Source organism: Rhodococcus sp. AG1013 (assembly GCF_003350365.1).
Taxonomy (GTDB): Bacteria; Actinomycetota; Actinomycetes; order Mycobacteriales; family Mycobacteriaceae; genus Prescottella.
In genome coordinates, this window is sequence record NZ_QQAT01000005.1 from 51,003 (window position 1) to 108,673 (window position 57,671).

The 57,671-nt window shown below is 68.0% G+C and carries 54 protein-coding genes (1 of these 54 only partly in view); 24 read left to right on the top strand and 30 right to left on the bottom strand.

What is annotated here, in order from left to right:
* Positions 1 to 789 (bottom strand): biosynthetic peptidoglycan transglycosylase (locus tag DEU38_RS29075; RefSeq protein WP_258557745.1); only part of this gene is annotated, 789 nt, incomplete at its 3' end.
* 94 nt (positions 790 to 883) lie between these two features.
* Positions 884 to 1,303, bottom strand: a complete 420-nt coding sequence (locus tag DEU38_RS08785) for a DUF5318 domain-containing protein (protein WP_174914146.1) — start codon at positions 1,301 to 1,303, stop codon at positions 884 to 886.
* Between the two features lie 148 nt (positions 1,304 to 1,451).
* Here DEU38_RS08785 and DEU38_RS08790 point away from each other — a divergent pair, with 148 nt between their 5' ends.
* The 7 genes from DEU38_RS08790 to DEU38_RS08820 all read left to right on the top strand — a co-directional run bounded on the left by DEU38_RS08790 (position 1,452) and on the right by DEU38_RS08820 (position 7,069).
* On the top strand, positions 1,452 to 2,318 hold the full coding sequence (locus DEU38_RS08790) for a DUF1707 domain-containing protein (protein ID WP_258557746.1): 867 nt from the start codon (positions 1,452 to 1,454) through the stop codon (positions 2,316 to 2,318).
* Positions 2,319 to 2,320: 2 nt separating this feature from the next.
* Complete coding sequence (locus DEU38_RS08795) at positions 2,321 to 3,163, top strand: DUF1707 domain-containing protein (RefSeq protein ID WP_114720127.1); 843 nt, start codon at positions 2,321 to 2,323, stop codon at positions 3,161 to 3,163.
* 90 nt (positions 3,164 to 3,253) lie between these two features.
* Positions 3,254 to 4,102, top strand: coding sequence for a DUF1707 domain-containing protein (locus tag DEU38_RS08800; RefSeq protein ID WP_114720129.1), 849 nt, complete (start codon positions 3,254 to 3,256; stop codon positions 4,100 to 4,102).
* Positions 4,099 to 4,764 carry a DUF1707 domain-containing protein gene (locus tag DEU38_RS08805; RefSeq protein ID WP_254622688.1) on the top strand — a complete coding sequence of 222 codons (666 nt, stop codon included), beginning with the start codon at positions 4,099 to 4,101 and terminating at the stop codon, positions 4,762 to 4,764. Before DEU38_RS08800 ends, DEU38_RS08805 begins: the two co-directional genes overlap by 4 nt.
* Before the next feature lie 107 nt (positions 4,765 to 4,871).
* A complete protein-coding gene (locus DEU38_RS08810; RefSeq protein ID WP_022598568.1) occupies positions 4,872 to 5,438 on the top strand; it encodes a PadR family transcriptional regulator in 567 nt (188 codons plus the stop codon).
* Positions 5,431 to 6,528, top strand: coding sequence for an inositol-3-phosphate synthase (locus tag DEU38_RS08815; RefSeq protein ID WP_114720131.1), 1,098 nt, complete (start codon positions 5,431 to 5,433; stop codon positions 6,526 to 6,528). Before DEU38_RS08810 ends, DEU38_RS08815 begins: the two co-directional genes overlap by 8 nt.
* Positions 6,529 to 6,826: 298 nt before the next feature.
* A complete protein-coding gene (locus DEU38_RS08820; RefSeq protein WP_258557747.1) occupies positions 6,827 to 7,069 on the top strand; it encodes an ATP-binding cassette domain-containing protein in 243 nt (80 codons plus the stop codon).
* A gap of 70 nt (positions 7,070 to 7,139) precedes the next feature.
* Here the strand turns inward: DEU38_RS08820 and DEU38_RS08825 are convergent, their stop codons facing one another.
* The 4 genes from DEU38_RS08825 to DEU38_RS08840 form a co-directional block, all read right to left on the bottom strand.
* Entirely contained in the window at positions 7,140 to 7,739 is a 600-nt protein-coding gene (locus DEU38_RS08825; protein WP_114720133.1) for a M23 family metallopeptidase, read from the bottom strand.
* Positions 7,740 to 7,924: 185 nt separating this feature from the next.
* Positions 7,925 to 8,686: an SDR family oxidoreductase gene (locus DEU38_RS08830; RefSeq protein ID WP_114720135.1), complete on the bottom strand. Its 762-nt coding sequence runs from the start codon at positions 8,684 to 8,686 to the stop codon at positions 7,925 to 7,927.
* A gap of 25 nt (positions 8,687 to 8,711) precedes the next feature.
* Positions 8,712 to 9,557, bottom strand: a complete 846-nt coding sequence (locus DEU38_RS08835) for a phosphotransferase family protein (protein WP_114720137.1) — start codon at positions 9,555 to 9,557, stop codon at positions 8,712 to 8,714.
* Positions 9,554 to 10,786, bottom strand: coding sequence for an acyl-CoA dehydrogenase family protein (locus DEU38_RS08840; protein ID WP_114720139.1), 1,233 nt, complete (start codon positions 10,784 to 10,786; stop codon positions 9,554 to 9,556). Before DEU38_RS08840 ends, DEU38_RS08835 begins: the two co-directional genes overlap by 4 nt.
* 92 nt (positions 10,787 to 10,878) lie before the next feature.
* On the opposite strand from DEU38_RS08840, the gene DEU38_RS08845 reads away from it, so the two are divergent.
* A complete protein-coding gene (locus tag DEU38_RS08845; protein ID WP_114720141.1) occupies positions 10,879 to 11,469 on the top strand; it encodes a TetR/AcrR family transcriptional regulator in 591 nt (196 codons plus the stop codon).
* 108 nt (positions 11,470 to 11,577) lie between these two features.
* Here the strand turns inward: DEU38_RS08845 and DEU38_RS08850 are convergent, their stop codons facing one another.
* The 3 genes from DEU38_RS08850 to DEU38_RS08860 all read right to left on the bottom strand — a co-directional run bounded on the left by DEU38_RS08850 (position 11,578) and on the right by DEU38_RS08860 (position 17,237).
* Positions 11,578 to 13,167, bottom strand: a complete 1,590-nt coding sequence (locus tag DEU38_RS08850; protein WP_114720444.1) for a hypothetical protein — start codon at positions 13,165 to 13,167, stop codon at positions 11,578 to 11,580.
* Between the two features lie 162 nt (positions 13,168 to 13,329).
* Positions 13,330 to 14,907 (bottom strand): hypothetical protein, encoded by a 1,578-nt coding sequence (locus DEU38_RS08855; RefSeq protein ID WP_397484533.1) that lies wholly within the window; start codon positions 14,905 to 14,907, stop codon positions 13,330 to 13,332.
* A gap of 176 nt (positions 14,908 to 15,083) precedes the next feature.
* Positions 15,084 to 17,237, bottom strand: coding sequence for a transglycosylase domain-containing protein (locus DEU38_RS08860; RefSeq protein WP_114720145.1), 2,154 nt, complete (start codon positions 17,235 to 17,237; stop codon positions 15,084 to 15,086).
* A 175-nt stretch (positions 17,238 to 17,412) separates the two neighbouring features.
* On the opposite strand from DEU38_RS08860, the gene DEU38_RS08865 reads away from it, so the two are divergent.
* The 4 genes from DEU38_RS08865 (at position 17,413) to DEU38_RS08880 (ending at position 21,634) form a co-directional block, all read left to right on the top strand.
* On the top strand, positions 17,413 to 17,814 hold the full coding sequence (locus DEU38_RS08865) for a GntR family transcriptional regulator (protein WP_114720147.1): 402 nt from the start codon (positions 17,413 to 17,415) through the stop codon (positions 17,812 to 17,814).
* Complete coding sequence (locus DEU38_RS08870) at positions 17,811 to 18,668, top strand: ABC transporter ATP-binding protein (RefSeq protein WP_114720149.1); 858 nt, start codon at positions 17,811 to 17,813, stop codon at positions 18,666 to 18,668. Before DEU38_RS08865 ends, DEU38_RS08870 begins: the two co-directional genes overlap by 4 nt.
* A 143-nt stretch (positions 18,669 to 18,811) precedes the next feature.
* A complete protein-coding gene (locus DEU38_RS08875) occupies positions 18,812 to 19,723 on the top strand; it encodes an ABC transporter permease (protein ID WP_258557748.1) in 912 nt (303 codons plus the stop codon).
* A gap of 366 nt (positions 19,724 to 20,089) precedes the next feature.
* Positions 20,090 to 21,634 carry an MFS transporter gene (locus tag DEU38_RS08880; protein WP_114720151.1) on the top strand — a complete coding sequence of 515 codons (1,545 nt, stop codon included), beginning with the start codon at positions 20,090 to 20,092 and terminating at the stop codon, positions 21,632 to 21,634.
* A gap of 49 nt (positions 21,635 to 21,683) precedes the next feature.
* On the opposite strand, the gene DEU38_RS08885 is transcribed toward DEU38_RS08880, so the two are convergent.
* The 7 genes from DEU38_RS08885 to DEU38_RS08910 form a co-directional block, all read right to left on the bottom strand.
* The gene (locus tag DEU38_RS08885) at positions 21,684 to 23,984 is read right to left on the bottom strand and encodes a transglycosylase domain-containing protein (RefSeq protein ID WP_181818712.1); all 2,301 of its coding nucleotides are present in this window, start codon (positions 23,982 to 23,984) and stop codon (positions 21,684 to 21,686) included.
* A gap of 239 nt (positions 23,985 to 24,223) precedes the next feature.
* Positions 24,224 to 24,379 carry a hypothetical protein gene (locus DEU38_RS28345; protein WP_174914171.1) on the bottom strand — a complete coding sequence of 52 codons (156 nt, stop codon included), beginning with the start codon at positions 24,377 to 24,379 and terminating at the stop codon, positions 24,224 to 24,226.
* Between the two features lie 50 nt (positions 24,380 to 24,429).
* Entirely contained in the window at positions 24,430 to 25,245 is an 816-nt protein-coding gene (locus DEU38_RS08890; protein ID WP_174915045.1) for a carbohydrate ABC transporter permease, read from the bottom strand.
* A gap of 155 nt (positions 25,246 to 25,400) precedes the next feature.
* Positions 25,401 to 26,492: a carbohydrate ABC transporter permease gene (locus DEU38_RS08895; protein WP_114720155.1), complete on the bottom strand. Its 1,092-nt coding sequence runs from the start codon at positions 26,490 to 26,492 to the stop codon at positions 25,401 to 25,403.
* Positions 26,493 to 26,527: 35 nt separating this feature from the next.
* Positions 26,528 to 27,814, bottom strand: coding sequence for an ABC transporter substrate-binding protein (locus DEU38_RS08900; protein WP_114720157.1), 1,287 nt, complete (start codon positions 27,812 to 27,814; stop codon positions 26,528 to 26,530).
* Between the two features lie 134 nt (positions 27,815 to 27,948).
* Positions 27,949 to 29,043, bottom strand: coding sequence for an ABC transporter ATP-binding protein (locus DEU38_RS08905; protein WP_114720159.1), 1,095 nt, complete (start codon positions 29,041 to 29,043; stop codon positions 27,949 to 27,951).
* Between the two features lie 100 nt (positions 29,044 to 29,143).
* On the bottom strand, positions 29,144 to 29,638 hold the full coding sequence (locus DEU38_RS08910) for a nitroreductase family deazaflavin-dependent oxidoreductase (RefSeq protein WP_181818713.1): 495 nt from the start codon (positions 29,636 to 29,638) through the stop codon (positions 29,144 to 29,146).
* Positions 29,639 to 29,724: 86 nt separating this feature from the next.
* On the opposite strand from DEU38_RS08910, the gene DEU38_RS08915 reads away from it, so the two are divergent.
* The 4 genes from DEU38_RS08915 to DEU38_RS08930 all read left to right on the top strand — a co-directional run bounded on the left by DEU38_RS08915 (position 29,725) and on the right by DEU38_RS08930 (position 35,395).
* Positions 29,725 to 30,519, top strand: a complete 795-nt coding sequence (locus tag DEU38_RS08915) for an LLM class F420-dependent oxidoreductase (RefSeq protein WP_114720161.1) — start codon at positions 29,725 to 29,727, stop codon at positions 30,517 to 30,519.
* 27 nt (positions 30,520 to 30,546) lie between these two features.
* Positions 30,547 to 32,349, top strand: a complete 1,803-nt coding sequence (locus DEU38_RS08920) for an ABC transporter substrate-binding protein/permease (RefSeq protein ID WP_114720163.1) — start codon at positions 30,547 to 30,549, stop codon at positions 32,347 to 32,349.
* A 4-nt stretch (positions 32,350 to 32,353) separates the two neighbouring features.
* Positions 32,354 to 33,097, top strand: a complete 744-nt coding sequence (locus tag DEU38_RS08925) for an amino acid ABC transporter ATP-binding protein (protein ID WP_114720165.1) — start codon at positions 32,354 to 32,356, stop codon at positions 33,095 to 33,097.
* A 204-nt stretch (positions 33,098 to 33,301) separates the two neighbouring features.
* Positions 33,302 to 35,395: a PhoX family phosphatase gene (locus DEU38_RS08930; protein ID WP_114720167.1), complete on the top strand. Its 2,094-nt coding sequence runs from the start codon at positions 33,302 to 33,304 to the stop codon at positions 35,393 to 35,395.
* Positions 35,396 to 35,465: 70 nt separating this feature from the next.
* Here the strand turns inward: DEU38_RS08930 and DEU38_RS08935 are convergent, their stop codons facing one another.
* The 6 genes from DEU38_RS08935 to DEU38_RS08960 all read right to left on the bottom strand — a co-directional run bounded on the left by DEU38_RS08935 (position 35,466) and on the right by DEU38_RS08960 (position 40,421).
* Complete coding sequence (locus tag DEU38_RS08935) at positions 35,466 to 36,257, bottom strand: SDR family NAD(P)-dependent oxidoreductase (RefSeq protein ID WP_114720450.1); 792 nt, start codon at positions 36,255 to 36,257, stop codon at positions 35,466 to 35,468.
* Positions 36,258 to 36,293: 36 nt separating this feature from the next.
* Positions 36,294 to 37,028: a glycoside hydrolase family 25 protein gene (locus tag DEU38_RS08940; protein ID WP_174914187.1), complete on the bottom strand. Its 735-nt coding sequence runs from the start codon at positions 37,026 to 37,028 to the stop codon at positions 36,294 to 36,296.
* A 96-nt stretch (positions 37,029 to 37,124) separates the two neighbouring features.
* Positions 37,125 to 38,462, bottom strand: a complete 1,338-nt coding sequence (locus DEU38_RS08945; protein ID WP_114720168.1) for an amylo-alpha-1,6-glucosidase — start codon at positions 38,460 to 38,462, stop codon at positions 37,125 to 37,127.
* 16 nt (positions 38,463 to 38,478) lie between these two features.
* The gene (locus DEU38_RS08950; protein ID WP_114720170.1) at positions 38,479 to 39,504 is read right to left on the bottom strand and encodes a PHP domain-containing protein; all 1,026 of its coding nucleotides are present in this window, start codon (positions 39,502 to 39,504) and stop codon (positions 38,479 to 38,481) included.
* A gap of 36 nt (positions 39,505 to 39,540) precedes the next feature.
* Positions 39,541 to 39,963 (bottom strand): organic hydroperoxide resistance protein, encoded by a 423-nt coding sequence (locus DEU38_RS08955; RefSeq protein WP_114720172.1) that lies wholly within the window; start codon positions 39,961 to 39,963, stop codon positions 39,541 to 39,543.
* On the bottom strand, positions 39,960 to 40,421 hold the full coding sequence (locus tag DEU38_RS08960) for a MarR family winged helix-turn-helix transcriptional regulator (protein WP_114720174.1): 462 nt from the start codon (positions 40,419 to 40,421) through the stop codon (positions 39,960 to 39,962). Before DEU38_RS08960 ends, DEU38_RS08955 begins: the two co-directional genes overlap by 4 nt.
* A 113-nt stretch (positions 40,422 to 40,534) precedes the next feature.
* On the opposite strand from DEU38_RS08960, the gene DEU38_RS08965 reads away from it, so the two are divergent.
* Genes DEU38_RS08965 through DEU38_RS08975 form a run of 3 tightly spaced genes read left to right on the top strand, consistent with a single transcriptional unit; the run spans position 40,535 to position 41,995 of the window.
* Positions 40,535 to 40,897 carry a hypothetical protein gene (locus DEU38_RS08965; RefSeq protein ID WP_114720454.1) on the top strand — a complete coding sequence of 121 codons (363 nt, stop codon included), beginning with the start codon at positions 40,535 to 40,537 and terminating at the stop codon, positions 40,895 to 40,897.
* 14 nt (positions 40,898 to 40,911) lie between these two features.
* A complete protein-coding gene (locus DEU38_RS29080) occupies positions 40,912 to 41,283 on the top strand; it encodes a hypothetical protein (protein ID WP_258557749.1) in 372 nt (123 codons plus the stop codon).
* 22 nt (positions 41,284 to 41,305) lie between these two features.
* Positions 41,306 to 41,995 (top strand): SDR family oxidoreductase, encoded by a 690-nt coding sequence (locus tag DEU38_RS08975; RefSeq protein WP_114720176.1) that lies wholly within the window; start codon positions 41,306 to 41,308, stop codon positions 41,993 to 41,995.
* A 43-nt stretch (positions 41,996 to 42,038) separates the two neighbouring features.
* On the opposite strand, the gene DEU38_RS08980 is transcribed toward DEU38_RS08975, so the two are convergent.
* From DEU38_RS08980 to DEU38_RS08995, 4 genes are all read right to left on the bottom strand, one after another.
* Positions 42,039 to 43,640, bottom strand: coding sequence for a long-chain fatty acid--CoA ligase (locus DEU38_RS08980; RefSeq protein WP_258557750.1), 1,602 nt, complete (start codon positions 43,638 to 43,640; stop codon positions 42,039 to 42,041).
* 144 nt (positions 43,641 to 43,784) lie between these two features.
* A complete protein-coding gene (locus DEU38_RS08985; protein WP_114720180.1) occupies positions 43,785 to 44,837 on the bottom strand; it encodes a 3-keto-5-aminohexanoate cleavage protein in 1,053 nt (350 codons plus the stop codon).
* A gap of 71 nt (positions 44,838 to 44,908) precedes the next feature.
* Positions 44,909 to 45,733: an SDR family NAD(P)-dependent oxidoreductase gene (locus DEU38_RS08990; RefSeq protein ID WP_114720182.1), complete on the bottom strand. Its 825-nt coding sequence runs from the start codon at positions 45,731 to 45,733 to the stop codon at positions 44,909 to 44,911.
* 86 nt (positions 45,734 to 45,819) lie between these two features.
* Positions 45,820 to 47,178, bottom strand: a complete 1,359-nt coding sequence (locus DEU38_RS08995) for an MFS transporter (protein ID WP_114720184.1) — start codon at positions 47,176 to 47,178, stop codon at positions 45,820 to 45,822.
* Positions 47,179 to 47,268: 90 nt separating this feature from the next.
* Here DEU38_RS08995 and DEU38_RS09000 point away from each other — a divergent pair, with 90 nt between their 5' ends.
* A complete protein-coding gene (locus DEU38_RS09000) occupies positions 47,269 to 48,501 on the top strand; it encodes an AraC family transcriptional regulator (RefSeq protein ID WP_220181894.1) in 1,233 nt (410 codons plus the stop codon).
* 121 nt (positions 48,502 to 48,622) lie between these two features.
* Here the strand turns inward: DEU38_RS09000 and DEU38_RS09010 are convergent, their stop codons facing one another.
* Both DEU38_RS09010 and DEU38_RS09015 read right to left on the bottom strand, forming a co-directional pair.
* Positions 48,623 to 49,183: a HutD family protein gene (locus DEU38_RS09010; protein WP_258557751.1), complete on the bottom strand. Its 561-nt coding sequence runs from the start codon at positions 49,181 to 49,183 to the stop codon at positions 48,623 to 48,625.
* A 184-nt stretch (positions 49,184 to 49,367) separates the two neighbouring features.
* The gene (locus DEU38_RS09015) at positions 49,368 to 49,739 is read right to left on the bottom strand and encodes a nuclear transport factor 2 family protein (RefSeq protein WP_114720188.1); all 372 of its coding nucleotides are present in this window, start codon (positions 49,737 to 49,739) and stop codon (positions 49,368 to 49,370) included.
* Between the two features lie 163 nt (positions 49,740 to 49,902).
* Here DEU38_RS09015 and DEU38_RS09020 point away from each other — a divergent pair, with 163 nt between their 5' ends.
* Complete coding sequence (locus DEU38_RS09020) at positions 49,903 to 51,414, top strand: lipase family protein (RefSeq protein ID WP_258557752.1); 1,512 nt, start codon at positions 49,903 to 49,905, stop codon at positions 51,412 to 51,414.
* A gap of 80 nt (positions 51,415 to 51,494) precedes the next feature.
* Here DEU38_RS09020 and leuS read toward each other — a convergent pair whose 3' ends face one another.
* A complete protein-coding gene (gene leuS / locus DEU38_RS09025; protein WP_114720190.1) occupies positions 51,495 to 54,365 on the bottom strand; it encodes a leucine--tRNA ligase in 2,871 nt (956 codons plus the stop codon).
* A 114-nt stretch (positions 54,366 to 54,479) separates the two neighbouring features.
* Between leuS and DEU38_RS09030 the strand changes: the two genes are divergently transcribed.
* The gene (locus DEU38_RS09030; RefSeq protein ID WP_114720192.1) at positions 54,480 to 54,875 is read left to right on the top strand and encodes an SdpI family protein; all 396 of its coding nucleotides are present in this window, start codon (positions 54,480 to 54,482) and stop codon (positions 54,873 to 54,875) included.
* A gap of 27 nt (positions 54,876 to 54,902) precedes the next feature.
* Positions 54,903 to 55,910, top strand: coding sequence for a DUF1648 domain-containing protein (locus tag DEU38_RS09035; RefSeq protein WP_258557753.1), 1,008 nt, complete (start codon positions 54,903 to 54,905; stop codon positions 55,908 to 55,910).
* 3 nt (positions 55,911 to 55,913) lie between these two features.
* Here DEU38_RS09035 and DEU38_RS09040 read toward each other — a convergent pair whose 3' ends face one another.
* Positions 55,914 to 56,756, bottom strand: a complete 843-nt coding sequence (locus DEU38_RS09040; protein ID WP_114720194.1) for a LysR substrate-binding domain-containing protein — start codon at positions 56,754 to 56,756, stop codon at positions 55,914 to 55,916.
* An 84-nt stretch (positions 56,757 to 56,840) separates the two neighbouring features.
* On the opposite strand from DEU38_RS09040, the gene DEU38_RS09045 reads away from it, so the two are divergent.
* A protein-coding gene (locus tag DEU38_RS09045; RefSeq protein ID WP_114720196.1) for a bile acid:sodium symporter family protein crosses the window boundary here: on the top strand, positions 56,841 to 57,671 show its 5' portion. 156 nt of this gene lie beyond the right edge of the window; the window shows 831 of its 987 coding nt (coding positions 1-831); the start codon lies at positions 56,841 to 56,843; the stop codon falls past the right edge of the window.

Below are 57,671 nucleotides of genomic sequence, written 5' to 3' on the forward strand. Positions count from 1 at the left end.
GTTCTTCACGTACTGCTGGGTGATGGTGGAGCCACCGCCGGCGCTGTCCTTGCCGAGCACGTTGTCGCGGGCCGCGCGCGCGAAACCGCTGACCGAGAATCCGGGGTTGGTGTAGAAGTTCCGGTCCTCGGCCGAGAGCACCGCGTTGCGCACGTGCTCCGGAATCTGGTCGATCGTGACCTCGGTGCGGTTGCCCTCGGGCGGCACGACGCGGCTGATCTCCGTCGTCCCGTCCGACGCCAGGATCGTCGCGACCTGATTGGTCTTCATATCGCCGGGCTTCGGTACGTCCTCGACGATGTACGCGACCATGAACGTCAGCATCGGCACGATCAGGCCGAGCGCGACCACGGCGTACGCGGTGCGGCGCGCGATCTTCCACTTGCTGGACTTGGTCTTCTTCGGACCCTTCGGCGGCTGACCGCCCGATCCATCACCGGACTTGCGTGCGGTCGGCGGCGGGCCGGCCGGCGGACGCCCACCGGGACCGCGGCCCCCACCCTGTGCCGGACGCGGTCCCCCCTGTGCCGCACGCTGGCCACCCTGGGGCGGACGCGGTCCACCCTGCGGCGGGCGCTCGCCTCCCTGCGGTGGACGACCACCCTGCTGCGGCTGCCGTGGAGCCGGGCGACCGCCCTGCTGGGGACCCGGGTTGCGGCGCGGCGCGGGGCCCCCGGGGCCACCCACGGGACGGCCGGGCTGCTGCCCGGCCGGTCGTCCACTCTGCTGCGGGCCGTTCGGACGCCGCGGTCCGGTAGGTCGACCCTGGGGGTTGTTGGGGGAACTCACGTACGAATCTCCAGTAATCGGGTGACTGTGGGCAGTCCTCGGTTGCGTCGGTCGGTGGGCACAGCTGTCGGCTTCCTACGCTGTCGGTTCACTACTACTCACTGGCGGTGCGGCGGCGCGGTGAGGACGTCCTCCTCGGCCGCTTCGGTGCCGGTACCGCACCGAGAACGTAGGACTGGACCAAGTGGTTCCAGCTGCATGTGCGGCACACCTCGACCACATGGACCGAGAATTCCTCCTCGGTCGCGGCCAGACGAACCAGTTCCTCGGGTGTCCGCGCCGAGCCCGACACCGGGCCCAGTTTGTCGCCGAACACCCAAGATACGAGGGTCAACTCTTCCTTGCGACAGATCGGGCACATCACCGAACTGCTGCGGCCGTGGAACTTGGCCGCGCGCAGCAGGTAGGGGCTCGCATCGCAGACTTCGGTCACGCCGGTCCGCCCCGAGTAGACCTCGGCGAGCAGGGACCGGCGCTGCAGCGCGTAGTCCACGACCTGCCGCTGTATCCGCACGGAGACCAGAGTACGTGCGTCACCCGTCGGCGGGGTGTGCCGGGAGGCGCCGCACGTGGGGACGAACACAAGGTCTTGACATGCGACGGTACCGCCGGAAACGGGTGGTGCCGGGCGACCGTCCGAGCGGTTTCCTAAGATCACGACCGTGTCCGGGCAGGCTTCCTCCAGTACTCGTGCGCGCGATATCGATCGCGCGCAGACCTGCGGAGTGCTCGACGCCGGATACAGCGAGGGCCAGCTCGACACGACCGAGTACGACGCCCGCACCGCCGCCGCGATGAAGGCCAAGACGCTCGGTGAACTCGACGCGCTGGTGTCCGACCTGCAGATTCCCGCGCACCTCGTCGAGACCGCACTCCGGACCGCCACCGCACCCCGTCGATTACGGCGCGGGCCGGTGATCGCCGCGGCCATCGCGGCCGTCGCCGTCGTGATCGGGACCGTGTTCTTCGTCGCACGCGACGACGAGACCGCGCAGACGCCCGCCGCGCCGGAGGTCGTTGCCGCGGCCGAGGAACCCGCGCCGCTGCCGGCACCGATTCCGGGCGAGCCCGACGCGATCGTGATCGAGCCGATCGACACGACCACCGTCGAGGGGATCCGGGCTTTCATCGACCGATACCGCGCCAAGTTCAAGGACACCCTGGTCGATCGCGCCATCTTCTACCCCGAGCGGGCGTCGGTGGACCGCGCGGTCGACGGGGCACCACACCTGTACCAGCGGTACGACTTCATGAACGGGTTCAAGCCGTCGATGACCCCGAATGGGCGAGGCCCCGACACACAAGCGATCGACCTGGCCGACATCGATCTCGACCGGCTGGCGGCCAACCTCGCCACGGCCCCGGATCGGGTACGGCTCTCGACCGGCCGGATCGGCGACATCGACGTCCGCACCACCGGCGGCGAGGTCGAGGTGGCGATCAGCGTCGAGAGCCCTGACAAGCGATCCGGCAGCGTGTACACGACACTCGGCGGCGACGAGATCGACGTCCGAACTGCGGACAGGTGACGATGACACCGACCGAACGCCGAAACCTCGCGACCTCCCTGCGCCTACGCGCCCGTGACAGCGACCGCGACGGTGTGTGCGAGGTGCTCGACGCGGCGCGCGGCACCGGCCAGTTGTCCGAGGACGAACACCGCGCCCGCCTGGAATCCGCGGCGACGGCACGCACGCTGGGCGATCTGGACCGCCTCGTTCGGGACTTGCAGGTTCCGCGGGAGCTGTCGAATGCGGTTCCTGCCCCACCGCGGGACCGGAGCATGCGGTGGATCGCCGCTCTCGGTATCGCGGCCGTGCTCACGGTGGGCGGGGCCGTGGTCCTGACGCAGTCGGGCGAAGACGCGCCTTCCGCCGCCCCGGGCGTCGCCGCCGTCGATGCGGAATCGTCCGACCTGTTGACGCTCACCGAGATGAACCGCCTGTTCGACACCCTCGAGCAGAAGCTCGGCGGCCTGGAGGTCGACGAGCTGCGCGTGTACCCCGAGCGTGCCGACATCGTTCGCCCCGTCCCGGGAAAGCCTGGCCGGAGCGAGAGGTACAGCTACGAGATCGAATCCGGGAGTCCCACCTTCGACGGTCCCGACGACGGTGGAACCCGCACACCCACCGTTCCGGTGGACCTCGCGGAACTTCGGCCGAACCTGCCCAAGCTGATCGGCTTGGTCCGCGGGATCGAGCAGAGCGTCGCAGTGCCGAACCCGGACTCGGTCCATCTGTCGATCGAGCGCGACCGCTCCGACGACATACCGGCCGTCGAGATCCTGGCGTCCAATCAGGACATCGCAGCCAACGGGTGGCTGACCATGGGTTTCGACGGCGAGATTCTGGAAGTCCGTAGAGCCGACCAGTAGGCACTTCGTGCTCGATCTTCTCCACCCGTGTAGTTCGTCGGTTCGGACGTGGTTGCACAACAATCCGAACGGTTTCCTAGGATCACGGACGTGTCCGCCCCCGTCTCCGCCAAAGCCCGCGCGCGCGACATCGATCGCGCCCAGACCTGTGGACTCCTGGACGCCGGATACAGCGAGGGGCAACTCGATCCGACCGAGTATCAGACCCGGACCGCGCAGGCCATGAAGGCCAAGACGCTCGGGGAACTCGCCTCTCTCGTCGAGGACCTGCAGATTCCCGAGCATCTCGTCGAAGCCGCACGGGAGGCCACGCCGGCACCTCGCAGACGTGTCCCGGGTCGCGCTGTGGCCGCGATCGTGGTTGCGGTCGTGGCGATCTGCGGAACGGTGATGTACACGAATCGAGGCGACGCCGCGGCGCCCGAGGCGGTCGTCGCGGCCGAACCGGCCCCTGTCGCGCCCGGCGAGCCGCAGCCGATCGTGGTCGAGCCGCTCGATCCTCGCTCACCCGAGGGGATCCGCGACTTCCTGCGCCAGTACGAGCTGAAGTTCGGTGATCTGCAGGTGGACGACGTGATCTTCTACCCGACCTACGTGTTCTTCACCCGGATGTTGGACGGCCAACCGCATCGCGCACAGGACTGGAGCTTCCGCGGCGGGTTCTCGACGGTGCGGGAGCCCGATTCGCGACCCCTGGACACCACCACGGTCGACCTCGCGGCCCTCGACGTCGACCGACTCGCCGAGGTTCTCGCGACAGGACCGGGCCGTGTCGGGATGCCGGCGGCCCAGGTCGAGCACATCTTCGTGCGACCGGATTCGACGGCGGGGGAGGGCCTGGTCAGCTACCTGTTCGAGGACCGCGAGGAACAAACGGGAATGGTGGACACGCGGATGGACGGCACCGTGGTCGACGTCTCGCCGGCCCAGGGGCGATGAGCATGCCGAACCGCCGCACCCCGGACAACCTCGATCGACTCGTCCGAGACCTGCAGGCGCCGCCGGCGCCGAGCGACACCGTCGCGCCGTCGCCACAGCCGCAGAGCACTCGCTGGATCGTCGCGCTCGCGGCGGCCGTCGTCGTGGTGTGCGGCATCGTCGTGGTCACCTCGAATCGGGATCATGCCGGTCCGGCCGGCCCCACGGTGGGCACCGAGCTGATCACCGCGGCGGGGCTCGGGCAGATGCTCGACGACATCGACCGGCAACTGGGCGACTCGGAGGTCGACAGCCTGACGATCTACCCCGACTACGCGTCGATCTCGCGCCCGGTACCCGGTGCGCCCGGTAGCGAGCAGTCGTATCGGTACGAGGACGGACAGCTGACGGACAACGGAAGGTCACCGGGCCGCACCGAGGGCGTACCCGTCGACCTCACCGAGCTCCGCCCGAACGTCCCCCAGCTGATCGGGCTCGTCTACGGCGCCGACCGCACCCTCGGCGTGGCCGACCCGACCCGGGTCTATCTGATCGCGCAGCGCGACGACGACAACGGGCCGGTCGTGAGTATCCACCTGTGGAACGAGACCACGGGCGCGCAGGGCTTCCTGACGGTCGGCTTCGACGGCGCCGTCCGCGAGGTCTACCGAGCCGACCAGTAGGTCTTCCACCTGCTGTTTTCGCTCAACTGTGTGCCCGTATATATCGGTGCGATATAGTTGGCAATCGCATCTGTCGGTTATGTTCGGGACACTCAGGGGGTGTGATCTTGCTCGAGCTCGCAATTCTCGGGCTGCTCCTCGAGTCACCCATGCACGGATACGAGCTGCGTAAGCGGCTGACCGGCCTGCTCGGTGCGTTCCGCGCCTTCTCCTACGGCTCGCTCTACCCGACCCTTCGGCGCATGCAGGCCGACGGGTTGATCGCCGAGGACGCCGGCGCGGACGGCACCGTCAAGCGCCGGGCGCGCCGCGTGTACGAGCTCACCCCCGCCGGTCGGAAGCGTTTCTCCGAGCTGGTGGCGGACACGGGGCCCCAGAACTACACCGACGACGGGTTCGGCGTGCACCTTGCCTTCTTCAGCCGCACCCCCGCCGAGGCGCGGATGCGAATTCTGGAAGGCAGGCGACGTCAGGTCGAGGAGCGCCGTGAGGGTCTCCGGGACGCCGTCGGGCGGGCCACCGGGTCACTCGACCGCTACACCCGCCAGCTCCATCAGCTCGGTCTCGAGTCGAGCGAACGGGAAGTGCGGTGGCTGAACGAGCTGATCGCCGCCGAACAATCATCAACAGCAACAGCACCCAAGAAAAACGAAGGAGAACCCGACCATGGGTGAGAACAGCACCGCGGTGCGCGTAGCCATTGTGGGCGTGGGTAACTGTGCCTCGTCCCTGGTCCAGGGCGTGCAGTACTACAAGGACGCGGACGAGAACTCCACCGTCCCCGGCCTGATGCACGTCAAGTTCGGCCAGTACCACGTGCGCGACGTCCAGTTCGTCGCCGCCTTCGACGTCGACGCCAAGAAGGTCGGGTTCGACCTGTCCGAGGCGATCAACGCCAGCGAGAACAACACCATCAAGATCGCCGACGTCCCGCCGCTGGACGTCCCCGTCCTGCGTGGCCCGACGCTCGACGGCATCGGCAAGTACTACGCGCAGACCATCGAGGTCTCCGACGCCGAGCCCGTCGACGTCGTCGCCGCGCTCAAGGCTGCCAAGGTCGACGTCCTCGTGTCCTACCTGCCGGTGGGCTCGGAAGAGGCCGACAAGTTCTACGCGCAGTGCTGCATCGACGCCGGTGTCGCGTTCGTCAACGCGCTGCCCGTCTTCATCGCCTCCGACCCGGAGTGGGCCGAGAAGTTCCGCGCGGCCGGTGTCCCGATCGTCGGCGACGACATCAAGTCGCAGGTCGGCGCCACCATCACCCACCGCGTGATGGCGAAGCTGTTCGAGGACCGCGGCGTGGTGCTGGACCGCACGTACCAGCTGAACGTCGGCGGCAACATGGACTTCAAGAACATGCTCGAGCGTGAGCGCCTGGAGTCCAAGAAGGTCTCCAAGACCCAGGCCGTGACGTCGAACCTGACCGGCTCGCTCGCCGGCAAGGTCCACGACCGCAACGTCCACATCGGTCCCTCGGACTACGTGGAGTGGCTCGACGACCGCAAGTGGGCGTACGTCCGCCTCGAGGGTCGCGCCTTCGGTGACGCCCCGCTGAACCTGGAGTACAAGCTCGAGGTCTGGGACTCCCCGAACTCGGCCGGCATCATCATCGACGCCATCCGCGCCGCGAAGATCGCCAAGGACCGCGGCCTCGGCGGCCCGATCCTGCCGGCATCGGCATACCTGATGAAGTCCCCGCCGGTCCAGATGGCCGACGACAAGGCTCGCACCGAGCTCGAGGCCTTCATCATCGGCGCCGAGTAGAACCAGCCGTACAACGCACCTGTGGCGGTGGGCGAGTCTCCGGACTCATCCACCGCCACAGGTGTTTTCGAGCCGGTTTTCGGTGCAGCCGGAGATAATCGGTGGCCGGCACGGATCGCCGGTGTTACCTTCGTCGGCATGGGCACACTGAATTCCTAGATCGGGGCGCCGCGTCGAGCATGCTCCGCGGCGAGTCCTGGGCGCACGCAACCCCGTTCGGACGGGTCGGTCGTGCGAGGACTCATTCCTCTCGATCACCCGGACCTGTTCCGGGGGCAAGGACCTCACCCCCGGATACGTGGAGGATTCGGCCGCGGAACTGCTCTCGCTGGGCCTGTTCCGGCCCGACGATCTGCATCGTCCGCTGGCGGATCTGTCGTTCGGCCAGCGCCGACGCCTCGAGGTCGCGCTGCTGGTCACCAGCGGCGCCGACCTGATGCTGGTGGACGAGCCCACCAATCACCTGTCGCCGGCGCTGGTCGAGGAGTTGGAGGAGGCGCTCGACGCGTTCGCGGGCACCGTCCGTCCTGGTGACCCATGACAGGCGGATGCGTCGACGATTCCGCGGCGACCACCTCGCGCTGTGACCCGACTACCGGATCAGCGGGCCGTCACCACGTCGGGTGGACGCCGTTGCTCCGCAGCCAGACCTGCGGATCGACCTGCCGGCCGCTGGGGTCCCAGACCTCGAAGTGCAGGTGAGGACCCGTCGACTGACCGCGATTGCCGACCGTGGCGATCTGCTGGCCCGCGGTGACGCTCTGGCCGACGCTGACGAGGTAGGTGTCGACATGGCCGTACACCGTGATGGTGCCGTCGTTGTGCTGCACGCGCACCCACTGCCCGAATCCGGAGGCCGGGCCGGCCGAGATCACGGATCCGGCGGCGGCCGAGTAGATCGGTGTGCCGATGCTCGCACCGATGTCGATGCCGTCGTGGTGAGTGCCACCGCGCGGGCCGTAGCTGGATGTCAGGGTGCCGGAAACAGGCTGCACCACAGCGGAACTCGAGCCCACACTGTGGACGAATCCGGCGGTCTGGGCCGCGGGGGCCGCGGAGGCGGTGGCGGCGCCGAGCTGCGCCCCTCCGACGAGGAGGGTCCCGGCGATGGCCACGAATGCCGCCGTCTTGCGCGACCGACGGCCGGCGGCGGACTCGGAGGGGTTGATCTTGCGAACGAAACGGTGCGATGGCTGGTGGTGCTTGCCCACGGGTATTACCTCATTTGTGTCTTGCCCATCGGCCCGAGGGGGGTGCTCCCATGGGGCCCGTCACAAAAGGGTAACGAAGCTATATCAATCCGTCGAGCGTTATCGAATATTTATCTTGACGGGTTATAAACCGACCGGTTTCGCGATCCGTGCAGGTCAGGCCGGATTCCGCTGTCCGCGCCGACCTACGCCATCCTCGACACCACCGACAGCGGCAGCACCTTCATCGCCATCGACACCGGCAACCACGGCCACGCCGGGACGTAGGCCTTGTTCGGTTCCTTCTCGATCGCCGCGGCCAGCGCGCGACAACCGGTCTCGGTGTCGACGATGAACGGCACCTTCTTCACCTTCTCGTTGATCTCGGAGCGGATGAAGCCGGGGAAGATGGTGCTGACGTCGATGCCGGTCTTCGCCAGATCCGCCCGCATGCCCTCGCCGAGCGCCGCGACCCCCGCCTTCGACGCCGCGTAGGTGGTGAGGTTGCGCGGCATGCCGCGCATCGCGCTCACCGACGAGATCAGCACCACGTGGCCGGCGTTCCGCGGCCGGAACAGTTCGAGCGCCGCCTCGCTCTGCGCGAGGGCGCCGAGGAAGTTGGTGCGCGCCGTCGCGGCGTTGGCGCGGAAGTAGCCGGTGCCCAACGGTTGCCCCTTGCCGAGACCGGCGTTGACGATCACCCGGTCCAGGCCGCCGAGTTCCTCGTCGAACTCCCGGAACACGCTGAACACCGGGTCGTGAACGTCGACGTCGAGCCCCCGGATCGCGACGGTGATGTCCGGGTTCGCGGCGAGGAGTTCGTCGCGCAGTTCCTCGAGCCGCTCGGTGCGCCGGGCGGCGAGCGCGAGGTTGCGTCCACGTGCGGCGAATTCGCGGGCCATGCCGCGGCCGAGGCCCGAGCTGGCACCTGTGATGAGAATGTTCCTGCGTGGCGCGCGGCTGCCCACTACTTGCCCTCCGTCATCGCGTCGATCAGTTCGTTGCAGCGAGTGTCCAGGTAGCCCACCGCGATCCAGAAGTGCTCGAACGCCGGGTTGGCCAGTACGCCAGGCTCGAGCCGAGGTCCATCAGCGGATCGCCGATCGTGGCGAGTTCCCAGTCCAGGACGGCGCGGGGCCGCAGGTCGTCGCCGAGCACGACGTTGTCGAGCCGGAAGTCGCCGTGGATCACCCGCGAGGCGACGTCGGCCGGCCGGTTGTCGTCGAGCCACTTCGCAACCCGCGCGAAGTCGGGCACGTTGTCGGTGCGGGCGGCCGCGTAACGCTTGGTCCAACCGGCCACCTGGCGGGCGACGTACCCCGTGCCGCGACCGAACTCCTCCAGGCCCGCAGACGCCGGGTCCACGCCGTGCAGTTCGATCAGCAGGTCGATCACCCGCAGGCACAGCTCACGCGTGTTCTCCGGGGTGAGCCCCAGTTCGGCCGGGGGCGCGGAACGCAGGATGGTGCCCTCGACGCGTTCCATGACGTAGAAGTCGCTGCCGAGCACCGACGGGTCGGTGCACAGGCCCACCATCGCCGGCACGTGCGGGTACACGGGCGCGAGCAGCGACTGGATGCGGTACTCACGGACCATGTCGTGCCCGGACGACGGCTTCGCGCCGGCCGGCGGACGGCGCAGCACCAGGTCGCGGTCCGGGTAGCGCAGCAGGTACGTCAGGTTGGACGCCCCGCCCGCGAACTGGCGCACCTCGGGCACGCCTTCGAGTTCAGCGGAGCCGTTGTCCCGCAACCACTGTGCGACGGCGTCGACATCGAAGGCATCCTCGTCGCGGACTGTGCGCGCGTTGTCCGGCAGCGCCGGCGTCTTCGGGCTCACTGGTACTTCCCCAACTCGAAGCGGGCGACCAGACCCTGGTGGACCTCGTCGGGGCCGTCGGCGAGGCGCAGTGCACGCGCCGCCGTCCACGCACCGGCGAGCGGGAAGTCCTCGGAAAGCCCTCCGCCGCCGTGGATCTGGATTGCGAAGTCGATCACCTGCTGCACCACGCGGGGGGTGGCGACCTTGATCTCGGAGACGGCGGACCGCGCGCCGAACAGGCCCTGCGTGTCGAGCAGCCAGGCGGTGTTGAGCACCAGCAGCCGCAACTGGTTGATCGCGATGCGGGCGTCGGCAATGCGCTCGCGGTTGCCGCCGAGGTTGACCAGCGGCTTGCCGAAGGCGACGCGTTCGGTGCCGCGGCGGATCGCGAGTTCGAGCGCGGCCTCGGCCAGGCCGATCAGGCGCATGCAGTGGTGCACGCGGCCCGGCCCGAGCCGGCCTTGCGCGATCTCGAATCCCTGTCCGGGCCCGGCGATGACTGCGTCCAACGGCAGCCGGACGTCGGTGAACGACACCTCGCCGTGCCCACCGGGTTCGTCGTAGAAGCCCATCGTCGAGAGCATCCGCTCGACCTTCACACCGGGGGTGTCCATCGGCACCAGCACCATCGAATGCCGTTGATGCTTGGGCGCTTCCGGGTCGGTAAGGCCCATGAAGATGAGGATCTTGCAATCGGGGCTGCCGATCCCGGTGCTCCACCACTTGCGGCCGCCCAGCACCACCTCGTCGCCGTCGACGACGGCGGTCGCGGCCATGTTGGTGGCGTCGGACGACGCGACGTCGGGCTCGGTCATGCAGAACGCGGACCGAATCTCACCGTCCAGCAGCGGCGTCAGCCAGCGCTCCTTCTGCTCGGCGCTGCCGTAGTGGTACAGCACCTCCATGTTGCCGGTGTCGGGGGCGTCGCAGTTGAAGATCGCGGAGACGAACGGCGAGCGTCCCATCTCCTCGGCGAGCGGGGCGTACTCGACGTTGGTCAGGCCGGCGCCGAGTTCGGCGTCGGGCAGGAAGAGGTTCCACAGGCCCTGCGCGCGGGCCTCGGCCTGCAGCGCGCGGAACTCGTCGGACACCTGCCACATCGCGGCACCAGGAACGTCGGCGCGCTGCGCGAACGGTGCCACCCGCTCGGCCCGCAGTCGCGCCTCGACGGGCGCGACCTCGGTCGCGATGAACGCCCGCAGTCGATCGAGGTACTCCTTCGACCGCGCGCTTTGTGCGAAATCCATGCCAGCCTCCGTGCCGTCGACTAACTGAGCATTGCTCAGTTAACCTAAACGTAGACTTGCCCCGCAATCAAGATCCTGGACGGTGTCATCTCGTGTCGACCGAAACTGCGGCCCCCCGGCGGCGGCTCCCACCGGAGGAGCGCAAGCGGCAACTCGTCGCGATCGGCCTGCAGGAACTCGCGGCCCGGCCCATCCATGCGCTGTCGATCGACCTGGTGGCCGAGAAGGCCGGCATCTCCCGCGGCCTGCTGTTCCGGTACTTCCCGACCAAGCAGGACTACTACGTCGCCGTCGTCGGCGCGGCCGCCCGGCGCCTGCTGCGCGCCGCGAAGGCAGACCCCGACGACGCGTCCGGTGAACCGCTGAGGGCCGTCGTGCACGCGTTCGTCTCGTTCATCGACCGGCACGGCGCGAACTACCAGTCCTTCTTCCACGGCGGCTTCGGCGCCGACCCGCAGATCCAGGAGATCCGCGAACACATGAAGGACACCATGGTCGAGCGCACCCTCGAGGCCACCGGCACACAGCCGTCCCCCGAGGCACGGATGCTCCTGCGCGGATGGTGGTCGATGGTCGAGAGCCTCGCCATCGACCGCACGATCGAGCCGGTCTTCACCGTCGACGGCGTCGTCGACCACGCGCTCGCGGCGCTGCCGATGCCGCACGGGCACCCCGCCGCGTAGGAATCGGACCGGCCGCAGACATGACTTCCGTGCCCGCGCCAATTTTGTACACAACCCTCGAAAAGGTACAGAAAGGTACAGATTGGCGCGAGGCCGAAAGGTTTGTTCCTACCGGACCACGAGATCGGTGTCGGTGGCGCTGAGGCTGATCGGCGCGATCTGCTTGCCGCGCATCCAGTCCCGGACGAAGGCGTCCAGGGCGGGGTCGGAGGCCCGGGCGTCGAACGCGGACTGCGGGATCTCGATCGCGCCGACCAGGTGCCGCGGCTGCGCATCCAGTCCGGCACCGCGCGGTGCGAAGCGGAGCCCGTCCGCGGTATGGACGACGACGGGGATGGTCGTGCCGTCCGGCGCGGTCACCGTGGCCGCGCGGGTGGTGGCGACGGGATCGAAGTGGTCGATCGAGATCCGGTAGCCGGACGGGCCGGCATGCAGGCCCACCTGGTCGAGCAGGCGTGGGTCCAGGATCGAGTACGGCAGCACGCTGTCCACCAGCACCTGGCCGTCCACCCACGCGTCGCGGGAGGGCAGTGACGTGGACAGGTTCCACGGCGCGGGCGGGGCCAGCGTGTCCGATGACCGGTCGAACGGCGAGTTCTCCAGCGGCGCACCGGGCAGGTCCGCTCCGGTTGCGGTGAAATTCCATGACGGCGCGTTCAGGTGCTTGTGCCAGAAGCCGGCGACGCCACCCGACCGACCGGCCACCCGCAGCTCGCGGGCGTCGGGCCCGACGCCGGTGGAGTGCACGCTGATCGCCGAGGTGATCTCGCCGGGAATCTTGGGCTGACGCTTCCAGTCCTGCGCGGGCAGCTGGATCGCGGCGTACCCCTTGAACCACGACTCGAACGCCGAGTTCGGCGCGGTCGGCTTGCCCGTCTGGTCGTCCCAGCTGTAGCGGAAGAAGATGGAGTCCGAGCCGGTCGCGTCGGGATCGAAGTTCCGCGTGTACATGTCGCCGTACTTGTTCACCACGAACGTCGTCGACGCCGAGGACGACAGCGCAACGGACCGGAACCGGCCGCCCAGCGGGCCGCCGATCTCGTAGCTGTCGTCGATCGGCAGCCACGGGTCGGCGTACGTGATGCGACTGCCGTCGCCCGTCAGCGAGGGCACCATCGTCATCTTCGCCAGCCCGTAGTAGTGCAGGCGGCCGGCGGCGTCCGCGTACGTCTGGTTGTCCCACGGAGAGGCGACGCTCAGCGCCCACTGTCCGGGCGCCCCGCCGAGAAGGCGCTTGCCGCCGCCGGTCCAGATCGGGGCGCCGAACGCCGACGTCCAGTTCCAGGTCAACGGCGTCTGGGATGCGTTGTCCATGGTGTAGATCCAGCCGTCGGCGTCGATCGCGGCCAACTCGTCGTCGTCGGCGGAGATACCGACCAGCCTGCCCCGCAGGCACTCCGGCAACGGCGCGTACCGCCACGCCTCGGTGTTCGATCCGGTCCAGACGCGCGGACGGGTCAGCAGCGCGCCGTCCACCAGCGAGAAGTCCCAGAACTTGTTGAACTGCGTTGTCTGCGTGCGCAACTCGACCGACGATGGCGCGTGGTTGCCGGCGAACAACGGCAGGGTGTCGAGTCCCGCCCGCCAACCCGCCGAGGGCAGTCCCGGCGGCAACTGCGCGGTGCCGACGGGTACGCACGACGCGGGCCCGGACGCCGTCGCAGACGCCGTCGGCGCAGTGGACAACAGTCCGGTCATCACCGCCACGCACACGAGGGGTGCGGCGAGACGAGACGGGGAGCGCTTACTGCGGAGGACACGATCGATCACGTTCTCTGATATAGCAGCTGACCGACCGTTTGTTACATTTCATGTCGACCGTGTGACGCACGCCATTCACGGAGTCGCAAACTCGCCGGGTCAGCGCACCACCAGGTCACTCGCTGTCGCACTGAGAGTGATCGGTGCGATCTGCTTGCCGCGCATCCAGTCCCGGACGAAGGCATCCAGGGAGGGATCGGTGTCGCGGGCGTCGAACGCGGTCTGCGGGATCTCGATCGCACCGACCAGGTGCCGCGGCTGATCGTCGAGCCCCGGTCCGCGTGCCTCGAACCGGAGACCGTCGGCGGTGTGCAGCAACACCGGGATCACCGCACCGTCGGGCGCCGTCACCGTGGCCTCGCGGGTGGTGGCAGCGGGATCGAAGTGCGACACCGCAATCCGGTACCCGGACGGTCCCGCCTGCTGGCCGACGGCGTCGAGCAGGCGCGGATCGACCAGCGTGTACGGCAGGCCGGCGTCGACGAGGAACTGCCCGTCGACGAGGGTGTCGCGGGCGGGGAGCGACGCCGACAGATTCCACGGCGCCGGGGGTGCGAGCGTTTCCGCCGACCGGTCGAACGGCGAGTTCTCCAGCGGCGTGCCGGGCAGGTCCGCGCCCGTCGCGGTGAACTCCCATGCCGGCGCGTCCAGATCCTTGTGCCAGAAGCCCGACGCGCCGCCGTCCTGCCGTCCCGCAACCCGCAACTCGCGGGCGCCGGGGCCGACGCCGGTGGAGTGCACGCTGATCGCCGACGTGATCTCGCCCGGAATCTTGGGCTGGCGCACCCAGTCCTGACCCGGCAATTGGATCGCGGCGGTGTCGCGGTCCAGCAACTCCGCGAACATGTTCGGTGCCGTGGGCTTGCCGGACTGGTCGTCCCAGCTGTAGCGGAAGAACACCGAGTCCGAACCGGACGCGTCGAAGTCGAAACTGCGGGTGTACATGTCGCCGTACTCGTTCACGACGAACGTCGTCGACCCGGCCGACGACAGGGCGATCGACCGGAACCGGCCGCCGAGCGGGCCGCCGATCTCGTAGCTCTGATCGTTCGGCAGCCACGGGTCGGCGTAGGTGATGCGGCTGCCGTCGCCGGTGAGCGCGGGCACCATCGTCATCTTGCCCAGCCCGACGTAGTGCACGCGGCCCGCGGCATCGGTGTAGGTCTGGTTGTCCCACGGCGACGAGACGCTGAGCGCCCACGTGCCCGGTTCGGTGCCCGGCAGCCGCTGGCCCGACCCGGTCCACAGCGGCGCACCGAAGGCCGAGGTCCAGTTCCAGAACAGCGGAGCCTGCGACACGTTGTCCATCGTGTAGATCCACCCGGCGTCGTCCACGGCGATCAACTCGTCGTCGTCCACCGAGATTCCGACCAGACGGTCCCGCAGACATTCGGGCAGCGGCGCGTACCGCCACGGCTCGGCGTCGGATCCGGCCCGCGGTCGCGTCAGCAACGCGGCGTCGACCAGGGCGAAGTCCCAGATCCGATTGAACTGTGTTGTCTGTGTGCGCAGCTCCACCGACGACGGCGCGTTGTCCCCGACGAACTCCGGGAGACGCTCGAGCCCGTCGCGCCCGCCCTGGGACGGCAACCCGGGTGGCAGCTGAGCGGTGCCGAACGGCACGCAGGCAGCCGGGCGCGTGGTCTCCGCGGCGGCCACCGGCGCCCACGCCAACAGCCCGGCAACTACCGCGACACCGGCCAACGGCGCGCGGAGACGGAAAACCTGGGAGGGGCGCGCGGGCTCAGTCACGGTAACGAGTACACCTTCCGAATCGTGATTCTTCAATCACGGATGCGACACGTATGCACCCGATCTTGACCTGCGTCACGCCCCCACACCCGACCGTCGACTCAGCCCGGCAACGTGATCTTGACCCCGGGCAGGATCTCGATGACGCGACCGCTCGGGGGCGGCGGAAGCTGCGGTGCCGGTGCGGGCGCGGGAGCCGGTGCGGCCGGGGCCGGCGAATTGGCCGTGCTCTGGCCGGACCCCGATGCGCCCGATCCCGCCCCGGTGTACGCCGGGACACCGGCCTGACCACCGATCGGTGCCGGCCAGGGGAACTTCTCGACGTCGGTGTCCTCGAGCGCGCCGTCCATCGTCTTCTTCCAGATGTCCGACGGCAGACCCGAGCCGTACACGGAGCCGCCCCAGGTGTTCTCGATGGCCTTGGCGTCGGCCGTGCCGATCCACACCGCGGTGGACAGCTGCGGGGTGTACCCCACCATCCAGGCGTCCTTGTTCTGCCCGGTGTCGCCGAGCTGTGCGGTGCCGGTCTTCGACGCCGACGGTCGGCCACCGGCCAGTCCGTGGCTGCGCGAGTACGACGCGATCGGCAGCATCGCCTGCGTGACGTTGTCCGCGACCGCCGCGTCGAGCCTGCGTTCACCCTCGGGCGCCGGCCGGTCCAGCAGCACGACACCGTCCGCCGTCACGACCTTCTGCACGAAGTACGGCTTGTGGTACATGCCCGACGCCGCCAGCGTCGCATACGCCGACGCCATGTCGATGGGCCGGGACAGGTACTGGCCCAGCACAATTCCGTTCTCCGGCGAACCACCCTCCTGCGTGAGCGTGGGGTACTGCCATCCCGGCACCGTCTCCGGGATGCCGGCGGCGTGTGCGGCGTCCGCGATCTTCTGTGCACCGTCGTCCATCGCCAACGTGAGGCGGTAGAAGCTGGTGTTGAGGGACCGCTTGAGCGCCTCGGCGATGGTGCACTTGCCGCAGGACTCGCCCTCGACGTTGGTGATGGTCACGCCGTAGACGGACAGGGGACCGCTGTCGTACATCTGCGACAGCGGGATGTCCTGCTGCAGTGCGGCGACCAGCCCGAACACCTTGAACGAGGAACCCGTCTGGAGTCCGGCCTGCGCGAAGTCGAAGCCCTTGCCGTCGGCGCCGCCGTAGTAGGCGCGCACCGCACCCGACTTCGGGTCGACCGACACCACGGCGGTGCGCAGGTTCTCGGGTTCACCGTCGAGCGTGTCGGCGACCGCGTCCAGCGCGGCCTGCTGCGCCGTGGGATCGATGGTGGTGGTGATCTGCAGTCCCTCGGTGTTCAGATCCTGTTCACTGACACCGGATTCGGCGAGTTCACGCAGCACCTGCGCGCGGATGAGGCCCTCCGGGCCCGGCGCCGCACCTGCATCCGCGAGCGGTGCCGTCGGGAGCACGTCCGGGAACTGCATCGCCCCACGCTCGACGGACGACAGCGCCGACATCGTGACCATGCCGTCCAGCACGTAGTCCCAACGCGCCTTCAACGCTGCCGGATTGGTGACGGGATCGAGGCTCGACGGGCTCTGGATCACCGCAGCCAGCACGGCACCCTCGGCCACCGTCAGCTCGCCCAGCGGCTTGCCGAAGTACGCGTCGGACGCGGCCGCGATGCCATACGCGCCGCGGCCGAAGTAGATGGTGTTGAGGTACGCGGCCAGGATCTCGTCCTTGGACCACTCGCGCGCCATCTTCGACGAGATCACCAGTTCCTTCATCTTGCGGGTCACGGACCGCTCCGACCCGACCAGCGTGTTCTTCACGTACTGCTGGGTGATGGTGGAGCCACCGCCGGCGCTGTCCTTGCCGAGCACGTTGTCGCGGGCCGCGCGCGCGAAACCGCTGACCGAGAATCCGGGGTTCGAATAGAAGTCGCGGTCCTCGGCCGAGAGCACCGCGTTGCGCACGTGCTCCGGAATCTGGTCGATCGTGACCTCGGTGCGGTTGCCCTCTGGCGGCACGACGCGGGCGATCTCCGTCGTCCCGTCCGACGCCAGGATCGTCGACACCTGGTTGGTCTTCATATCGCCGGGCCGCGGCACGTCCGCGTCCTTGTAGGCGACACCGAACGCGATCAACGGGGTGGCGATCAGCAGGACGAGCACGCACAGCGTCACGTACAGGGCGATCCGACGGCCGCGCCGGCGCGGTTTGCGTCGCCGAGCCTTGGTGGCGGGCGGGCCGGATTCCGGACTACCCGCGGCTTCCGTGTTTGTTGAATTCACAATGGAACTTCCGTCTCAATCGGTACACTCGTCCGAATTTTTGCACTGCGCAGCGTCTTCGAGCCGCATTTACCGCGACACGCAGCAACCCCCGCAAACCTCTCGAACAGGTTGACATCGGACGGCGACCAGTGCAACCTCTATTTCACTATTGTTGTAGTGAAATGGAGATTCGATGGTCGAGTTCCACATCAACCGTCGATCCGGGATCCCCGCGTACGTCCAGCTGGTGCTCCAGGTGAAACAGGCCCTACGACTGGGCGACCTGAAACCGGGCGACCGGCTTCCTACCGCGAAGGAGGTGGTCGCCGCCGTGACGGTCAACCCCAACACCGTGCTCAAGGCCTACCGGGAACTCGAGAACGACGGACTCGTCGAAGCCCGGCCCGGGCTGGGCACGTTCGTGACCCAGTCGCTGCTCAAACCCGGCATGGCCGAACGGCAGGCCCTGCAGGACGAACTCGCGACGTGGGCGCGGGCGGGCGCGGACGCGGGGCTCGAACGATCGGACCTCGAGGCCCTGGTGACGGCGGCATTGGACAGCGAATTCGGTGAGGACACAGGAGAGTTCACATGAGTGAGGCAGACAGCGCACTGACGGTGCGCGACGTACACAAGAAGTTCCGCCGCACGGAGGCACTGCGGGGCTGCTCGTTCGACGTCCAGCGCGGCAGCATCACCGCACTCGTCGGCGCCAACGGGGCCGGCAAGTCCACCCTCATGTCCATCGCCGTCGGCCTGCTCGAGCCGGACGCCGGAGAGGTGACGATCCTGGGACATCGACCCGGCCGGAACGGGATCGCGCCCGGGCTCGCCTACGTCGCCCAGCACAAGCCGCTGTACCGCGGATTCACGGTCGCCGACACCCTCATGTTCGGCGAGAAGTCGAACACTCAGTGGGACAACGACTATGCGACCCGGCTCGTGACCGACGCCCAGATCGCGCTGTCGGCGCGCGCGAAGACCCTGTCACCCGGGCACCGCACCCGCGTCGCGCTGGTACTGGCACTGGGCCGCCGCCCCGACGTCCTCCTGCTCGACGAGCCACTGGCCGAACTCGACCCGCTCGCACGACGATCCGTCGTCCGCACGCTCATGGAGGACGCCGCCGAGCGCGGCACCACCATCGTGCTGTCGTCGCACGTCCTGTCGGAGGTGGCCGAGATCGCCGACCAACTGGTGATCCTCGGCTCCGGCCGGGCCCGGCTCACCGGCGCCCTCGACGACCTCCTCGAGGAGCACTACCTGCTCACCGGCGCGGCGGACCCGGCCGGCGTCGTCGGCAGCGGCTCGATCGTCGAGTCGCACCGGCACACCCACCTCGTGCGCGGCGCCCGTCCCACGCCCGGCGACGGCTGGCGCGTGGAACCCCCGAACCTCGACGACATCGTCCTGGCCTACCTGACCACCATCGACGAAGAGGCAGCATGATCTGGGTTACCTGGCGGCAGCACTGAACGACGATCCTGGCCGCGGTCGGTTCGGTCCTCCTGCTCGCGGTCGTCGCGGCGGTCTGCGGCCTCATCGTTCGGCGCACGAACAGTCCGGACCCGTTCGGCAACTTCTTCGACTGCGTGCCCGGCGACGGTTCCGCGGAGTGCTGGGCCGAGTCGACGCTCACGATGATCACCATCGTCACCGTGGTTCTGCCCGTCCTGCTCAGCGTGCTGGTCGGCGTCACCGTCTTCTCCCGGGACATCGAGCACGGCACCCACGTCCTGGGGCTGTCGCAGTCCGTCGGACGTGCGCGGTGGTACTGGACCCGGGTGCTGGTCGTGTTCGTACCCGTGGTCCTCGCCATGGCCGTCCTCGGATCAGCACTCCAGTGGACCCGCACGGCGGCCGTCGGGCCGAACTTCGCCTTCGTATCGTCGAGCAGCTACTTCGGGCACTCCAGTCTCACCTTCCCGCTGTTTCAGTCCACCGGATTGATCGCGGGGGCCTACACGGCCCTGGCACTGGTCCTCGGAAGCCTCGTCGGCCTGCTGCTCCGCAACACGCTCGGGGCGATGACGGTGACGCTGATCGCGATGGCGGCACTGCTGGTGGGGTTCCAGGTCGAGGCACGCCCGCAGTACGCGACACCCGTTGTGGAGTCGCAGCCGCTCGGATACAACCGTGCGGTCACCTACACGCCGGACACCGAGGCTGTCTGGACCTTGAGTTCGGGCTATGTCGACGCGGAGGGCCGCGGCGTGGACATGGACTACGCCGCCTGTAGCACGACCGGCTCCGAAAGCGGTTGGGAACAACGCCCCGACGAGACCTTCGCCGAGTACGAGTCGCGCCAGGACGCCATCTACGCCGCGCAGGACCGCGAGTTCACCGCCTGCCAACGGGCCCAGGGCATCGACCGCTTCGAAACGCGCTACCACCCCGGCAGCCTGTTCCGCCGCTTCCAGCTGACGGAAGCCGCACTGACCCTCGCGCTCTCGGCACTGCTGCTGATTCCGTCGATGTGGGCGGTGCGCCGGCTCCGGCCCTGACCCTTCGACACGAGCAACACTCGAACAAACGCTCGGCACCCGGCCTCCCGGGTGCCGAGCGTTTGTTCGTCGGGGCAATCCGACAAATCACCCAAGGTGGACTCCTTGTGGCACTCAGGCGCTCAATAGCGTTGGTAACGAGTCGAATTCACCGGTACCGACACTCGACGACACCCGGTCAGCAAATGTCCCACTGGGCGGGCATGTGACTGGCGTCACGGTTTCGCGATCAGTGTGATGTGAGAGCGCCGTCGGCCGACCGAAGGTGCCACGGCGGGAACCTGCGCACCCGCCATCTCCGGAGATTTCACAGGACCCGAAAACATCTGGTCCCGTTGCTTATTGGTGTCTGAAAGGATTCCACGGATGGTCACCACCCCGACCGGCGGCCCTGCGCCGTCGCCCACCGACCCGTCGGGTCGGACCCATGAGGAAGGCTGGAGCCTCCGCCTCGTCCTCTCGCTGCTGTCGATCGTGCTTCTGCTCGAACTGCTCGCGGTCAGCTACATGATGATCTCGACGGCCCTGCCGCAGATCTCCGCGCACTACCAGACCACGCAGGGTGCATGGCTGCTGACGGCATTCCTGCTGGTCGGTGCCATGGCGGCGCCGCTCATCGGCAAGCTCGCCGACATGTACGGCAAGCGCAAGATGCTGCTGGCCTGCGTAGGGATCGCGCTCGTCGGTTCGTTCATCTCGGCCATCGCGACGACGTACGCGATGATGATCGCCGGCCGCTGCCTGGCCGGCCTGATGGTGCCGACCCTGTTCCTGAGCTACTCGCTGATCCGTGACGTGTTCCCGCAGAAGACCGTTGCGCTCGCCGTCAGTATCGCCACCAGCGGCATGGGCCTCATCGCGATCGCCGCGCCGTTCCTCACCGGCTGGCTGCTCGACGACTTCGGCTTCCGCTCCATCTTCTGGTTCTTCGTCATCTGCCTCGTCGTGCTCGGTGGACTGATCCAGCTCACGACGGCCGAGTCGAACGTGCGCCTACGCTCGCGGATCGACCTCGTCGGCGCGATCCTGCTCGGCGGCGGCATCGCCGGCATCCTCATCGCGGTCAGCTTCGGCCCGTCGTGGGGCTGGACGGACGGCGGCACCCTGGCCTACCTCATCGGCGGCATCGTGCTCCTGATCGGCTGGGTCGTGTCCGCCCGCATGATCAAGGAACCTCTCATCGACCTCGACGTGCTCGGCAAGCGTCCCGTGCTGCTCACCACGATCAGCGCCGGCGTGGTCTACGGGTCGTCCGGCCTGTTCACCATCCTGCTGCCGATGATGGTCATGACGCCGGCCCTGTTCGGCCTGGGCTACGGCTTCGGCGTCGATGCCGAGGGCTTCGCCCTGTACCAGGTGCCGATCGGCGGCGCCGTCGTCCTCGGTGGTCTGCTCGTCGGCACGCTGGTGGGACGCAACATGCGTCCGCGGCCGCTGCTGGTGACCGGCCTGCTGCTCAACGCCGTGGCCTTCGCGCTGATCGCCCAGACGCACGACACCAAGTCCATCGTCATGATCATCTGCGCGGTCTTCGGTTTCGGTATGGGCATGGGCTACGCCTCGATCCCGAACCTCCTGATCGAGGCCGTGCCGCCGCAGCTCCAGGCCAGCTCCGCATCGATGGTGGGCGTCTCGCAGTCGGTGTTCCCGGCCGTGCTCCCCGTCATCGCTTTCGCGGTGATGAACAACTCGCACATCGTGCAGTTCCCGCCGGAGATCCAGGCGACCCTGCAGGGTGCCGTGTTCTATGACAATGCCGGATTCCAGGTGGCCTTCTGGATCGGCGCGGTGTTCGCCCTCGTCGGCGCAGTCGTCGCATTCCTCCTGCCGCGCAACATCGCTCAGATCGAGGTTCCGGCTTCCGCCACTCGCTCCACCCCGGACGGCGACGAGCTGGTCGCCGCGGGCTGATCGTCCGACCGACCGGGGGTTCTCCACGTCCCTCAGTCGCAGAATCGAACTAACCCGGGAGCGGGATGGTGACACCCGGGAGGATCTGAATTCCCGGCGGCGGTGCGGGGGCCGGCGCCGGGGGAGGGGGAGCAGGCGCCGGCGCCTGGGGGACGGGTGCCGGCGCCTGCTGCTGCGGTTGTTGCTGCGGCTGTTGCTGCGGCTGTTGCTGCGGCGCAGGTGCATTCCACTGCTGTTGGGGTGCGCCCTGCTGCACCGGCGCCTGCGGAACGGTCTGAGCAGGAGGCGTCCAGGCGGGCGCCTCCTGCTGTGTCTGTGCGGACCGCTGCCGCGTCGGGGCGGATTCGGTGTACTGCTGCTCGGTGGTGGTCGACGACCCGCCGCTCGCGGCGGGTGCGCGTCCCTGCTGACCGCCGGACTGCTGCACCGCTTGCGGTGCCTGGAACTGCTCGTTGGAGGTCCCGGCGAGCGCGCCGTCCATCGTCTCCTTCCAGATGTCCGACGGCAGACCCGCGCCGTATATCGCTCCGCCCCCGCTGGTCTCGATCGCCTTGCCCTCCGCGGTCCCCACCCACACGGCGGTCGACAGCGACGGTGTGAACCCCACCATCCAGGCGTCCTTGTTCTCGCCGGTGTCCCCCAACTGCGAGGTCCCGGTCTTCGCGGCCGACGGGCGACCGCCCGCCAGACCGTGGTTCCGCGAGTACGCCGCGATCGGCGTCATCGCCTGCGTGACGGTGTCCGCGATGGGCGGATCGATGCGCGGCTCACCGGCGGGCGGGGCGTGGTCCAGCAGCACCTGGCCGTCCGAGTTCACCACCTTCTGCACGAAGTACGGCTCGTGGAACGTCCCCGACGCTGCGAGGGTCGCATACGCGGACGCCATGTCTATGGGTCGGGTCTGATACTGGCCCAACACGATTCCGGTCTCTGGTGGACCGCCGAACTGCGAGAGTGTCTCGTGGTCGAGACCGGGGATCTGCTTGGGGATGCCGGCCTGGTGCGCGGCGTCGGCGATCTTCTGCGCCCCGTTCTCCATCGACAGCGTCAGGCGGTAGTAGCTGGTGTTGAGCGACCGCTTGAGCGCCTCGGCGAGGCTACACGTCCCGCACGTCTCGCCTTCGACGTTCTTGATGGTGAGGTCGCCGACGGTGAGGGGCGCGCTGCTGAACTGCGCGGTCAGCGGCACCTTGTCCTCGAGTGCCGCGATCGCGCCGAAGACCTTGAACGACGAACCCGTCTGCAGCCCGGCCTGGGCGAAGTCGAACCCGGCGCCCTCCGCGCCGCCGTAGTAGGCCCGCACCGCCCCCGACCTCGGATCGATCGAGACGACCGCCGCCCGCAACTGGTCGGGCTGCTTGTCGAGGGTTCGGTTCACCGCGTCCACCGCCGCCTGCTGCGCCTTCGCGTCGATCGTCGTGGTGATCTGCAGCCCGCCGGTGTCGATGTCGCGTTGACTGATCCCGGCGGCAGCGAGTTCGCGGGCCACCTGCGTGCGGATCAGGCCCTCCGGCCCGGGCGCCACGTCGGCCGCCTGCATCGGCGCGACCGGCAGGACCTCTGGGAACTGGGTGTTCGCACGCTCGGTGGCGGCGAGCACCCCCATCTCGACCATGCCGTCGAGGACGTAGTTCCACCGCGCGCGCAGCCCGTCCGGATTGGTCACCGGATCAAGCGCGGACGGACTCTGGAGCACCGACGCCAGCACCGCGCCCTCCGCGAGCGTCAACTGCTCCACCGGCTTGCCGAAGAAGGCGTGCGACGCCTCCGCGATGCCGTACGCGTTGCGGCCGAAGTAGATGGTGTTGAGATACGCGCCGAGGATCTCGTCCTTGGACCACTGCCGGGCCATCTTCGCCGACACCACCAACTCGCGCGCCTTCCGGATCACGTTCCGATCGGTGCCGACCAGTGCGTTCTTGACGTACTGCTGCGTGATGGTCGAGCCGCCGCCGGCGCTGTCGCGGCCCAGCAGGTTGTCCCGTCCGGCCCGCAGGAACCCAGAGATCGAGTAGCCGGGGTTGGAGTAGAAGTCGCGGTCCTCCGCCGACAGCACCGCATTGCGGACGTAGCCGGGGACGGCGTCGAGCGGCACCTCGGTCCTGTTGCCCTCGGGCGGCACCATCTTCGCGACGACGCTGGAACCGTCCGAGGCGAGGATCGTGGCCACCTGTTTGGTCTGCATCTGCCCGGGGCTCGGCACATCCGCCAGCAGATACGCCGCGGCAAGCAGGACAATCGGGACGATCATGACTGCCGCGAGGATGCGTATCAGCGTGCGGTGGCGGGATCGAGTCCCGCGCTCGGGCCGCTTCGGTTTCTCGGGGTTCGTGCTGCTCGTGGAGTTCACGCGCGCAACTTCCGGTCCGCAACTGGCGATCCGACGAGGCCCCCAACCGGGGTCGGTCGAATCCGGTCGTCCTCCGATCGTCGCATCTCACGGCCCGGACGGCACGCGAACGTCGATCAGCCGAGGACGGACCCGGCATACCCGGCGCACCCCGTCATCCCCGCGTTTTGCGCACTTATCGCTCCCGAACGGGCCCCCGGCGGACCGATAAGTGCGCAAAACGCGGGAGGGTGGGAGAGCTAGGTCCGGCGGTGCAGGACGATGACACCACCGAGCGCCGCGACGCAGGCCAGGAGCACCAGCGACGCCGTCACCGACGGCTCGCCACGCACGATCGGCACGACCGCGGCGAGGAACGCCATGAACGTGAAGAACCCGAGGATGCCGATGAGCATCTCCAGGGGCTGACGGCCCCGCGGCGGCCTAGACAAGACGAGCCGTCATCTCAGCTCTTCACGCCGCCCGCGGTGAGACCGGAGACGATGCGGCGCTGGAACACCAGCACCATGATCACCAGCGGGATCGTCACGATCGTGCCGGCCGCCATGATCGCCGCGTACGGCTGCTCCCACGAGTTGGCGCCCGCGAAGCGCGCGATCGCGACCGTGACAGGCTCGGTCTTCTCCGTCGACAGCAGGCTCGCGAGCATGAACTCGTTCCACGTCGCGATGAACGCGAGGATCGCCGTCGTGAACAGCGCCGGCGCGGCCAGCGGCAGGATCACCAGCCGGAACGCCTGGAACCGGCTCGCGCCGTCGATGCGGGCGGCCTCCTCGAGTTCCCACGGCAGATCCGACAGGAACGACGTGAGCGTGTAGATCGTCAGCGGCAGCACGAACGAGATATTCGGGATGATCAGCGCCTGGTACTGGCCGATCCAGCCGAAGTCACCGAACAACTGGAACAGCGGCGTCATCAGCGCGACGGTCGGGAACATCGACGCGCCCAGGATGATGCCGGTGACGATGTACTTGCCGCGGAACTCGATCCGCGCCAGTGCGTACGACGCGAACACACCGAGCAGGAGGCCGACGGCCGTCGTGACCACGCCGATGATCAGGCTGTTGACGATCGCGCCGAGGAAGTCGTTGCCCTTGTCCGTGGACAGCGCGGCGCGGAAGTTGTCGAGGGTCAGGTACGTGGGCCACGGCGTCGTGTCGAAGGTGTGGTCGACCTGCCGGAACGCGGTGACGACCATCCAGTAGAACGGCGCCAGACCCCAGATCAGGATGATCGCGACACCGAGGTACGTGCGCGCCATCTTGCCGCGGTCGGTGCGTCGGCGCGGCTTGGCGAGCACCGTGGAAGTCTCGGCGTCGGCCGGGGGAGCCACGCGGGTGGCGACCGCTGTCGGCACCGACGAGGTGGGTGTCACGGCGTGGTCGTCGAGGTCGTCGGGCTTGCTGTGGCGTCCCATCAGCGATCAGCTCCCTTCCGCTGCTCGTCCTGGGTGCGCACCGCGTTGGCGCCGAGGAACTTCACCATCACGAACGCGACGGCGAAGATCAGCAGGAATATCAGCGTCGACAACGCCGACGCACTCTGGAAGTTGCCTTGCCGGATGTCGGCCATCACCAGGATCGACAGCGTCGTGTTCGGCGTCGCGCCGGACGTGCCGGACAGGATCGCGGGCAGGTCGTACATGCGCAGCACGTCGAGGGTGCGGAAAAGTACCGCGACCATGAGGGCGGGCTTGACCAGCGGCAACGTGATCTTGGTGAACCGCTGCCACGCGCTGGCGCCGTCGACCTTGGCCGCCTCGTACACGTCCTGCGGGATCATCTGCAGGCCCGCGAGGATGAGCAGCGCCATGAACGGCGTCGTCTTCCACACGTCGGCGATGATCACCGCGAACCGCGACGCCCACGGGTCGGTGGTCCACGCGATCGAGGTGCCGAGCAACTTATTGGCGATGCCGTTCTCGGCGAAGATGAAGAACCACAGCTTCGCGGTGACCGCCGTGGGAATGGCCCACGGGATCAGCACGCTCGCGCGGAGCAGGGACCGACCCCAGAAGGTCTTGCCCATGACCGTCGCCATCCACAGACCGAGGAGCACCTCGATCGTGACCGTGACGACGGCGAAGAAGATCGTGACACCGGCAGCGGACCAGAAGTCGTGCGCCAGGGTGCCGGGCGGGCACGTGCCGACGCCGCCACCGCAGTCCTGCACCAGCCACTGCAGGTAGTGCTTGAAGCCGGCGAACCCGCCCTCGGTGAAGCGCCCGGTGTCCGGGTCGATTCCCTTGTTCGCCTGAAAGGACAGGTAGACCGCGCGGATCACCGGATACACGATGACGACGGCCAGGATCACCATGGTCGGCGCGATCAGCCAGATCGGCCGAAAATCGCGTTTCTTACGTGGAGCGACCACCGGTGGTTCGTCATCGTGACCCGTGCGCGGCGTCCCGGGCCCATGCCCGGAAGCGCGACCGCCGTGGTCGGGATCGTCGATCCCGACCACGGCGCGGGCCTCGTCTGCTCGCCTCAGCCCAGCAGAGTCAGCCATCGTGCGTTACCTGATCTCTCGTGTTCGAACGGCGGTTACTTGGCCGCGTTCTTGATCGCCGCGGTCATGTCGGTCGCGGCCTGGTCGACCGTCACCTTGCCGTTGAGGGCGGCACTCGCGTTGTCCTGGATCGCCTTGGAGATGGCGGTGTAGTACGGCGTGACCGGACGCGGCTTGGCGTTCTCCAGCGCAGACTTGAGCGCCGGCAGGTACGGGTACTTGGCGATCAGGGCCGGGTCGTCGTAGACCGACTTCAGGACCGGAGGGAACGACGCGTCCGCGAACGACATCTGATTCTCCTCGTTCTGGACGAACGCGACGAAGTCACGTGCGGTCGCCTTGTTCTTGGAGAAGACGTTGATGCCGTTGTTGTAGCCGCCCAGCGTGGACGCGCCGGCGCCGGTCGGTCCGACGATCGGAGCAACTGCGACGTTGCCCTTCACCTTCGAACCGTCCTTCTCGGCGTTGTCCCACATGTACGGCCAGTTGTAGGCGTACATCGCCTCGCCGCCGACGAACGCGAGGTTGGTCTCCTCCTCGGTGAAGCCCGTCGAGCGCTTCGCGATCTGTCCGGCCTGGTAGGCGTCGACCATGGCCTGCATGCCGGCCTTGGACTGCGGCGAGTCCACCTCGGGGGTGCTGCCGTCGGCGCCGACGACCGCGCCGCCCCACGAGTTGATGAACTGCGTGGTGTTGACGGTCAGTCCCTCGTACTGCTTGAGCTGGGTGACCATGCAGTCCTGGACGCCCTTGTCCTTGGCGAACTGGCAGCTGTCGGTGAGCGCCTTCCAGTCCGCGGGGGCCGTGGGGGTGAGGTCGGTGCGGTAGTACAGCAGCTGCGCGTTGGTGTTCTGCGGCGCGGCGTACAGCGTGCCCCGGTAGGTCGCGGACTCGACCGTCGCCGGCAGCAGCGGCGCGGTGTCGATCGCGAGGTTGCCCTCGAGCGGCTGCAGCCAGCCGTTCGCGGCGAAACCGGCGGTCCAGACCAGGTCGAGAGCCATCACGTCGTAGTCGGCGTTGCCGGCCTGCAGCGACTGCTCCAGCTTGTTGCGCTGGTCGTCGGCCTCACCGGGCAGTTCCTTGAGGGAGACCTTCTCGTCCGGGTTGGCCGCATTCCACTTGTCGATCACCGGCTGCAGCTTGTCGGTGTCGTTCTTGCCCATCGCGAACGAGATCGCACCGCGGCCGTCGAGGTTCTGCTTGACGGCGTCGTCGACGCTGGCGCTGCCGCCGTCGCTGTCACTCGAGCAGCCGGCGATCGCGAGCAGCGCGACGGCCGAAGCCGCGACGGCAACCCGCGTGCGCGTCTTGAAAGAACGCATGGTCCACCTTTCAGATAGACGTCTCCGGCCCTCCACGGACGTGAACTCCGCCGGACCGAGGCATATGTCGCCGCTTACTCTGGCACGGACCGGGACAAATTTCGGTCATTACCCCCGGACTGGATCGGTAAGGGTCACCCGAGCCGGCGGCCGTCGGTGACCGAGAACAGATGCACCTCGGACGGGTCGACGTGCAGGTTCACCCGTTCACCACGGGCCGGAGGGTTGCGCCAGTCCGTCCGGGCGACAAAATTGTGCTCGCCGGGACCACCCAGTCCGGTACGTCCGTAGACGAAGGCGTCGGCGCCGAGTTCCTCGACGACGTCCACGTCGAGCGGGATGCCCGGGCCCCCGGCGGAGCTTTCCGTCACCGGCTCGAGATGTTCGGGACGGATACCGAGCACGACCTGACCCTCGGGGATCTCCGCGATGGTTTCACGGGAAACCGGGATCACCGCGTCACCCAACTGCACGCCACCGTCGGTGAGCGGCAACGTCAGCATGTTCATCGACGGCGAGCCCATGAATCCGGCGACGAACTGGTTGACGGGACGGCTGTAGAGCTCACGGGGCGGCGCGCACTGCTGCAGGATGCCGTCCTTGAGCACCGCGACCCGGTCGCCCATCGTCATGGCCTCCACCTGGTCGTGCGTGACGTACACGGTGGTGGTGCCGAGCCGACGCTGCAGCTGCGCGATCTGGGTGCGGGTCTGCACGCGCAGCTTCGCGTCGAGGTTCGACAACGGCTCGTCCATGAGGAACACCTGCGGCTGCCGGACGATCGCACGGCCCATCGCGACGCGCTGCCGCTGGCCGCCGGACAGCGCCTTGGGCTTGCGTTCGAGGTACGGCTCGAGGTCGAGCATCTTCGCGGCGTCCTGCACGCGGCGCTTGATCTCGTCCTTGGGCGTCTTCGCGAGCTTGAGCGCGAAGCCCATGTTCTCGGCGACGGACATGTGCGGGTAGAGCGCATAGTTCTGGAACACCATCGCGATGTCCCGCTCCTTGGGCTCCTGGCCGGTGACGTCGCGGTCGCCGATGAGGATGCGCCCGTCGTACACCTCCTCGAGCCCCGCGAGCATGCGCAGCGAGGTGGACTTGCCGCAGCCCGACGGGCCGACCAGCACGAGGAACTCGCCGTCCTCGATGTGCAGGTCGAGCTTGTCGACCGCGGGAGTGGTCGCGCCGGGGAACAGGCACGTGGTCTTGTCGAATGTCACCGAAGCCATGGTGGAGCGGTCCCTTCACCGGCAGGAACGTGCCGGACGATCCGAGTGAGGGTGCACGGATGTGCGGGCACAGCATAGGCGTCGCACGGGGCGTGCGGGGTCAGCCGCGCACCGGTCGCAGTCGCACAAAGTGGATGTGCCGGCCCGCCTCCCGGAAGTCGGCCGCGCTGCCGTCGACGTCGAAACCCATCGTGGTGCACAGCCGGAGGCCGAGTTTCGGGTGCTCGGTGCCGTACCGGGCCATGAGGTCGCCGCCCTCCTCGGTTCCGAGGAAGTCGGCCTCGACGTCCACCGTCCGGCGCCCCACCTGCACCCGCGCGCGTGGATGTGCGGTCAGGTTCCGGTACCAGTCGGACTTCGTCCCGAACCCGGCCGCAACGACGTAACCGTCGGGGGCGCCGTCACCGACCTCGTCGTGGTTGACGACCTCGAGCACCACCTGCCGCGTCTTGCCGCTGCGCCGGCCGAGATGTTCGAGGAGGAGGAACCGGTGCCCGAACAGCCCGCCGAGATGCCACCGGTACAGCTGGATCGGCATCCGGAGGAATCGGCGCTTGAAGCCGGTGGGCGACGTCGGGCGTTCGTTGATCCGCACGCCTCCAGTGTGCTCCCCCCATCTCTGTGCGACGGGCCCATGACGGGGATACCGTGAGATGCGAGTCCCGGCGCGAAGGAGCCCCCATGACCCGACCTGTCCGGATCGGCCTGCAGCTGCAGCCGCAGCACGCCCCCGACTACGGCAAGATCCGCGACGCGGTACTGCGCGCCGAGGACGCCGGGGCCGATGTCGTCTTCAACTGGGACCACTTCTTCCCGCTGTACGGCGATCAGGAAGGCGCGCACTTCGAGTGCTGGACCATGCTGGGCGCGTGGGCCGAGCAGACCGAGCGGGTGGAGATCGGCACGCTGGTGAGCTGCGCCGGCTACCGCAACCCGGATCTGCTGGCGGACATGGCCCGCACCGTCGACCACATCAGCGGCGGACGCCTGATCCTCGGGATCGGCGCCGGCTGGTTCGAGAAGGACTACGACGCGTACGGCTACGAGTTCGGCACCCCCGGATCCCGGATCAAGCTGCTGGGGGAGTACCTGCCCCGCATCACGGGACGTCTCGGCAAGCTCAATCCGGCTCCTACCCGGCACATTCCGATCCTGATCGGCGGTAGCGGCGAGAAGAAGACGCTGCGCCTGGTGGCCGAGTACGCCGACATCTGGCACGGGTTCGGCGATCGGGACGAGTTCGCCCGCAAGTCCGCGATCCTCGGCGAGCACTGCGGCGACGTCCAGCGGGACCCGCACGAGATCGAGCACTCCACGTGGTGGCCGGGCACGGATCTCGCGGCGGCCTACGTCGATATCGGCGTCACGCTGTTCACCGCCAACTGCAGCGGACCCGACTACGACCTGACCAGCCTGCGCGAGGCCATCGCGTGGCGCGACGAGCACACCCCACCGCAACTGTCCGGGCTCGCGTAGCCCGGGACGAAACCCCAGGGGGATTCGATGACCGCCGCCGACCGCCTCGGATCCCGAGCGGTGGCGGTGCTGCTGGTGGTACTGCTGCCCGTGCTGGTGCTGGCGGCGTGCTCGTCCGACAACTCGTCGACCCCGTCGGACCTGTGCTCGCCGCCCGGCCCCACGAGTGCCACGACCCTGCCGGCCAACCTGGACACCGCTGCCTCCGCGGCCGCGGAGGACAAGTACACGACCCCGAACACGCTGCCGCTCGGCAGCATCGACACGTCGAAGTTGAACCTGGTCAAACCCGGCACCCTCACCGTCGGCACCCTGTCGGACGCCCCGCCGAGCATCTGCGTCAACTCCCACAACGTCTTCACCGGCTTCGACAACGAGCTGTTGCGGTCGGTGGCCCAGCGGCTCGGGCTCGAGATCCAGTTCGTCGGCACCGACTTCGCCGGGCTGTTGGCGCAGGTCGCGGGTCACCGGTTCGACGTCGGGTCGTCGTCGATCACCACCACCGATGCCCGCCGCGAACTCGTCGGGTTCACCAACGGCTACGACTTCGGCTACTTCTCCCTGGTGGTGCCGAACGGGAGTGCGATCAAAGGCTTCTCGGACCTGAACTCCTCGGTGCGCATCGGGGTGGTGCAGGGCACCGTGCAGGACGACTACGTCGTCAACACCCTGCACCTCGATCCGGTGAAGTTCCCCGACTACAACACCGCGTACGCGAATCTCAAGACCGGCCAGATCGATGCGTGGGTGGCGCCGTCGCAGCAGGCGGCGGGCGCGATCGCGCCCGGGGATCCGGCGTCGATCGTGCAGAACACCTTCAGCCTCAACAACTATGTGGGCTGGGCGGTCGCGAAGGGCAACCAGCCGCTGCTCGACGCCCTGAACTCGGGGCTCGACGCGGCGATCGCGGACGGAACATGGGCGCAGCTGTACTCGGATTGGGTGCCGCGCGAACTGCCCGCAGGGTGGAAGCCGGGCAGCAAGGCCGCCCCGCCACCCGTGCTGCCGGACTTCGCGGCGCTCGCGGCGGAGAGGGGAAGCGAGTCCGAACCGGTCGCGGTGCAACCGAAATCGACGCTGCAGCAGCTCGGCGACACGTTCTTCAACTGGGAGCTGTACAAGCGCGCCTTTCCGGACCTGCTCCGCACCGGCCTCCCGAACACCCTGATCCTGGCGCTGTCGTCGGGCATCGCCGGCACGGTGCTCGGCATGCTGCTCGCGGTCGCCGGGATATCCCGGACCCGCTGGCTGCGCTGGCCCGCCCGGATCTACACCGACATCTTCCGCGGCCTGCCCGCGGTCGTCATCATCCTGCTCGTCGGCCTCGGCGTCGGACCGGTCGTCAAGGGGCTCACCGGGAACAACCCGTACTGGCTGGGCGCGGCGGCGCTGTCACTGCTGGCCGCCGCGTACATCGGCGAGATCTTCCGGTCCGGGATCCAGAGCGTCGAGCCCGGACAGATGGAAGCCGCTCGGGCCCTCGGCTTCTCGTATCGACGGTCGATGGTGCTCGTGGTGATCCCGCAGGGCGTGCGACGGGTGCTGCCGGCGTTGATGAACCAGTTCATCTCGTTGATCAAGGACTCGTCGCTGATCTATTTCCTGGGCCTGCTGGTGACCCAGCGGGAACTGTTCGCCGTGGGCCGGGATCTCAACGCCCAGACCGGGAACCTGTCGCCGCTCGTGGCCGCCGGCCTGTTCTACCTGGCGCTCACGATCCCGTTGACGCACCTGGTGAACTACATCGACCGGCGGCTGCGGACCGGACGCGCCGACACCTCGGGCACCCTCGACGACCTCGATCAGGCCATCGTGGTGGAGAGGGGCTGACGGAATGAGCGACATCGTGACCGAGTCGGTGTCCCTCACCGGGACCGGGCTGCACCTGGCGTTCGGCACCAACAAGGTGCTGCGCGGGGTGGACCTGCACGTCGACGCCGGCAAGACCGTGACCGTGATCGGGCCGTCGGGGTCGGGCAAGTCGACCCTGCTGCGGGTCCTCAACCGGCTGCACGAACCGAATGCGGGCGATATTCTGCTGGACGGACGTTCGGTGCTGGCCGACAATCCGGATCATCTGCGCCAGCGGATCGGGATGGTGTTCCAGCACTTCAACCTGTTCCCGCACAAGACCGTTGCCGACAACATCGCCCTCGGACCCCGCAAGCTGAAGAAGCTGTCGAGGGACGCGGCGCGACAACTGGCGCTCGAACAGCTCGAGTTGGTGGGCCTGGCCAACAAGGCCGATTCCCGGCCCGGAAACCTGTCCGGCGGCCAGCAGCAACGCGTCGCGATCGCCCGGGCCCTCGCGATGAAGCCCCAGGTGATGTTCTTCGACGAGGCCACCTCGGCGCTCGATCCCGAACTGGTCAAGGGTGTGCTGGCACTGATGGCCGACCTCTCGACCACCGGCATGACCATGGTGGTGGTGACGCACGAGATGGGGTTCGCCCGCTCGGTGTCGGACACGGTGATGTTCATGGATCGGGGCGTCGTCGTCGAATCCGGCGTGCCCGACCAAATGTTCGACAAGCCCGCGACTCCCCGTCTGCAGGCATTCCTGTCCGAGGTTCTCTGAGGTGATCCGCGGATGGGGTTCGGACTTCGTGGTTCACCGAGGGCGGGCAGCTCACACCCGGCGGCTGAGCAGGAGACACCCAACCTCCGATCGCTGTTGGCCCGCCGTTCACCCGGGCGTCGCCGACGGCTCGTTCCCGGCTTCTACGGTGCGTGCGTTGCCGACGCGTGTCGGCGTTTCCGTTTCCGACTTCGGGAGTCCACGGTGAGCCTCAAACCCCTCGCACTGTTCGTCAAGCACGACGGCATGTCCTCGCGTGCGTCGATCACCTGCCAGTACAAGTGCGGAAATGCCTGTGCACACGACGTTCCCAACGATTCGCCGGGTGAGTACTTCGGCGACATCGTGCGCGGCGCGGTCACCCGCCGCGGAGTTCTGCGGGGTGGCGCGGCGGCCGTCCTCGCGGTCGGCGCCGGCAGCGTGCTCGCTGCGTGCTCCGACGGCACCGCGACCGCCGCCCCCGGTTCGCTCGACACCGGGTCGCTCGGATCCGGTTCCGCGTCCGGCTCCGCCGCCGCCGGCACGAACTTCACGCCGGTCGCGCCGAACAAGGTGGACGCCCTCACGGTCCCGACCGGGTACGAGCAGTCCGTCGTGATCCGTTGGGGCGATCCGCTGTTCGCCGACGCGCCCGCGTTCGACTTCGACAACCAGACCGCCGCCTCCGCCGAGAAGCAGTTCGGTTTCAACAACGACTTCGCGGGCCTGCTGCCGATCGAGGGCCGCCCGCACGCGTACCTGCTGGTGGTCAACCACGAGTACTCCACCGAGCCGTTCATGTTCCGCGGCTACGACAAGGAGAACCCCACCGCCGAGCAGGTGCGGATCGGCTGGGCCAATCACGGCCTGTCCGTCGTCGAGGTGCAGGGTGAGGCCGGATCCGGCCGTCTCACACCGAAGTTCGGCTCGTACAACCGACGGATCACCGCCCTCACCGAGTTCACCGTGACCGGGCCTGCCGCGGGCAGCGCGCTGCTGAAGACATCCGCGGACCCCACCGGCACCCTGGTGAAGGGCACGCTCAACAACTGCTCCGGTGGCCTCACCCCTTGGGGCACTGTGCTTTCCGGCGAGGAGAATTTCAACCAGTACTTCGCGGGAGCGGCCCGGGTGACCGACCCGACGGCCGCGGCGCACCTCAAGCGCTACGGCGTCGAAGGCGACGCGTCCGAGCGCAAGTGGGAGCGCGTCGACCCGCGCTTCGACGTGGTGGCCGAGCCCAACGAGGTGCACCGCTTCGGCTGGGTGGTCGAGGTGAACCCGTGGGATGCGTCGTCGACCCCGGTCAAGCACACCGCGCTGGGCCGGTTCAAGCACGAGGCCGCAACCATCCACGTCACCTCCGACGGCACCGTCGTCGCGTACAGCGGCGACGACGAGCGGTTCGACTACATGTACAAGTTCGTCTCGTCCCGCAAGATGCAGCCCGGCAACAGCCAGGCCGCGATGCGCCACAACATGACCCTGCTCGACGCCGGAACGCTGTACGTCGCGAAGCTCACCGGCGACGCGCCCGACGCGATCGACGGCTCGGGCGCGCTGCCGCCGTCCGGTGTGTTCGCCGGCAAGGGGGAGTGGATTCCGCTGCTGCGCACCGGCGACGACGGCCGTGGCGAGTCGCTCGTCGCCGGCATGAGCGCCGACGAGGTGGCCGTGTTCACCCGCCTCGCGGGCGACAAGGTGGGCGCCACCAAGATGGACCGTCCCGAGGACTTCGAGCCCAACCCCAAGACCGGCAAGGTCTACGTGGCCCTCACCAACAACACCAAGCGCGGCGAGGAAGGCAAGGCGCCCGCCGACACCGCGAACCCGCGCAACAACAACAAGAACGGCCAGGTCCTCGAGATCGACGACCAGCACGCCGGCACGTCGTTCACGTGGAATCTGCTGCTGGTGTGCGGCGATCCCGCGACCGCCGACACGTACTTCGGTGGCTTCGACAAGTCGCAGGTGAGCCCCATCTCGTGCCCCGACAACCTCGCGTTCGACCCGCACGGCAACCTGTGGATCTCCACCGACGGCAACGCCCTCAAGTCCAACGACGGCCTGTTCTCGGTCGTCCTGGAGGGTGAGCGCCGCGGCGAGACGAAGCAGTTCCTCACGGTGCCGATCGGCGCCGAGACGTGCGGCCCGATCGTGGACGAGAAGCGCGTCGTCGTGTGCGTGCAGCACCCCGGTGAGACCGACGGCGCCAGCATCGAGTCGCCGTCGTCGCACTGGCCCGACGGCGGCGCCGCGCAGCCGCGGCCGTCCGTGGTGGCGGTCTGGAAGTCCGGTGGCGGACGGATCGGCCTCTAGCCGCACCCGCGTCCGAACACGCAGATGGGGTGGAGGACTCGCGTCCTCCACCCCATCGCGGTGTCTTCGGCTACGCCTGTTCCACCGAGATTGCACCGGCCAGGTCGGCGATCGAGGGATTGCGTCGGAGCGTCTGCCCGCCGCTCACCTGCACCACCTGGCCCGTGACGAAGGCGGATTCGTCACCGGCGAGCCACGCCGCCACGTTCGCGACATCTTCGGCGACGCCGACCCGCCCGAGCGGGATCTCGCGAAGGTAGAGCGACCGGATCGGCGGGTAGTTCAGCCCGCCACCCGACATCGGGGCATCCGCGACGCCACCCGGGGCAATGGAGTTCGCCCGGATCCCGCGGTGACCGTATTCGTTGGCGACACAACGGACGACGTGGTCGATGCCGGCCTTGGTACCCATGTAGGCGGCATGGTTCTCGAACATGATCGACGCGGTGACCGAGGAGATCTGGATGATCGAGCCGCCGTCCGCCATGTTCGCGACGAGTCGCTGGAAGAACTGGAACGGCCCGGTGAACTGGACCGCCGCCATCTTCTCGAGATCCTCGCGCGTGGTGTCCTCGAACGGGGTCAGCAGACCCCACCCGGTCGCGTTGACGCCGACGTCGATGCGGCCGAGCCGCTCCAGGGCGGTGGCGACGAGCGCGTCCAGGTCCGACTCCGACGTGATGTCGCACTGCTGCCACTGCGCGCCGATGTCCTCCGCAACCGACGCCAGCGCGTCCGGGCGCCGACCCGCGATCAGCACTGCGGCACCGTCGTCGACGAAGCGGCGGGCGATCGCGTGCCCGACGTTGCCGGGCGCCACCCCGAGCACGATTGCGGTCTTGCCGCTCAATTTCTTGGTCATGCCGGCCACTCTCCCCGAAAACGGGTCAGCGCGCGGTCAGCTGCCGAAGAAGTTGCGGGCGTACATGTTGATGTCGCCCATCGATCCGCTGTAGACGTTGAGGTCGATGGCGGCATTGACGCCCGGGATCCGGCCGCTGTCGGTGTACTGCCAGAACGCCCAGTTCCGCCAGCCTCCCGGCAGTGGCCCGGGGGCGTTGCCGCCGTTGTAATCCGCGATCCACAGCGGGTAGTTCGAGAACTCGGTGGTGTTGGCCATCGCGGTGCGCCAGAAGTTGGGGTACGTGTAGATGATCGGGGTGCGGCCGGTGAGACCCTGCACGGCGTTGAGGTAGCGGCGGGTCCAGTCGATCAACTGCGGTGCCGCGAGGCCTCCGGTGCTCTCGAGATCCAGGACGGGCGGTAGTCCGCCGATCTGGTTGACGGCGAGCGCGTTCGCCGCGAAGAAGGCCGCCTGCGCCTCGGGCGAGGCCGACGGATCCGCGTAGTGGTAGGCGCCGCGTGCCACACCCGCGAGCCGCATCGCGATGGAATCCTGCGCGAAGTGCGGGTTGGTGTAGAACAGGCCCTCGGTGGCCTTGACCATCCCGAATTCGTACCCCGCCCCGCGCACCGCCGACCAGTTGATGGGAGCACCGTTCGGGTGCTGCCACGACGCCACGTCGACGCCCTGCGGGTTCGCCACCGCGACGGCGGGTGCTGCGACTGTCACCGCTCCCGCCAGAAGGAGGGCAGCGACACGCGGAAGGGATCGACGACGGTTCCTCGGCATTGCCCGAGACTAAACGACTTCCTCACCGCGCGCGCCGATTTCGATCCAGCGTTCATCTTCTCCCAGTCACTTCACAGGCGCGTTCGAAACCGTGTACTAACCGAGCCAGTCCAGCACCGCGGCCGCCGTCCACGACTGCTGCATGCTGCCGAGGGGTTCGCCGGTGAACGGCTCGTAGTATTCGGCGAAACTGCCGTCGGCGGCTTGCCGCAGCCCCTCCGCCCGCAACATCAGCGACCGCTCGGCCCACCCGCGGCGCGCGAACGCCCACGAGAACAACCACGTCATCACCGGCCACACCGGGCCCCGCCAGTACTCGCGGGGCCGGAAATCGCGGGACACGGGCGATGTGGACGGCGGGACCGCGTACCGCAGATCCGGGTGCGTGCAGAAGCGGGGCCCCTCGAACGTGTGCAGCAGGGCCCGTTCGGCGTGGCGATCCAACCCGCCGCACAGCAGCGGTGCGAACATCGCGATCGTCTCGGTACCGATCCACCGACCGGTGCGCACGTCGAAGTCCCGCGCCGCGCCCGTCCGCTCGTCGGTCGTCGCCGCGACACCCTTACGGAAGTGGTCGGCCCAGTAGTGCAGTTCGCGGACATCGGCGTTGGGACGCGAATGCTCCTCCCCGATCACCGCGAGCACGTCGCACGCCAGCGCGAACACGGCGCTGACGAACACGTCCTCCACCGCGAAGCTCATCTTCTCGGCCAGCGCGTCGTCGTCGTACCGGACGCTCTTCATCTCCTCGAGCAGCCACAGGTAGCGGTCGTACTCGCCGTTGCTGGGACGCTGCGAGACGTCGGTGACGACCGTGACGTCCTCGCGCCGGTACGGCGGGACGGGACCGGGAATCACGTTGGCGTAGGCGGCATCCCATCGGGGCGAATTGTCCATTCCGGACTCCCAGCCGTGGTAGAGCGTGACGCGGCCGGCGCCGTCGCGATCACGGGCGTGCGCGAGCCACCGGTGCCAACGCATCAGGTCCGGCCACCGCCGGTCCAGGAACTCCTCCGCGACCGCCCGGGTGGTCCGGCCGTGTCGCCGGGAGTGATCGAGGATCCGCTGCACCGCGATCGCGTGCACCGGCGGCTGCATGATGCCGGACGTGTCGATCCCGATCGGCGCGTACCCCGCCAGTTCCCGGCACGCCCAGCGCGCCGGCCCCGGGAAGTACCCGTCCACTCCGTTCGCGAACACGATGTGCGGGATCATTCCGTTGGCCCACTGCGCCGACAGCAACGTGTCGAGTTCGACGACGGCCCGTTCGACGGACAGCGGCGCGAGACCGACCGCGACGAACGCCGCGTCCCAGCTCCACATGTGCGGATACAGCCGCGGGGCCGCGGTCGTCATCGCCCCCAGGTCGTTGCCGCGCAGGAGGTAGGCGGCGCGGGCCGCGAGCTGCGTCGGAGTGAATCCGGGGTCGATCATCGTCCCATTCTGCGACTCACCCGGCGAACGCGCGCGTCCAGGTGAGCAGGTCGTCCGCCGGCCACGTGTTCACGACCCGATCGGCCTCGACGCCGCAGCGGATCGCGCGCTCGCACCCCAGCCCCTGCCAGGCCAACTGTCCCGGCGCGTGCGCGTCGGTGTCGATCGAGAACAGACACCCGATGTCGACGGCCAGATCGATCAACCGGCTCGGTGGATCGCGGCGCTCGGGCCGGCTGTTGATCTCGACCGCGACGTCGTGGTCGCGGCACGCCTGGAACACCTTCTCGGCGTCGAACTTCGACTCCGGCCGGTTACCGCGCTTGCCCTCGACGAGCCGGCCGGTGCAGTGGCCCAACACGTTCACGCGCGGGTTCCGCACCGCGCCGAGCATGCGCCTGGTCATCTCGCCGCGGTCGGCGCGCAGATGCGAGTGCACGCTCGCCACCACCACGTCGAGTTCGTCCAGAAGGTCCGAATCCTGGTCCAGCGCACCGTCATCCAGGATGTCGACCTCGATGCCGGTGAGGATCCGGAAGGGCGACAGCTCCCGGTTGAGATCGCGCACCACCGCGAGCTGGTCCCGCAGGCGCTCGGGCGACAACCCGTTCGCGACCGTCAGCCGCGGCGAATGGTCGGTGAGCGCGCAGTATTCGTGCCCGAGGCCGGCGGCCGTCCGCATCATCTCGTCGATGGGGCTGCCACCGTCGGACCAGTCCGAGTGCACGTGCAGGTCGCCGCGCAGCGCCGGCTGCAGGTCACCGCCGTACCCGATCGACTCGGCCGCGTCACGCAGTTCCCGCAGGTAGTCGGGGACGTTCCCGGACATCGCCTGCTCGACGATGACTGCGGTCTTCGCACCCAGACCGGGCAGTCCGGTCCACCCGCCGCCGCGCTGACGCGCCTCCCGCTCACTCTCGGTGAGCCCCGCGACCACGTCCGCCGCCCGCCGATACGCCCGCACGCGGTACGTGTCGGCGCGGCCGCGCTCGAGCCAGAACGCGACCTCGCGCAGCGCCTGCACCGGGTCCGGGTTCGCCATATCTCCATGGTGCCCCGCGAACCGCGGAGACAGGACCTATTCGTCGGTGACGGTCAGGGTGACCTCGATGTTGCCGCGCGTCGCGTTCGAGTACGGGCACACCTCGTGCGCCTTCTCGGTGAGCGCGAGCGCCTCGCCACGGTCCAGGTGCGGCAGCGAGACCTCGAGTGTCACCGCCAGACCGAAGCCACCGGAACCGTTGGAGCCGATACCGACCCGCGCGCCGACAGCGGAATCGGTGGTGTCGGCGCCGGCCTGGCGAGCGACCAGTTGGAGTGCCGAGTGGAAGCACGCGGCGTACCCGGCGGCGAACAGCTGCTCCGGGTTGGTGCCGTTACCGCTGCCACCCATTTCCTGCGGGATCGCCAGGTCCAGGTCCAACCGGCCGTCGGACGTGCGGGCCCGGCCGTTGCGGCCCTCGCCCGTAGCCAGTGCCTCTGCGGTGTAGACGATGTTCACGATGCCTCTCCTCGGTTGATGTCGAACTCGGTGGAGTGCAGATTGCGGCCGACGCCCATGAGGACGTCGCGCAGCCGTTCGAGGTCCGGCCCGCTCAGGCCGGTGGCCTGTGCGAGACGGGCCGGGATGTCGGACGCCCGTGCACGCAGCGCCGCCCCGGCGTCGGTGAGTCGGACGGTGACCCGTCGCTCGTCGCCGGCCAGCCGCTTCCGGTCGATGAGCCCGGCGACCTCGAGCCGTTTGAGCAGCGGCGACAACGTGCCGGTGTCGAGTTGGAGGGCGTCGCAGATCTCCTGGACGCCGCGCCCGTCCCGCTCCCACAGCACCAGCATCACGAGGTACTGCGGGTAGGTGATGTCCAGGTCGGCGAGCAGGGTCCGGTAGGCAGCAGTGGTGGCACGGGAGGCCGAGTACAGCGCGAAGCACACCTGCCGGTCGAGCGCCAGATCGTCAGTCACACCCCCGAAGGTAGACCACGATAATGTTGTGCACAACATAAATCTGCGCGCTGGGCTCGACGGTGCCATGCTGGAAACAGAGTGCCGACTCTTCCGGCGCGAAAGGCATGACGATGAGGCATCAGAAGCACGAACAGCGCAATCGGATGCTCGTAGCGGCCGCAGCGGTCGCGGCCGGGCTACTCGGCGGTGCGATCACCGGATGCGACGACAACATCGACTCGAATCCCGGACTACCGACCACCGAGGACGAAACCGAAGAAACCGAAGAAACCGACCCCGAGGATCCGAGCGGACTGCAACAGACGAACTCCTTCGGCTACATCCCCGAACACGAGAGGACCCTCGAGACCGATCCGATCGGACCCGAGGGTGGCAATATCGAGAACGACCCGTTCGAACTGGGTGGTGGCTCGAGCCTCCCCGGCGGCAGCCGACTGCCCGCCGAGGCGACACTCACCACACCCACCGGTTGACGAGGGGCGATGTCATGACAGGACAGGAAGGCCGAGGGGAACGGTGGCGGCTCGTGGTCGCCGCAGCGGCCGTGTCGACGGCCCTGCTGGGCGCAGGCGCGATCGGCGTCCTCGCCGCTACCGAGGACGCGAACCAATCCTTCCCCCAGATGACCTTCTCCCAGATGCCGCAGACGACGACCGAGGACACGGGGCTGCAACAGACCGATTCCTTCGGCTACATCCCGCAACACGAGACGACGCTGCCGACCAACGGCAACGGCCCGGGAGCGCCGGGGCCGTTCGGCAACGGCCCGTTCGACAATCCGGGTCCGCCGCTGCCGGGCGGCCCGGGACTGCCCGCGCACGCCACCGTCGCGCCGACGCTCACCTCACCCGCGGGATGAGCTTCGGTCTAACCTCGAGGGCATGTCCACACCGCACCCGACAGCCCTGATCACCGGCGGTAGCCGCGGCCTCGGTGCCGCGATCGCCCGCGAACTGGCCCCCACCCACCAGCTTATCCTCGGTGGCCGCAGTGCCGAGTCCCTCGAGCCGATCGCGGGGGAGTTGGGCGCGGCCCCGTGGCCAGTGGACCTCACCGACTACGCCGCGGTGGCCGAAGCGGTCACCGACATCGACCGACTGGACGTCCTGGTACACAACGCCGGCGTCGCGGACATCGGAACCATCGAGGAGACGTCGGTCGACACGTGGCATAGGACGTTCGAGGCCAACGTCGTCGCGGTCGCCGAGCTCACCCGGTTGCTACTGCCGGCGCTACGCGCCGCGAACGGGCATGTCGTACTGATCAATTCGGGATCGGGACTACGCGCCAACGCGGGTTGGGGCGCGTACGCCGCCAGCAAATTCGCGCTGCGCGCATTCGGGGACGCGTTGCGGCTCGAGGAGCCGACACTGCGGGTCACGTCGATCCACCCGGGGCGCATCGACACCGACATGCAGCGCGCGATCGTCGCCACCGAGGGCGCCGAGTACGACGCCGGCAAGTTCCTCACCCCGGAAACGGTGGCGGGTGCGGTCCGGAACGCCGTCGAGACGCCCCGGGACGCGCACCCCACCGAGATCGTGCTGCGACCGATGCCGAGTAAGCACTGACTGGCCGCTCCCGCATCTGCCTCGGATATTCACGACCGCTGGATCATGCGGTGAATTGCTCGCGCAGATCCCTCTTCTTGAACTTGCCGGTAGCCGTTCTGGGAATGGTGGAGACGAACTCGAACCGCTCGGGTAGCTGCCACCGTGCAAACTCACCTGACAGGTGCTCACGGAGCTGCTCCGGGTCCGCGGTCTGGCCGTCCCGGAGCACGAGCACCGCCAACGGACGCTCACCCCACCGCAGATCGGGCACGGCGATCACCGCGGCCTCCGCCACCGACGGGTGTGCCATGAGGTGGTTTTCGAGATCGACCGAGGAGATCCACTCGCCGCCGGACTTGACCAGGTCCTTGGAGCGGTCACAGATCCGGATGCAGCCGCGGTGGTCGATGCGGACGATGTCTCCGGTGCGGAACCAGCCGTCAGCCGTGAAACTGTCTGCGCCCGAACCATTGTGGTAGGAAGCCGCCACCCAGGGTCCCCGAACCTCCAGCTCACCCATGGCGACGTCATCCCACTCGATGAATCCGTCGTCTTCGTTCCGGGCTCGGATGTCGAAGAACGGCATCGCGACGCCCTGCCTGGCCCGGAACGCATACTGCTCGTCGGCCGCAGCTTCCCGCAGATCCACCGGGAGGCGGCTGACGGTACCGACCGGCGCGGTCTCGGTCATTCCCCACGCCTGGACGACGGTCAGACCGTGACGGTCATACCCCTCCAGCAGGCTGCGCGGCGCCGCCGCTCCACCGACGATCAACCGGTCGAGATGACGCAGATCCCAACGATGCGGTTCGGAGTCGAGTGCGTCGAGCATCGCCATCCACACCGTCGGCACCCCCGCAGTCATGGTGACCTTCTCGGCCTCGATCAGGTCGAGCACACTGACCGGGTCCAACTTCGGTCCGGGTAGAACGAGCCGCGCGCCGAGCAGCGCCGCTGCGTACGGCAGACCCCACGCGTTGACGTGGAACATTGGCACCACCGGCAGCAGCGTGTCCTGCACCGAGACGCCCAGAGCATCGGGCAGTGCCGCGGCCATCGAATGAAGCACCAGCGCCCGGTGCGAGTACACGACGCCCTTCGGTCGACCGGTGGTGCCGGACGTGTAACACATCGCGCCGGCTTGGCGTTCGTCGAGAACAGGCCACTGCATCGGTTCGGCCTCATCGATCAGGGTCTCGTAGTCGAGCATTCCTGCCGGTGCCGCACCGCCATGGGAGACGACGATGACATGGTCGAACTGGTGCGTGAACCGGAACCCGTCGAACACCTCGAGCAGGGACTCGTCGACCACGATCACCCGGTCCTGCGCATCCCCGACGATGAAGGCCAGCTCGTCGGAATGCAGGCGTGGGTTGAGTGTGTGGACTACCGCCCCCATTGCCGGGACCGCGAAGTACATCTCGAGGTGCTCCGCTTGATTCCACAACAGCGTCGCCACCCGGTCACCGTCCCCGATACCGAGACCGGCCAGCGCGGTGGCAAGCCGCCGCGCCCGCCGCGCACACGCCCCGAGAGTGGTCCGGGCAATGCTGCCGTCGGGGCGACGAGAAACGACGTCCTTTCCACTGTGGAAACGCTCGGCGCGCTCGACCACAGCGGTCAGCGACAACGGGTAGTCATCCATGGTCAAGCCATTGATCACGTAAAACTCCTAGATCGGGGATGGGCATTACTCGACGGCCGTAGATCCGGCACTGATCACGGCAGGGCCGGGTGTCCGGAAGAATCACCCGGACACGGGGCACGAAAGTCGGTTCCGTGCCCCGCTGTGCAACAAGCCGGTGCGCTAGGCGTGGTGGGTGAATCCGACCTGCCCCGGGCGACGGTTCGGCGCGTAGCCGAGCTTGGCGAGGGTCTCGTCGGCGTCCGCGTAGGTGGTGCCGATCTTGTAGATGTCGCGGGCGTCCTTGCCGGTGGCGACCTCGCGTCCGAGTTCACCGGCGATGCGCACCAACTGTTGGATCTGCTGAACCGAGGTCACCTTCTCGCCCTTGCGGCCCCAGATGGTGTCCTCGTTGCCACAGCGGGTGTGCAGGCCCATCGCGATCGCCATCGTGTTGACGGGCAGCACGCTGCGCATGAGGGACTCCAGGGTCAGGGCAGCTCCGTCCGGGACGCGCTGGATGAAGTTCATGATGTTGTACGGGTTCGGGCCCTCCATGCCGCCACCGATGCCGGTCCAGGTCACGTTCAGCGGGCCGGTGTAGACCCCGCGACGGATGAGCCGCTCGACGCTCTCGAGGCCGGTGATGCCGGTCAGCGCGAACAGGGGCTGGATGCCGGCGGCCTGTAGGCGACGCAGGTGCTCCTCAACCCAGGCCGGTCCGGCCGGGATCGTCATCTCCCGGTACGTCTCCTGCAGTTCCGGACGCGCCAGGGATGTGCCCGCGATGTCGTCCGCGGTCAACAGCTCCGCGATGTTCATCTGGCTGGTGTTGATCGCGATCGTAACCTGGTCCGGCTTGGGGTCGAGCTCGGCGAGCATGTGCCGGGTGTCATCGGAGAGCCACTTCGCCTCGGCGCCTTCACCTTCCGGCGCGAACGAAATCGATCCGCCGACCTGCAAGACCATCTCGGGAACCGCTTCGCGGAGCCGTCCGAGGAGTTCGTTGAACTTCGAGAGCCGCTTTGAGCCCTTGCCGTCGAGTTCACGAACGTGGATGTGCAGTACGGACGCGCCGGCCTCGTAGCAGTCCACCGCCTGCTGGACGTGCTCATCCATCGTCAACGGCAGATCCTCGCGGAAGTCGTCCGGCTCCCACTCGGGACCGTACGGCGCCGCCGTGATGACCAACTTCTCCTGGTTCTCCGGAAAGAGTGCATCGTCATGGAAGTGCATTGTGTAGCTCCTGTCTGGGGCGAAAACTCTGGTGAGAGGGGTCTTTCGATGTGGATTGCGGTTGGTGGCGGTTAGATGACAGCGCCGCCGTTGGGGCTGATGATCTGGCCGACGAGGTAGTGGTTGTCGCCGGCGAGATAGACGGCGAGAGAGGCGTATTCCTCAGGCTTGCCCAGACGGCCGACGGGCATGATCTGGTACAGGCTGCGCCTCTGCTCTTCGGTGGCGTTGTCGATGTAAGCCTGGAAGGGAGGGGTAAGAACGCCGCCACAGGCGATGGCGTTGACGTAGATGCCGGCGCCGGCGACGTCGAGGGCGACCGTCTTGGTCAGGCTCACCACGGCGGCCTTGCTGGCCGAGTAGCCAGGGCTGTGCGTACTTGCCGCGGACGTGCCGGCGACCGACGCGATGTTGATGATGCGCCCGTAGCCCTGAGGCTCCATGAACTTCAATGCTTCACGGGTGCAGTAGAAGACGCCGTGGACGTTGACGTCCCACCACTTGAGCCAGTCGTCGTCGGTGAGGCTGCTGGTGATCCCGAGAGACTGGCGTTCCATCGGGGTGGTGACGTAGGCGTAGTGCTTGTTGCGACGAGCCTCGTCGTCCGGGGAGTTCGGCACCCGGGCGGCGTTGTTGACCAGGATGTGGACGGTGCCGAACTGCTCCGCGGCGCGAGCGAACGTCTCGACGACCTGCTCCTTGGAGGAGACGTCGCAGCGCAGTGCCAGGCTCTTGCGACCCAGAGCCTCGATCTCGGCGGAAACCTCCGCCAGCTTATCCTCCTGCAGATCACACAGAACAACGTCCGCGCCCTCCTGCGCCAAGGCGAGCGCGATCGACCGGCCCAAACCCTGTGCCGCTCCGGTCACGACCGCAACCTTGTCGAGTAGCTGCATTTCTATTGTCTCCTCTTGATGGATCGGTGAAAGTCACATCCGCACAGCACGTACCGAGGTGGTTAGAGTGCGGAGAGGGATCGGATCTAGGCCTGGGACACGAGGGTGTCGGCTGGGGCTTCGGATGTCTCCTTGGGCTTCTTCAACTCCACTGAAGCAAGCTTGCGGAGACCAGCGGGGTACAGCTTCAGGCCGAGGCCCAAGACCGCGATCGAGAAGACGGATGCGATTGGAACCCACTGCAACGCGCCGAGTAGACCCAGGCGATCGGACAGCAGCCCGATGACGAGTGGCCCCAGCGCCAGACCGAAGACATTGTTGGCGAGTGTGCCGACACCGAAAGCCGAAGCCTGGATCGACGGATGGGACAGACTCGCGACGACTGCCGTTGTGGCGCCGGTGAATCCGGAGCAGAAGAATGCTCCGATACCGATCAAGGTCATCTGAAGGGGTCCGTTGTCGAGCTGGAATCCGATCATCAGGCACACCATCGAGATGACGCCGTACGCGATCGCTGCACTCCACCTGCGTTCGGGTCGTCGTCGCCCGATCCGGTCGGCGGCGATGCCGCAGAGCACCGTTCCCGCACCGATCAGGAGCACGAAGACCGATGCCGCCAACCCCGCGTCGGCGGCGGACATGTCGTGATAGCGGTTGAAGTAGCTGGGAAGCCAGGCGAGCAGGACGCCTGCGACGAAGAACTGGATTCCCGCACCGACATAAGCACATGTCAGAGAGGCGTTCGTCAACAGACTCGAAATGGGCGCGCGCTTGCCCTGGGAAGCGCCCGCCTCCGAGATCGGCTGATCCGTGGCGTAACGCGCCAGTCGCTGCTCGTTGACGACGATCCGGAACAGGACGACCAGACACAGGCCGAAGGCGGCCATGATCAAGAACGCTCCACGCCAACCGAGTCGATCCGCGAGAACTCCGCCGAGCGCGACACCGACGACCGAGCCGAAGAACCCTGCACCGATGACGGAGCCACTGAGCGAGGCATACAGTCGAGGGGAGAAGACTCCCAGAATCACCGCAATACCGACACTCGCGTAAGCGGCCTCGCCGAACCCGATCAGAAATCGCGCGCCGAGCAACTGAGTGTAGTTTCCCGCCGCCGCGCACAGAACGGTCGCGACACTCCACAGGCCGGCCATGAGGACGACGCTGCGGACGCGGCCCCAACGGTCGGCCACCAGCGACATAGGTAGCGCCAACACACCGACCATCAGAGCCACAACGCTGGTCAAGGCTGCCAGTTGCGAGTCCGACAGGTCCCACTCGGCTTTCAGGACGGGGAAGACCGAACTGAGAACCTGGCGGGACATGTAGTCCGACATCATCAGACCGAGGATCAGGGCGAAGACCACCCACGGATAGATCTTCGAGCGGGCGCCTGCGCCGGGTACCTCTGCGGTTGGCGTGGGCGCCTGGGACTCCAGTTCCATGCGTACTCCTGTTCGTGAAGGGCGCGTTGGGGCGACGCGTCCGGAATTGCCAGTCCGGAAGCCTCGCTGCGGTCCTGAACCTGGCTGTGGTTGCTCGACGTACGGGTCGGCACGAACGGCAGTGAACCGAAGGCTGTGCGTCAGGCCGTGCCGGGCGTTTTGCACGCTGGGGATCGCCCAGCGAAAGCGACCGCGCTGACCGATTCGACAACTGCGGTGACACAGGTCACGCTATACGGATTGGGGCGAGAACACTTGTCCCGTTGGGACGAATTCTTTGGCAGCTTGGGACAGGGGCAGGGGCAATCGATGACAGTGGTGAAGGTGCGGAGTTCGGCGCTGACCGGGTACGTCGAGTTGACGCAGTCTCTCGGCGCGGACCCAGATCCGTTCATGCGTGCCGTGGGCATCGACCCGACGGCCTTGGCCACGCCGAATACATGGCTTCCCGCGGAGCGAGTCGACGAATTGTTGGAGCGAACCGCTCTGGCAACGTCCTGTGTGGACTTCGCGGTCAAGATGGCGGACGGCAGGGGGGTGTCGATACTCGGAGCAGTGGGTTTGGCCGCCAGGGAAGAGCCAGACGTCCGTAGCGCGATCGCGCTCATACTGCGTCACATGCGGGTACACAACGAGGCGATTCAGATTCTGCTCGTCGAGTTGAACGGCCTTGCCTCCCTGCGGATCGAGCCCGCACCCGGGATGACACTCGGCCGCCAATCCATCGAACTGGTCATCGCGTCGTTGGCCCGGATTCTCAGCGCGTTTCTCCCGGACGGCTGGCGACCACTGTCCACGTGCTTCGTCCACGAAGCACCGACCACGCTCGATGTCCATCACCGCGCCTTCGGGGCGGACGTCGCATTCGAACAGGACTTCAACGGTTTCGTGCTCTACTCGAGCGATCTGGACTCCGTCAACCCATTGTCGGACCCGATGTTCCAGCCCTATGCAAGGCAGTACCTGGACCTGCTCGCGCCGCCGGAAGATGCCTCCGCCGTCGGACGGGTACGCGAGATGATCGAGGCGCTTCTGCCGGGCGGAAGGTGCACTGCCGCCCGGATCGCGCGCAGTCTCGGGATGGACCGGCGTACCCTGCACAGACACCTGTCACAGGCGGGCGAAAACTACTCGTCCGTGGTCGATTCCGTGCGCTCAGATCTCGCGCGACGGTACATCACACGTGGCGACCGTAGCCTCACCGACATAGCGGGTGAACTAGGGTTCTCGGACTTGAGTGCCTTCTCGCGTTGGTTCCGTCGACAGTTCGGCACGAGTCCAACGAAATGGGCTGCACACCAGCACGAAACCAAGTCGGCCTGAGAGGCGGACTCTCAGCACCCCGGTCACGGGTGCGGTCGGGAACGCCGTCGAGACGCCCCGGGACGCGCACCCCACCGAGATCGTGCTGCGACCCGTATCGAGGTGAGGGCGGCCGTCACCGTCACGTCGTGATGGTGAGGATCGCGCAGGGATCGGTCATCTCGAAGGCGTCGAGACACCCGGCCGGGAGCAGCACGGCCTCCTCCGTCACCGGATCGACGAGAACGACCAGCGCAGCGGGATCGGCGGCCCGGGGCGGCTCCCCGAACCGCATCGTCGCCGTGGCCGCGCCACGCCGCACCATGACGTTCAACGCCCGAGTGGGCGCCTCCACGCGGCACCCCGGCGCCCACTCGCCCGGAAATGCGATCGTCTGCAGCGGCGCGACGACGTGGCGCACGACGCCGGCCGCGGCGTCCGGGGCGTCCGGGTCGGCCCCCGGCCCGAACGGAGCTCCGGTCAGTTCGATCGGGACCGCACCGATCGGCATGAACAGTCGGTCGAATCCGTCGATCACCGAGAAGGTCGACGACGTCGGTTCGTCGGCGATGCTCACCCGCCACAGATCGGTCTCGGCGACCACCTGCGTGGTGCCCTGACCGTTGCGCCAGCGCACCGACACCCGGTCGTCGCGAGTGGTGCGACGCGCCGGCGCCCCGAGCGAGTACGGTCCGTCGTTCACAGTTCCTCCGGTGACATCTCCCGCCATTACTTGTCCAGTCTTGTATATACAACCCGGCGGTGCCGCGCGCGCCCGGGGGAGCGGCACCCGCGTCGGCCCGTACGAACGACTGTGGGGTGTGGTCCGGCGTCACCTGGACACCGGGCCACACCCCACCGACAGCGGAGCGGCGTTGGCCGTCTCGTCAGCTGACGATCATGTCCTCCTGCGCCCAGTACGCGCGGGTGCTGGTGATCTTGGCGTCGTCGTCGAACGTCATGACGTCGATGGGCTCCATGACGTAGATGGTGTCGCCGACCTTCGAGACGGTGCGGAAGTGGAAGGCGGCGCTGTTGCCCGCGACGCGAACCGTCAGCAGTTCCGCGGTCTGGTCCATCGCCTCGATCGCCTTGAAGAAGGCGCGGATCTCCTCGACGCCCCGCTTGGGCTCGGTGCCGACCGGATCCTCGACAGTGGCACCCTCGGCGAACAGGGCGGCGACGGCGTCGGCGCTCTTGCTCTCGAGTGCCTTCATGTACGAGGCGACGGTGTTCTTGATGTCTTCTGCGGTTGCCATGGTCGCTGAACCTTTGCTCGTGGAACGAATTTCAGGGATTTCTCGGCGGCGAGCGTATCCCGGCTCACACACCCGACACATCGCTCGGTCCCGCCCACCGGACACTCCCGACATAGCGCCGAAGCCGCACGAGCCGCGACAATCCGGTGCTAGCGTCCCGCGCATGCCAATCCAGTACGGGGGTTTCTGGGGCCGGATACTCGTCGCTGCACTCGCGGTGGGTGTCGTGGTCGGAGGTGGTACCGCAGGCACAGCCGCGGCCCAATCGAGCGGCAGTGCGCTGCCGAACACCAGCATCGGCGGAGTGGGATCGACCGGCAGTGCGGCCGGACAGGGATTCATCGGACCCGGGTCGCTCACCGACGGCACCGGCTCGGACGGCACCGGGTCCAACGGCACGACGCCGATCACCGGCTCGTGGGGGACGGGGTCACTCGCCCGGTCCGCGTTCGGTTCCTGGATACCGGGTTCGGTGGACTCGTCGGTGTCGCCACCGGATCTGGCGCCCCCGCAGCTCGATACGCTGCACCAGGAGATGCAGCCCTCGCCGATCGGCGATCCGTTCTTCGACGAGTACCCGCCCGGCCTGCCCGGCATGACGAACGGCCAGGTCATCGAGACCCGCGACGTCACGCCGGTCGCCCGTCTACTCCCGCTCGGGCCGGTGCGCGAGGTACGGCAGATCAAGGTGAAGTCCACCGACGCGCTGGGTGCGCCGTCGTTCGCTACCGCGACCCTCGTCATCCCCGCCGTGGACTGGACCGGTCCCGGCCCGCGTCCGATCCTGGTGAACAACGTGCCGATCAACGGCCTCGGGCGGGCCTGCACCCCCTCCCACACCCTCGCCAACGGGATCACACCATCGACCAACCCCTTCGACTTCCTCCGACCCGTCACGACGAAGGCCGAGGAACGCGGCTACGCGGTTCTCATCCCTGACCATGAGGGCCCGCAGATGGCGTACGCCGAACCGTACGTCGCCGGGCACGCCGTCCTCGACACCATCCGCGGCATCCGGAACGAGTACCCGGCGGAGTTCGGCAGCAGCAAACTCGCGATGATGGGCTACTCCGGCGGAGCGATCGCGACGCACGGCGCGGTCAAGCTGATCGATTCGTACGCACCCGAACTGGCCCCCGACATCGTCGGTGCCGCGTTCGGCGGCGTGCCCGCCGACTTCGAGATGCTCGGGCGCACCATGAACGGCAACCTCGCCAGTGGGCTCTTCCTCGCGGCGGTGCTGGGGATCTCGCGGGAGCGGACCCAGATCCTGCCCCTGATCAACAGTCTGGGGCAGCGGCTGGGCATCTCCACCATCAAGGACATGTGCGTGAGCAACCTCGGCGTGATCGGCCTCCTGAACGCACCCGTCGAGGCACTCGCGAACATCAAGGATGCGCTGAATTCCCCTGTCGCGCACGACATCTACAACATCACGAAGATGGCGGACATCAAGTCCGGTACCCCGCTGTACATCTACAACGGCGGGCAGGACTGGTGGATCCCCGCCCTCGGTGCCCGCAACCTGTACGACGAGCAGTGCGGACTGGGCGTCAGTGCCGTGTACCGGCAGGTGCCCGGTGAGCACCTGCTCGGCGAGGCCATCGGCAACCCCGGGGCGTTCGACTGGGTCGACGCCCTCTTCCAGGGACAGCCCGCACCCGACGAGTGCTGAGCGCCATCCATCGCGTTTTGCGCACTTATCGCTGAATCCCGGAGGGTTCAGGAGCGAAAAGTGCGCAAAACGCGGGTGGGCTAGAGAACGACGTTGACCATCTTGCCGGGCACGACGATCACCTTGCGGGGATCCTTGCCGTCCAGCAGCGCGACGATCTTCTCGTCCGCGAGGGCGATCTTCTCGATGTCCTCACGGGCCGCGTCGGCGGCGACGCTGATGCGGCTGCGGACCTTGCCGTTGACCTGGATCGGGTACTCGACGGTGTCCTCGACCAGCCACTTCTCGTCGGCGGTCGGGAACGGACCGTGCGCGAGCGACTCGGTGTGACCCAGACGCGACCACAGTTCCTCCGCGAGGTGCGGTGCGATCGGACCGAGCATGAGCGCCAGCGGCTCCACCACCGACCGCGGGGCGCCGCCCGGGTACTCCTTGGTGAGGTGGTTGGTGTACTCGATCAGCTTCGCGACAGCGGTGTTGTCGCGCAGCGCCGCGTAGTCCTCGGAGACACCGGCGATCGCCTTGTTCAGCGCCCGCAGTGTGTCCTCGGACGGCTCCGCGTCGGTGACGCGCAGGTCGCCGCTCTCCTCGTCGACGACGACGCGCCACGCGCGCTGCAGGAAGCGGTGCGCACCGATGACGTCCTTGGTCGCCCACGGACGGGACGTGTCCAGCGGACCCATCGCCATCTCGTACACGCGCAGCGTGTCGGCACCGTACTCGTCGCAGATCTCATCCGGCGCAACGGAATTCTTGAGGCTCTTGCCCATCTTTCCGTACTCGCGCTTGACCTCGGCGCCCTGGTAGAAGAACTTGCCGTCCTCCTCGGTCACCTCGGCGGCCGGCACGTAGACGCCGCGCTCGTCGGTGTACGCGTACGCCTGGATGTAGCCCTGGTTGTACAGGCGGCGGTACGGCTCGCTCGAGCTGACGTAGCCCAGGTCGAACAGCACCTTGTGCCAGAACCGCGAGTACAGCAGGTGCAGCACCGCGTGCTCCACACCGCCGACATACAGGTCGACGCCACCGGGATCGTTGGGGCCGTGGATGTCCGGACGCGGACCGGTCCAGTAGGCCTCGTTCTCGGGCGCAACGAACTGCTCGCTGTTGGTGGGATCGATGTAGCGCAGCTGGTACCACGAGCTGCCGGCCCACTGCGGCATCACGTTGGTGTCGCGGCGGTAGTCCTCGAGGCCGTCGCCCAGATCCAGTTCGACGTCGACCCAGTCGGACGCCTTGGCGAGCGGGGGAGAGGGCTCGGAGCTGGCGTCGTTGGGATCGAACGACACCGGTGCGTAGTCCTCGACCTCCGGAAGTTCCACCGGCAGAGCCGATTCCGGCAGCGGATGCGCGACACCGTCGGCGTCGTACACGATCGGGAACGGCTCGCCCCAGTAACGCTGACGCGCGAAGAGCCAGTCGCGCAGCTTGTACTGGATGGTGCCCTTGCCGACGCCCTCCGCCTCGAGGCGCTCGATGACCGCCTTCTTCGCGTCCGCGACGCTCAGGCCGTTCAGGTACTCCGAGTTCACCAGCGGTCCGTCACCGGTGAACGCCGCCTCGGACAGATCGCCGCCGCCGATGACCTCGACGATGTCGAGACCGAACGCGGTCGCGAACTCCCAGTCGCGCTGGTCGTGGCCGGGCACGGCCATGATCGCGCCGGTGCCGTAGCCGGTGAGCACGTAGTCGGCGATGAACACCGGCAGCTTGTGCCCGTTCACCGGGTTGACGGCGTAGACGCCCAGGAAGACGCCGGTCTTCTCCTTGTTCTCCTGCCGCTCGAGGTCCGTCTTCGCGGCGATCGACTCGCGGTACGCCTTGACGGCCTCGGCCGGCGTGGCCGCGTCCCCGGTCCAGCGCGGGTCGACGCCCTCGGGCCACTCGGCCGCCACCAGCCGGTCCACCAGCTCGTGCTCGGGGGCCAGCGTCACGTACGTGGCACCGAACAGCGTGTCCGGACGCGTCGTGAAGACCTCGATGTCGTGATGCTGTGCCGAACCCCCGTCGCTTCGCTCGGACCGCGCGGCGAACTTCACCTGCGCACCGTGCGAGCGCCCGATCCAGTTGCGCTGCATGGACTTGACCTTCTCGGGCCAGTCCAGGTACTCGAGGTCGTCGACCAGGCGGTCGGAGTACGCGGTGATCCGCATCATCCACTGCTGCAGGTGCTTACGGAACACCGGGAAGTTGCCGCGCTCGCTGCGGCCGTCCGCGGTGACCTCCTCGTTGGCCAGCACGGTGCCCAGACCGGGGCACCAGTTGACCATCGAATCCGAGTGGTAGACCAGGCGGTACGAGTCCAGCACCTTGCTGCGCTCGACGGCATCCAGCGAGGCCCAGCCACGGCCGTCGTCGAGAGTGCGCTCACCCGAAGCGAACTCGGCCTCGAGTTCGGAGATGCGGCGGGCCTTGCCCTGCGCCGTGTCGTACCAGGCGTTGTAGATCTGCAGGAAGATCCACTGGGTCCAGTGGTAGAAGTCGACGTCCGTCGTCGCCACGGAGCGGCGCTCGTCGTGACCAAGGCCCAGTCGGCGCAGCTGACGCTGCATGTTCGCGATGTTGGCCTCGGTCGTGGTGCGCGGATGCGTGCCCGTCTGCACCGCGTACTGCTCGGCCGGCAGACCGAACGCGTCGTAACCGAGGGTGTGCAGGACGTTGTGGCCCTGCATCCGGTGGTAGCGCGCGAAGACGTCCGTCGCGATGTAGCCGAGCGGGTGGCCGACGTGCAGACCCGAGCCCGACGGGTACGGGAACATGTCCTGCACGAACAGCTTGTCCGCCGGCACGTCACCGGCCAGCGGGCCCACCGGGTTGGGGGCGTTGAACGTCCCGCGCTCGCTCCACAGGTCCTGCCAGCGCTGCTCGATCCGGCCGGCGAGCTCCGCGGTGTAGCGGTGCTGCGGCGTCGAGTCGTCGGGGGATGAGGCTTGCTGAACTGGCTCGGTCACTGTGGTCGCTATCTACTTGGATGACGGGAATTCCGTCAACCAGGGTAAAGCGTCCGCGGTCCCCCCGAACACCCAGCAACACCGGCCCGCGCGACCGGGTCGTATCGTGTAGGCGTGGTCATCGTCGCTGTCGTGCTTTTCGTCGCCGCTCTCGCCCTCGCCGGTCTGGGCGCCGCCGCACTGACCGGCCGCCTGACGCGCAACCGCTGGGCCGGTGTGCGCACCCCCCAGTCGCTGCGCGACGACGAGACGTTTGCCCTGGCCAACAAGGTCGCGGCCCCGAGCATGCTCGGCGGTGCCGGCGTGCTGGCCATCGGCGGGCTCGCCATCCTGATCCTGCCCACCGTCGCCGGCGTGATCGCGACGATCGTCGTGATCGCCGGGGCCCTGTTCACCGTCGCGGCCGGTGGCGCGCTCGGCTCCAAGGCCGCGGGCGCGGTGCCCGACACCAGTGGCTGCGGCACATCCTGCGGCGCCTGCAGCCTCAAGGGCGCGTGCGAACCCGCCTGATCCGCCGGGCCTGATTGAATCCGGTGTGTGACCACACCCACACCGGACCCCTTCCCGCCACCCGCGCCGGCGCGCGTGATCGATCCGGCCGGCGCCGTCTTCGGTATCGGCGTCCCCGTGCTGGCGGCCGCCGCGGGCATCGTGCTGACGTACATGCTCGAGTCCCGACTGCCGGAGCAGATCGCCACGCACTGGTCCGGCGACGGTGGCACGCCCGACGGCTTCATGAGCCCCACGTCGAGTGCGTGGATGGTCGCCCTGATCCTGCTGCTCGTCGGTGGCGGCTGCTGCGCGATCGCGGCGCTCGCACAGGCCCAGTTGATGATGCGCCGGATGATGCTGCTGGTGGGACTCGTCGTCGTCGGCCTCATCCTCGCCGTCGAGGTCGCGATGATCGTCGGGCAGCTCGACGCGACGTCGGTGGTCGACACCCCGCTGCCCACCACCGCGATCGGTGTGGGGGCTGCCCTCGGCGCAGTGGTCGGGTTGCTCGGCGCGTCGCTGCTGCGGGACCACCGCGTCCGCACGGTCGCCACCGAGCCCCCCGCCACCGTCCTGCCCCGCGGCGCCGTCGAGCTCCCGATCACCGACCAGGTCGGCATGAGCGCCGGTGGGCTCGCCGGGGTCGCGCTGGTGGTCGCCACGCCCGCGATCGGGGTGTCCTACCTGGCCGGGGCGTGGTGGCCCCTGGCCCTGTTCCTGCCCGCGGTGCTGCTGCTGGTCACGCTCCTGCAGTTCCGCGTCGTCGTCGACGCCGACAGCATCCGTGTGCAGAACCTGGGGATGTCGGCGATCGAGTACGGCACCGACGAGGTCCTCGGCGCCGAGGTCGACGAGGTCCGGCCGTTCCAGGACTTCGGCGGCTGGGGTCTCAAGACGAAGGGCCGCGGCAACTACGGCGTCGTCACCCGGACCGGGCCGGCCGTCGTGGTGACCTTCGCGTGCGGGCACCGGCTCACCGTCACCACCCCGAAGGCGGAGGAGATCGCCGGCGCGCTCAACACGCTGGCCGATCGGCGATTCGCGCGATCCTGAGGATCACAGCGCCGACGCCCGGATCGCCTCCATCAGGGCCGCCTCCGGATCGCTGGGCGTGCTGGCCCGGCCCAGCAGCACGAACTCGACGTCTCCCGGGTCCGGGAGCCCGAACCGCTCGCCGACCGGTCGCAGCTCGGTCGGCAGCAGCGACTGCGCGTGCACGATGAAACCCAGCCCGGCCAGGACGGCCGCGCGCAGCCCCGTCCGGCTGTTGGCCAGGCACGTGATGCGGCTGGGCAGGCGGGCCGTCTCGAGCGCGCCGAGCGCGCACGCGCGGGTGATGCTGGGCGGGGGATAGGCCACCAGCGGCACCGGCGCCGACGGATCCCACTCCGACTCCGCCGTCCCACCCCACACCAGCCGATCCCGCCACACCAGATCGCCGTGTGTCTCGCCGGGCCGACGCATCACGAACGCGAGGTCGAGATCGCCGGACCGCAACTGCGCGTGCACCGTGCGACTCAGCCCCACCGTGAGCTGCAGGTCCACCAACGGATGGGTGCGCCGGAAGTCCCGCAGGATCTGCGGCAGTCCCTTCGCGACCAGGTCCTCCGCGGCCCCGAACCGCAGCCGTCCGGTGAGTGTCGATCCCTCGAAGTACCGGCCGGCCCGGTCGTGGGCGTCGAGGATCGAGCGGGCGAACCCCACCATCGCGGTGCCGTCCGCCGTGAGTTCGACGGTGTGGGTGTCGCGGCTCAGCAGGGCGCGACCCGCGGCCCGCTCGAGCCGGGCGATGTGGCCGCTGACGGTGGACTGGCGCAGACCCAGGTGCCGGGCGGCCGCGGTGAACCCGCCGGTCTGCTCGACGGCGAGGAATGTCCTGAGGAGAATCGGATCGAACATGCGTCCTGCTTATCACGAATCACGATCGCAGTTAACGGGTTGAACGCCTTTCATGATCGAATTCGCTCCGTATACCGTTGACCGGTGAAGTTTCTGAGCAGGTTCTACATCGATGGATTCATCCTGGCCATCGTCACGGTGGCAATCCTCGGCAGCCTGTTCCCGGTATCCGGCAGCGGTCAGACGGTCCTCGACTGGGCCACCAAGATCGCGATCGGCCTCCTGTTCCTCCTGTACGGCGCCCGCCTGTCACCGACCGAGGCGCTGCAGGGTCTCAAGCACTGGCGGCTGCACTCGGTGGTGTTCGCGTCGACGTTCGTGCTGTTCCCGCTGATCGGCCTGGCGCTGCGGATCCTCGTGCCGACGATCATCACCGACGAGATGTACACCGGCATCCTGTATCTGTGCCTGGTGCCGTCGACGGTGCAGTCGTCGATCGCGTTCACCTCGATCGCGCGCGGCAACGTCGCGGGCGCGATCGTGAGCGCGTCGTTCTCGAACCTGCTCGGCGTGTTCGTCACGCCGCTGCTGGTGATCCTGCTGATGAACACCACCGGCGAGGCGACCGTCGACTTCTCGTCGGTGATCGACATCGTGCTGCAGCTGCTGCTGCCGTTCATGATCGGCCAGCTCATCCGCCCGCTCGTCATCGACTGGCTCACCAAGTACGCCGCCCCCACCAAGCTGGTGGACCGCGGGTCGATCCTGCTGGTCGTGTTCTCGGCGTTCAGCGCGTCCATGAACGAGCACATCTGGAGCACCGTCACGGTCGCGGAGGTGGCCGTTGTGGTCGCGGTGTGCTGCGGACTGCTGGCCGCGGTCCTCGGCATCACGGCGTTCGCGGGCAAGAAGCTCGGCTTCTCGCTGCCGGACCGGATCGTCATCATCTTCTGCGGCTCCAAGAAGAGCCTCGCG

Coding starts and splice junctions, on each gene's coding strand:
- DEU38_RS29080 (WP_258557749.1), top strand. CDS start 40,912: ATGACAGGACAGGAAGGCCGAGGGGAACGGTGGCGGCTCGTGGTCGCC.
- DEU38_RS08805 (WP_254622688.1), top strand. CDS start 4,099: ATGAGCATGCCGAACCGCCGCACCCCGGACAACCTCGATCGACTCGTC.
- DEU38_RS08945 (WP_114720168.1), bottom strand. CDS start 38,462: ATGATCGACCCCGGATTCACTCCGACGCAGCTCGCGGCCCGCGCCGCC.
- DEU38_RS08915 (WP_114720161.1), top strand. CDS start 29,725: ATGACCCGACCTGTCCGGATCGGCCTGCAGCTGCAGCCGCAGCACGCC.
- DEU38_RS08890 (WP_174915045.1), bottom strand. CDS start 25,245: ATGGCGCGCACGTACCTCGGTGTCGCGATCATCCTGATCTGGGGTCTG.
- DEU38_RS08865 (WP_114720147.1), top strand. CDS start 17,413: ATGGTCGAGTTCCACATCAACCGTCGATCCGGGATCCCCGCGTACGTC.
- DEU38_RS08795 (WP_114720127.1), top strand. CDS start 2,321: ATGACACCGACCGAACGCCGAAACCTCGCGACCTCCCTGCGCCTACGC.
- DEU38_RS08920 (WP_114720163.1), top strand. CDS start 30,547: ATGACCGCCGCCGACCGCCTCGGATCCCGAGCGGTGGCGGTGCTGCTG.
- DEU38_RS08950 (WP_114720170.1), bottom strand. CDS start 39,504: ATGGCGAACCCGGACCCGGTGCAGGCGCTGCGCGAGGTCGCGTTCTGG.
- DEU38_RS09020 (WP_258557752.1), top strand. CDS start 49,903: ATGCCAATCCAGTACGGGGGTTTCTGGGGCCGGATACTCGTCGCTGCA.
- DEU38_RS08965 (WP_114720454.1), top strand. CDS start 40,535: ATGAGGCATCAGAAGCACGAACAGCGCAATCGGATGCTCGTAGCGGCC.
- DEU38_RS08995 (WP_114720184.1), bottom strand. CDS start 47,178: ATGGAACTGGAGTCCCAGGCGCCCACGCCAACCGCAGAGGTACCCGGC.
- DEU38_RS08975 (WP_114720176.1), top strand. CDS start 41,306: ATGTCCACACCGCACCCGACAGCCCTGATCACCGGCGGTAGCCGCGGC.
- DEU38_RS28345 (WP_174914171.1), bottom strand. CDS start 24,379: ATGCTCATCGGCATCCTCGGGTTCTTCACGTTCATGGCGTTCCTCGCC.
- DEU38_RS08840 (WP_114720139.1), bottom strand. CDS start 10,786: ATGGATTTCGCACAAAGCGCGCGGTCGAAGGAGTACCTCGATCGACTG.
- DEU38_RS08850 (WP_114720444.1), bottom strand. CDS start 13,167: ATGACCGGACTGTTGTCCACTGCGCCGACGGCGTCTGCGACGGCGTCC.
- DEU38_RS08870 (WP_114720149.1), top strand. CDS start 17,811: ATGAGTGAGGCAGACAGCGCACTGACGGTGCGCGACGTACACAAGAAG.
- DEU38_RS08905 (WP_114720159.1), bottom strand. CDS start 29,043: ATGGCTTCGGTGACATTCGACAAGACCACGTGCCTGTTCCCCGGCGCG.
- DEU38_RS09015 (WP_114720188.1), bottom strand. CDS start 49,739: ATGGCAACCGCAGAAGACATCAAGAACACCGTCGCCTCGTACATGAAG.
- DEU38_RS08895 (WP_114720155.1), bottom strand. CDS start 26,492: ATGGCTGACTCTGCTGGGCTGAGGCGAGCAGACGAGGCCCGCGCCGTG.
- DEU38_RS08900 (WP_114720157.1), bottom strand. CDS start 27,814: ATGCGTTCTTTCAAGACGCGCACGCGGGTTGCCGTCGCGGCTTCGGCC.
- DEU38_RS08925 (WP_114720165.1), top strand. CDS start 32,354: ATGAGCGACATCGTGACCGAGTCGGTGTCCCTCACCGGGACCGGGCTG.
- DEU38_RS08940 (WP_174914187.1), bottom strand. CDS start 37,028: ATGCCGAGGAACCGTCGTCGATCCCTTCCGCGTGTCGCTGCCCTCCTT.
- DEU38_RS08985 (WP_114720180.1), bottom strand. CDS start 44,837: ATGCACTTCCATGACGATGCACTCTTTCCGGAGAACCAGGAGAAGTTG.
- DEU38_RS08990 (WP_114720182.1), bottom strand. CDS start 45,733: ATGCAGCTACTCGACAAGGTTGCGGTCGTGACCGGAGCGGCACAGGGT.
- DEU38_RS08880 (WP_114720151.1), top strand. CDS start 20,090: ATGGTCACCACCCCGACCGGCGGCCCTGCGCCGTCGCCCACCGACCCG.
- DEU38_RS09040 (WP_114720194.1), bottom strand. CDS start 56,756: ATGTTCGATCCGATTCTCCTCAGGACATTCCTCGCCGTCGAGCAGACC.
- DEU38_RS08935 (WP_114720450.1), bottom strand. CDS start 36,257: ATGACCAAGAAATTGAGCGGCAAGACCGCAATCGTGCTCGGGGTGGCG.
- DEU38_RS08815 (WP_114720131.1), top strand. CDS start 5,431: ATGGGTGAGAACAGCACCGCGGTGCGCGTAGCCATTGTGGGCGTGGGT.